We start from the raw sequence: 57,671 nt of genomic DNA, 5'->3' as shown, positions 1-57,671 counted from the left end.
GGATGCTCCTTCAACACAAGCAGTATCATTTATGACTCCATTAGGGAATAAAAAATTAGCAATAGGTATTTCTTATATCCATGATAAGGTATTTATAGAGAAACAATCTTTTGTTGCTATCGATTTCTCATATCAAGTAAAGCTTTCAGAGAAGTTAGATTTATATATGGGTATTAAAGCAGGAGGGAACAATTATGAAGTAAATACAGAGGGATTAGAAACTTATAATGTGATTGCAGACCCTAGTTTGGCATCAATTTCAAGATTTAATCCAAATGTAGGAGTAGGTTTTTACCTAAAACATAATAAATTTTATTTATCCTTATCAACTCCAAGAATGTTAAATACTGAGCGAGCAAAAAATGAAGATGGCTATGCTACAGTATCTACAGATAGGGTACATTATTATGTATCTGGAGGATATAATTTTATGTTGAGTTCAACGGTTGATTTAGTTCCATCATTTATGGTTCGTTATGTAAATGGAGCCCCATTTTCAACAGATTTCACAGCTACAACTATTTTCGATGAAGTATTTCATTTAGGAGCTACTTATCGTACAGATAAATCTTTGGCTGGAATGGCTCAAGTAAGAGTTAGTAAGAAAATGATGTTGGGTTATGCTTACGAGTATAGTCTAAGAAGTGAACTTTTAGGTAGAGCCAATGGTTCGAATGAATTTTTTATAAAGTTTAAATTTTAATGATTTAAACTCATAATACTGAAAACTGTTTAGTTGATTTATTTATTTAATTAACAGCTACCCTCAATTGATTTATTCAGTTGGGGGTAGTTTTTTTAATCTAATTAAAAAATAAAGAATTTTAGAACTCAGCTGCTTTTTGAATTGTGATTTCTTCTTTTGAAATAGGATGCATAAATGTTAAGTATTCAGCATGTAAGTGTAGTCGATTGGATTTGGTACCATATAAATCATCTCCGACAATTGGAGTATGCAAGCCTAATTCATGTGAAGCATGAACCCTAAGTTGATGTGTTCGCCCAGTAATAGGATAGAAGTGTACTCTGGTTTTATTATTTTCTATTGCTATAACTTCCCATCTTGTTTGTGCAAATTTGCCATGTTCATAACAAACTAATTGTCTAGGTCTGTCGTCTAAATCTACTCGAAGTGGTAATTCAATAACACCTTCATTTTTATTAATTATACCATCCAATAGAGCAACATAACGTTTTTTAATAGTTCGTTTGATAAATTGACTTTGCAATTGCTTATAAGCTTCTTCATTTTTTGCAATTAATAATAAGCCAGAAGTAGACATGTCTAAGCGATGTACAATTAAAGGACCTGTTGCATTTGGATAAAGTTTTTTAACTCTTTGATAAACGGAATCAGTAATAATTTTTCCGGGAACTGACAAAAATTCGGCAGGTTTATTAACCACGAGTAATATTTCATCTTCGTACACAATTTCAATTTCTTTTCCTTCTGCTGGATTTTCCTGAAACGGATTAGCATACATATCTAACCCTTTTAACATATGAGAAAGTAAAATGGGTTCACATTTACTTTTACAAGCTGGATAAAATTGCTTGTGCTTTCTAATTTCTGATTTTGGCGATTGTCCCCACCAAAACTCTGCCATAGCTATAGGTTTAAATTGATGGTTAAAAGCATAATGTAACAATTTTGGTGCGGCACATTCTCCAGCACCAGCTGGTGGATTGTTGTCAAATATTTCTCCAATACTTTTTCGTTCACCATATAGATTTAAAAATGAATACTCGGCAAATAGTTTTTGTTGTAATGTACCCGATTTCTGTCTGCGTTCTTCTTTAAGAGAATTGATTTTATCCAAAAATAAATCAACTTCTTTTTGAGCATTCATGATTTGGAAATTCCAATATTTAGTCATTTTCTTTAGTAAAATGCTTTCTCTTTTGCTCTCTTCCGAAAGTTCATGCTCTAAGGTTTGCTTTGCAAGTTCACGATTGCTCGTGCCATTTTCAGATAAAGATAAATTAGTGAATGAATTTCTTTTCTCGTCACGTTCAATTTTTAGTCTTTTGATTTTATTTTTTTGATTTTGAATATCTGTTGCAGCTTCAATTTTTGTAGCTTGTAATTGAATTTCTTTGGTTCGAAGTTCGTCTGAATTTTCTAAAAATTCAATTTGACGATTAATGGAATTTAAGATTTCTTCTTCTTTTCTAAAAAAACCATCCTCGTGCAACATATCAAAAATGGTAGGAACAAAATAGGGAAGGTGATTTACATTAGCAAGCTTTCCTGAAAAAGCCCACAAATATCCCAATTCTCCTTCTTTGTTTTGACAAACCAAAACACCAAACATTTTTCCAATAATTAAGCCTTTTTGATTTTCCTCTAAACCAAAATTATGTTCAAAGTCCGTTTGTGATTGTAAATAATTTTGTAATTCTTGAGCCGCAATTTTGCTCAATATGTGAGGTTCATAATAAAACGGAAAAGTAAATTTTTCAGGTAATTCTATACCAGAAATATCAGTTTTAAATCTTTGAAATAAATTAGTTACCATAGCGCAAAGGTAATACAAATAAAAAAGTTGGTTATGCAATACATAACCAACTTTTTTATAAACTAATAATTAGTTTTTTTATTTCAAATGCACATCAAAATAATCGGCAATTTTTGCATACATGTGAATTCTATCTTTACCACTTACATTATGTTCGTGATTAGGGTATAAGAAATAATCAACTTGTTTTCCCGCTTTGATACATGATTCTATAAAGTTCATACTGTGTTGTTGCACTACTACTGGATCTTGAGCGCCATGGATAACTAATAATCTTCCTTTTAAGTCTTTTGCTTTGTTCAATAAAGAAGTTTTTTCATATCCTTCTGGGTTTTCTTGCGGCATATCCATATAACGCTCTCCATACATAATTTCGTAATATTTCCAATCGATAACTGGTCCACCTGCAACACCAACTTTAAAAACATCAGCATGATTTGTCATTAATGAAGTTGTCATGAAACCACCAAAACTCCAACCAAAAACTCCAATTTTATCCGCATCAACAAAAGATTTTGATTTTAAGAATTCAATTCCTTTCATTTGGTCAGCCATTTCGTTTACACCTAAATTTCTATGGGTAACCTCACAGAATTTTTTTCCACGAGAATCACTTCCTCTATTGTCTAATGTAAATACAACATAGCCTTTTTGAGCCATGTAGATATCAAAATATCCAGCTCCGCCTAGCCAACGATTATTGACTAATTGTGCGTGAGAACCACCATATACATATACCATCACAGGATATTTTTTAGTAGCATCAAAGTTGGCTGGATAAATCAATCTTCCATTTAAAGGTGTTTTACCATCAGGAGAAGTTAAGGTTACGAATTCAATTTTAGGCAAATCAATTTTCCCAGTGAAAGGATTTTCAGCTTTTACTAAAGTAGTATTCGCCATTTTATTTTTGATATTTAAAATGGAAATTTCGTTTGGAGTTGTTAAGTTGCTGTATTGATCTAAAATCATAGTTCCATCAGAAGAAATTGAAGCCGCATGTGTTCCGGAAATTGTAGTTAACTGAATTGTTTTTCCTGATTTTAAATCTACTTGAAACAATTGACGGTCTAGTCCATTATTGGTAGTTCCAATGTAATTTATTTTTGTGTTTGAAGCATCGAAACCTAGTACTTCTTTTACAACAACATCTTTAAAACCTAAGTTTTTCAATAATTTACCTTCGGTATTATACAAATACATTTGGTTGAAACCAAAGAAATCGGTTTGATAAATAAACTGTGAAGGATTATTAGGAACAAAAGTTAAAGGATGTTGTGGCTCAACCCATGTTGATGCTTTTTCCTCAAATAATGTTTTTACAAAGGCACCTGTTGTAACATCATATTTGTTGAATTTCAAGTGGTTTTGTTCACGATTTAAAATACCAATAAAAATGTGTTTCCCAGTTGGTTCCCAAGAAACCATTGTTAAATATTGTTCTTTAGGTTCTCCTGTTTGAATAGTTATTTTTTTTCCTGAGCTTACATCATAGATAACCAAAGTTACATTTTCACTAGTCATTCCTGACATTGGATATTTTATGTCTTTATTAGTAGCTTCGCGTTCGTTCCAATTAGTAAGTGGGTAATTTGCCACCATGCTTTCATCTTTACGATAAAACGCTAATTGTGTTCCTTTTTCGTTCCACCACATACCTCTATCGATGCCAAATTCTTGACGGTGTACATAATCAGAACCATTTACAATTGCTTTATTTTCGTCATTTGTCACTTCAATAACTTGACCTGAAGGAGTTGTAATTCTAATGTTGTTATCTAATAACCAAGCAACGTTATTATTTGAGGCAAATTTTGCCTGAGCACCTTCATTAGAATAACTAACTACCGAAGTAATTTGTTTTGTAACTACATCATAAGTTACTTTATAATTGTTTTTTTTGCCAGAAACTTCAGTTTCAAAAGTGTTAGAAGTTTTCCATTCTATTGCAAATGGGAATGTTCTAAGCGTAAATTCGTCAGCAGTTAATTTTGATTTCAAAGCGGATTCAAACTCAGTTTTAGTAGCTAAATTTGTTGCATTCCATCCATTTGTAGCACTTTTTTCAACAAGAGTAGAAAAATCGGAACTTAAATAAGTGATTGACTTTGAGTCTTTTCGCCATTGTTGTGCGGTTTGAGTTGTTGGAGCATATTTTCTTGGCCCAAAAACAGTTTCTTCAATGGTTAAATTTTGCCCTACAGCAAAACTTCCGACCAATAGAAAACTTAGGATATATTTTTTCATTACTAATAAATTATTTTTGTATTAGTATTTAAAATCAAATAATTGTTACAAAAAAATCCGATTCATTGCTAAATCGGATTAAATTTTATTGTTTTATTATTTTTTCTATCTTTTTACCTTCATTAGTAACTATTTCAATGAAATAATATCCTGTTTTTAGTTTGGAAACATCGATGTGTTCAAAATTTGAAGTATTCGTATTAACAATTTGACCTAATGAGTTATAAATTGTTATTCTTTTAATATTTAAGTTTGTTTCTGTTGATAGTTTCAAATAATCATTAAATGGATTTGGGTATATTTTTATTTCATTATTTTGGAAATTTTCATTACTCAATGCACAATTTGAATTTGTATTAAAAGTTACAAGTTCTTGTGGAGAACTTGAATAAAACATTGATGAATCTAAATCTTGTTGATCTAAGCAAACATGAACTAATGAAGGACAATTTAAAAACATCGAACAAGTGTAATCAATTCCTTGCATTAATAAAATTATGCAAGAATTTGTTATTCCATTTTTTAATTGAACAGTTTGTAAGTTGATGTTATTAGAAAAATCTCCTTGTACAAAGCCTGTACTACTTAGGTCTATAGTTGTTATTAAGTTTCCACTACAATATAGGTTTGTTAAATTTGGTAAATTATTTAAAGTTAAAGTGGTAATTAAATTGTCATTACAAAACAAAGATTGTAGAGTAATATTATTAAAAAATTCAATTGAAGAAATGAAATTTTGCGAACAAGACAAATATTGTAAGTTTGAAAAATAAATAATTTCATCAATGTTTGATATATTTTGATTGTTAATTGAAAGGTTAGTTACTAATAGAGCTTCCGAAAATTCAATTTCACCGTCATTATTAACATCAGCATCAATATCAGCCCCAGGATTTGCATCATTATTAATACAAATCGTATTTACCAAAGCATTTTTAAAATTTGCATCAGTAAATGTTATATTTTGTGCATTAGATAAAAATGAAAATCCTAAAATAAATAAGAAATATTTACACATATACATGTTATTAAAACATAAAATTACAAAAAAATCCGATTCATTACTAAATCGGATTATTATTTTAAATCGGATTGAAATTATAAAACACCTAATTCAACCATACATTGTTTCATCATTTCATAAGTTCTTTCTATATCATTATCCAAACCAATTGAGAAACGAATTAAACCATCACTTAAACCCATTTCTTTTTGTTCTTCTAACGGAATTTCTGATGATGTGGAAGTTCCTGGGGCACTAAATAATGTTTTGTAAAAACCTAAACTTACTGCTAAATATCCTAAGTTTCTTTCTTGCATTAATTCCATTAGTGCATTGGCTTTATCTAAAGTTCCCACATCAATCGTCATCATACCTCCAAAACCATATTCTTCATTAATCATGGTCTTGTAGATTTCATGACTTGGATGACTAGCTAAACCTGGATAAACTGTTTTAATTCCGTCTGCTTCAAATTTGTTTGCCAAATACATTGCGTTGTGGCTATGTTGTTTCATTCTAATGTGTAATGTTCTTAAGTTTTTCATTACAGATGCCGAACGTAAACTATCCATTGTTGGTCCTAAAAGCATACTTGCTCCATCGTTTACATTTTTTAAACTGTTAATAAATTCTTGTGAAGCACAAACTACACCACCAACTGTATCACTACTTCCGTTAATGTATTTTGTTAGCGAATGTATAACAATATCAGCACCTAGTTTCGCTGGTGCAACTGATAAAGGAGAAAATGTATTGTCAATTACCAATTTTATATTGTGTTTTTTAGCAATTTTAGCTAATGAAGCAATATCCGCAACTTCTAATAACGGATTACTAACGGTTTCACAGTATAAAGCTTTCGTATTTGGAGTAATTGCAGCTTCAACAACATCCAATTTTGTAATGTCAACAAATGTTGCTTTGATCCCCATTCTTGGAACAAAGTTCTTTAAAAAAGCATACGTTCCGCCATAGATTGTTCGACTAGAAACAATATGATCACCGTTTCCACATAATTGCAAAAGAGTTGGAGTAATAGCACCCATACCTGAAGCAGCAACATTTGCCGATTCGGTTCCTTCCATTGCAGCTAGTGCTTTGTCTAAGTATAGATTACTTGGTGAAGAATGACGTGAGTATAAATAACATCCTTCAGCATTACCTTCAAAAGTATCGAACATAGTTTTTGCAGAAAGGAAAGTATAGGTAGAACTATCTGAAATAGATGGATTTACACCACCAAATTCACCAAAATATTGTAAATCTTGTATGCGGTCAGCTGGATTGAAATTTTTCATAAATTTGAAGTTTAGTTGTTTAATAGTTTTCAAACTTCCGAAATACTAATTTATTTTTCAATACTTTGGATTAAAATTAGTTTTTTATTCATTAAATAGCTATTTTTGTAGATAATAAAACTAAAAATATCCCTATAAGTAATTTAAAACAAAAACACTTATACTTTAATTAATGGATGCAATTGATAAAAAATTATTAGGATTACTTCAAGAAGATACTAAAAAAACAACCAAAGAACTATCCATGGTTTTAAATCTTTCGGTAACTGCTGTTTACGAACGTATTAAAAAGTTAGAACGTGAAGGCGTAATTAGCAAGTATGTTGCTATTTTAGATCGAAATAAAATTGAGAAAGCGTTTGTTGTATTTTGTCACATTAAGTTAATTCAGCATACCAAAGATTTGATTCATACATTTGAAAGCGAAGTTGTTAAACTTGATGAAGTGTTAGAATGTTTTCATGTGAGTGGTGATTATGACTATATTTTGAAAGTAAATGTGAAAGATATGGATGAATATCGTGAATTTATGGTGACTAAACTAACAGGATTGCAGCATATTGGTAGTACGCACAGTTCGTTTATGATAGGAGAAGTTAAAAATACAACCGCTTTTACTTTGTAGATTAGCTATAATAATTTACCAATTTATCTGTAAATAATTAATTCAAAAAGCGTTACTTTTGTATCCGAATTTAAGTCAAACAACAAACTTTATATAAAATCATGAGTCAATTTGATGTAACCATTATAGGTTCTGGACCTGGAGGATATGTTTCTGCTATCCGTTGTGCCCAATTAGGTTTTAAAACAGCTATTATTGAAAAATATTCAACTCTTGGAGGAACTTGTTTAAATGTAGGATGTATTCCATCGAAAGCATTATTAGCATCTTCTCATCATTACGAAGAGTTACAACACTTTGCTGACCACGGAATTGAAGTTTCGGGAGAAGTAAAAGTGAATTTAGAAAAAATGATTGCTCGTAAACAAGCAGTTGTGGATCAAACTTCGGGTGGTGTAAAATTCTTAATGGACAAAAACAACATCACAGTTTTCAATGGAGTAGGTTCGTTTGAAAGCGCTACTTCTGTAAAAGTGACTAAAGAAGATGGTTCTTCAGAAATTATCGAATCTAAAAATATTATTATTGCTACAGGTTCTAAACCATCAAGCTTACCATTTATCAAATTAGATAAAGATAGAATCATCACTTCTACAGAAGCTTTGAAACTAAAAGAAGTTCCTAAACACCTAGTAATTATTGGTGGTGGTGTTATCGGAATCGAATTAGGTCAAGTATATTTACGTTTAGGAGCACAAGTTTCTGTAGTAGAATTTATGGACAGAATTATTCCAGGAATGGATGCTGCTTTGTCAAAAGAATTGACTAAAGTGTTGAAAAAACAAGGTATGAAATTCTACACGTCTCACAAAGTTCAATCGGTAGAAAGAGCTGGAGATATTGTAACGGTTAAAGCAGAAAACGCTAAAGGAGAAATCATCACATTAGAAGGTGATTATTCATTAGTTTCTGTTGGTCGTCGTCCTTATACAGATGGTTTAAATGCTGAAAAAGCTGGTGTAAAAGTTACCGAAAGAGGTCAAATTGAAGTAAACGATCATTTACAAACCTCGGCTTCAAATATTTATGCAATTGGTGATGTGGTTCGTGGAGCCATGTTAGCACACAAAGCGGAAGAAGAGGGTGTTTTAGTTGCAGAAATTTTAGCAGGACAAAAACCACATCTTGATTATAATTTAATTCCAGGCGTAGTTTACACTTGGCCTGAAGTTGCCGCAGTTGGTAAAACAGAAGAGCAATTAAAAGCTGATGGAGTAGCTTACAAAGCAGGAAGTTTTCCATTCAAAGCATTAGGAAGAGCAAGAGCAGGAGGGGACACTGATGGATTTGTAAAAATCTTAGCCGATGCAAAAACCGATGAAGTATTAGGTGTTCACATGATTGGAGCAAGATGTGCTGATTTAATTGCAGAAGCAGTTACAGCTATGGAATTTAGAGCAAGTGCAGAAGATATTTCAAGAATGTCACACGCACACCCAACGTTTGCAGAAGCTATCAAAGAAGCAGCGTTAGCAGCAACTGAAAATAGAGCATTACACGTGTAATTAATTACTATTTATATTTTTTATGAAGAAAACATTTTTTATCTCTGCCTTCGCAATTTCATTATTATTACCAAGTTGTGCATCAATTATATCTGGTAGTCAACAAAAAATCGAATTTAATTCTACTCCAGCAGGTGCAATTGTATACGTAGATGGTGCTAATTTGGGAGTAACTCCAGTTACAACTAAATTAGAAAGAAGTAAAAAAGATCAAAAAGTTAGAATTGAGTTACAAGGTTACAAACCCTATGAGTTGACTTTAACTAGAAAAACAAATGGTTGGGTATGGGGTAACATCGCTTTTGGTGGAATTATAGGTTTAATTATAGATGCTAGTTCTGGTGCAATGTATAAATTAACCCCTAAACAAGTTAATGCGCAATTAGCAAATGGTGTTGTAATGAATAAGAAAAACGACACTTATATTGGAGTTGTTTTAGTTGCCGATGAAAATTGGGAAAAAATCGGTAATATAGAATTGAAATAGTTTATAAATTCAAATAAAAAAGCCCAAATTTCAAATGAAATTTGGGCTTTTTTATTTGAATTTATAAAATTAAGGTTTTACGATTACTTTGAAATCATTCCAATACGCATAAATTAAAAATACATTCGCTAGTAAAATTGCAGTAGACATCGGAATATCTGTTCCAGTGACAACCATGTGAATAAGAAAAATATTCACAGAAATCGGCATTAATAAAATAGTGCCTAATCTGCTAAATTTTCCACTTACCAACATTAATCCTGCTAATAATTCAATGGTTTTTGCTACAGGGAAAATATATTTTGATGCCATAAAACCAGTCATTAAAGTAGCCAAATCTCCAGTAGGAGCGGGTTGCTGTGGGCCAATTTTAAAAAAGTAAGAAATAGAAGCAAATAACATCATAGCTCCTAGAAGTACACGAACAATAATAGTTGCAATTTTCATAGTTTAAAAAATTTTGGTTAGTATCTCAAAGATATAAAAAATGTTTAATAAAAAAAGGTTGCCTAATTTGGCAACCTTAATTATTTCTTTTACAGTCTGTTATTTGTCGATAGAGCCCAATACACGCTTCATAAAATCATTTAAAGCAGTTTTTTTATCGGCACCGTTTTTTATCAATGGATGTACTTCAAGTGCTCCATACATATTTGATATTAGTTCTCCTATTACATCTAATTCCTCATCTTTTAAAGAGGAAACTTCACATAAATTTTCTAATACTTCAATAGTTTCAACTAAATAATCTTGATCGTTATCTTCAATAAATTGAGTTAACTGTTTTATAATGGGTAATTTCATATTTATTTTTGTTTCAAGTTTAAGGTTTCAGGTTGTTTTTAGTTGTATTCACAAACTTGAAACTTATAATTAAACTACTTCTGCAACTAATTCAGCTAAAACTTCAGCTTTGTTAGTTTGTGTTTGATTTACTAAAGCTCCATTTTTAAATGTTGCAAATGTTGGTAAATTATCCACTTTTGCTAATTTTCTAGATTCAGGAAATTTTTCAGCATCTACAATTAAAAAAGGTATATTCTCGTTTTGTGAAGCCATCATTTTAAATTTAGGCTTCATAATACGACAATTACCACACCAAGAGGCAGCATATTGTACTACAACTACTTCATTTGAAGCTATTATTTCCGCTAAATTATCTTGTTCTATTTCTGTAAACATTTTTTTTAAATTTCAATTGCAACGACAATATCAAAATTTAAGTATTGAATATTGTCATTGCTATTTGTTATTGAATTAGTGAGAAGCTAAATAAGCAGCAGTACTATTTCTGTCAGCATTCATTGCATCTTTCCCTTCTTCCCAGTTTGCTGGACAAACTTCACCTTTAGTTTGAACATGTGTATAAGCATCAATTAATCTTAAGTACTCATTTACATTTCTACCTAATGGCATATCGTTTACGCTCTCATGGAAAATTTTTCCATCTTCGTCAATTAAATAAGTTGCTCTAAAAGTTACGTTTGAACCTTCTAAGATTTCGTCATTTAAATCTTCGTTATAAACCCATTCTGAATCTAATATATCTAAAGCGGCAGATAAATTTCTTGTTGTATCTGCTAAAAGAGGGTATGTTACACCTTCGATTCCACCGTTGTCTTTTGCAGTATTTAACCAAGCAAAGTGTACTTCGTTTGTATCACATGAAGCACCAATCACCATTGTGTTTCTTTTTTCAAATTCTTGTAAAGCTGCTTGAAAAGCGTGTAATTCTGTAGGACATACAAAAGTAAAATCTTTTGGATACCAAAATAAAACTACTTTTTTCTTGTTGTTAACTGCTTCTTCTAAAACGTTAATTCTTAAGTTGTCTCCCATAAAAGAGATTGCGTCAACTGTAATGTTTGGGAATTTTTTTCCTACTAATGCCATGATTTTTTATTTAAAATTATTGTTGTTTTTCTGATTGCGAAATTACAAATAGAATGATTAATAAAACATGATATTTATTATATTTTTAAATATGTATATAGAAAAAATTTATGATAAAAAATCTTATGAAAATTTGTGTTAAGGATAAAATAATATTCTGATGAATTAGTATCAAAAAAAAAACTTATAAAAAAATAGTATCATCAAAAGTGATGATACTATTAGAAAAATAATAACTTACACTATTTTTACTTCAAATCAAATCGATCTAAATTCATTACTTTGGTCCAAACTTTTATAAAATCATGAACAAATTTTTCTTTGTTATCATCTTGAGCATATACCTCTGCATAGGCTCTTAAAACTGAATTAGAGCCAAAAATTAAATCAACTCTTGTAGCTGTCCATATAGTCGCACCTGATTTTTTATCAACAATATTGTATAAGTTCTCCCCAACTGGTTTCCAACTATAATTCATATCAGTAAGATTTACAAAAAAGTCATTGCTCAAAATACCTTCACTATTCGTGAAAACACCATGTTTTGTTCCACCAAAGTTTGTGCCAAGAACACGCATTCCTCCAATTAAAACAGTCATTTCAGTAGCGGTTAATCCTAGTAGTTGTGCTCTGTCTAGCATTAATTCTTCTGGTTTTACCACATAATTTGATTTCATAAAGTTTCTGAAAGCATCATTTGTTGGTTCTAAAACTTCGAAAGATTCTACATCAGTCATTTCTTGCAACGCATCACCTCGTCCAGCATGAAATGGAACTTTTATATTAAATCCGCCTTCTTGAGCAGCTTTTTCAACAGCTGCGCTTCCGCCTAAAACAATTAAATCAGCGATGCTAACTTTTTTACTTAAACCTGACTGAATTTCAACTAATTTATTTAAAACTTTTTGTAATCTTTCTGGTTCATTGGCTATCCAATTTTTTTGAGGCTCCAATCGAATTCTTGCTCCATTTGCACCTCCTCTAAAGTCAGAACCTCTATACGTTCTAGCACTATCCCATGCAGTGTTGATTAGTTCAGTTCTTGTTAATCCACTGTTTAATAATTTAATTTTTAATTCTTCAATTTCAGCATCAGATAAGGTATAGTCTACTGAAGGAATAGGATCTTGCCAGATTAAATCTTCTTTTGGAACATCAGTTCCTAAATAACGATCTTTTGGACCTAAATCTCTGTGTGTTAATTTAAACCACGCTCTTGAGAATACTTCAGAAAAATAAGTAGGATCTTTATAAAATCGCTCTGAAATTTCTCTGTAAGTTGGGTCCATTTTCATTGCCATATCGGCATCGGTCATGATTGGATTTCTTCTTACTGATGGATTGTGGGCATCAATAGGTTTGTCTTCTTCTTTGATATTGATAGGTTCCCATTGCCAAGCACCAGCTGGACTTTTCTTTAATTCCCAATCATAGCTTAATAGCAAATAAAAGTATTCATTATCCCAACGAGTAGGGTGGGTTGTCCAAGAACCTTCTAAACCACTTGTTACAGCATTAGCACCGCCACCGTTTGGGTTTAACCAACCAAAACCTTGGTTTTCAATAGCCCCAGCTTCTGGTTCAGGACCTAGTTTAGACGCGTCACCATTTCCATGGGCTTTTCCTACTGTGTGTCCACCAGCAGTTAGAGCAACTGTTTCTTCATCATTCATTGCCATTCGTTTGAATGTGATGCGAACGTCATGTGCTGTTTTTAATGGGTTTGGTTGACCGTCGACTCCTTCTGGATTTACATAGATTAATCCCATCATAACAGCAGCTAGAGGATTTTCTAAATCCCTTTCTCCTGAATATCTACTGCCTTCACTTCCTGTTTTTGCTAACCATTCTTTTTCGGCTCCCCAATACACGTCTTTTTCAGGATGCCAGATGTCTTCACGTCCACCTGCGAAACCAAAGGTTTTTAATCCCATAGATTCATAAGCCATATTTCCAGCTAAAATCATCAAATCAGCCCATGAAATTTTATTTCCATATTTCTTTTTGATAGGCCACAATAATCTTCTGGCTTTGTCTAAGTTTCCATTATCGGGCCAGCTATTTAAAGGTGCAAATCTGATGTTTCCAGTTCCTGCACCGCCACGACCATCAGAAATTCTATAGGTGCCTGCTGAATGCCAAGCCATGCGAATCATTAAGCCTCCATAATGACCCCAATCGGCTGGCCACCAATCTTGACTGTCAAGCATAAATGCTCTTAAGTCATTTTTTAAAGCTTCTAAATCTAATTTCTTGAATTCGGCAGCATAATTAAAATTTTCACCTAGCGGATTTGTTTTAGTATCGTGTTGATGAAGTATATCTAAGTTGAGCGATTTTGGCCACCAATCTTGATTGGAAGTTCCTTTTGATGCCAAATTTTGATGAAATGGGCATTTGCTAATGTCGTTTGAATTTTCCATGATTATTTATTGATTATTTAATTTTTATGTTATAAAATTGATTTATTTTTAATAAAAAAAATATTGATTTAACAAATTTACAAAACGTTTCTGATGAATCTATAGATAATCTATGCTTATTTCTTATTTTAAAATAGATTTTAGTTATATCTTCTAAAATTGTTTTTTTATTTGTTCTAAATAATAAAATCCTATATTTGTTTTTCGTAAAAATTTTATACTAACAACCTATTAAATATGAACTTTTCTAATTTATTCAGAAGAAAAACAGTTGATGATATTTTAAAGCAAGTAGCAAAAAATGAGGCAGACGGGCATCATTCATTAGGTAAGCATTTGACTGCTAGAGATTTAACAGCTTTTGGTATTGCAGCTATTATAGGTGCAGGAATCTTTAGTACAATTGGAAAAGCGAGTGCCGATGGTGGTCCAGCAGTAATTTTCTTATTTATTTTTACAGCCATTGCATGTAGTTTTGCAGCGTTTGCTTACGCAGAATTTGCCTCAATGGTTCCCGTTTCTGGTAGTGCATATACATATTCATATGTTGCGTTTGGAGAAATTATTGCTTGGATAATAGGTTGGGCATTAATAATGGAATATGCTATTGGTAACATTACAGTAGCTATATCTTGGAGTGATTATTTTACGGGCTTACTTGAAAGTGGAGGAATGCATTTACCGCAATGGATTCAAATGGATTATTTAACAGCCTCAAAAGGGTTTGATGAAGCAACTGCATTAATGAACGGCGGAAAATCTTTCGAGAATTTATCAGATGGGTTAAAATCTGCCTATACCGCTTGGACTACAGCTCCAACACTTGGTAGTTTTCATTTAGTTGCTGACTTACCAGCATTGTTGATTATTGTTGTTATTACTTGGTTGGTTTACAGAGGGATGAAGGAATCACGTAATGCAAGTAATTTAATGGTTGTAGTAAAACTTTGCATAATATTACTGGTAATCGCCGTTGGAATATTTTATGTTGATACAGCAAATTGGGACCCATTTGCTCCTAATGGAGTAGGTGGTATTTTAAAAGGAGTTTCTGCTGTATTTTTTGCTTACATTGGTTTTGACGCTATTTCAACTACAGCTGAAGAATGTAAAGACCCGCAACGTGATTTACCAAGAGGTATGATGTGGGCAATTATTATATGTACAATTTTATATGTAATAATCGCTTTAGTTTTAACAGGAATGGTAAATTATGCAGATTTAAATGTGGGCGATCCATTAGCATTTGTTTTTGATAAATTAGATTTAAAATGGATGTCTGGAATTATAGCTGTGAGTGCCGTTGTGGCAATGGCAAGTGTATTATTGGTTTTTCAAATGGGACAACCTCGAATATGGATGAGTATGAGTCGTGATGGGTTATTACCAAAACGTTTTTCTAAAGTGCATCCAAAATACAAAACACCTTCTTACGCTACTATTGTTACAGGATTTGTAGTGGCTGTTCCAGCGTTGTTTTTGAATTTGACTATGGTCACTGATTTATGTAGTATTGGAACATTGTTTGCTTTTGTATTGGTTTGTGCAGGGGTTTTGGTTTTGCAAAATAGAACCGATATTCCAAGAGGGAAATTTAAAACACCTTATGTGAATTCTAAATATGTATTTCCATTGTTAATTTTTGTAGGTATTTCTATTGCCTTTACAGTAAATAAGCAGGCTACAATGGGATTTATCATGAATGAAAAGCAAATTAATGACGCAGCAACAATTGTAACTTCTCTAGAAGAATCGCAAACTAAAGAGGTTTTGGCTTATTTACAAGAAAAATCTTTAGTAAAAGAAACTAATGCTGATTTGGAAGAAGTACTAAGTAAGTTTTCTGAGGATGAAGTAGTATATAAAAATATTGTTGATTCATTGCCAATTGATAATACTATAAAGTATGAAAGTGGTTTTGCGCTATTCAAACACAAAATTCCGATGTGGATATTTTTGATATCATTAGTAGCATTTGCAGTATGGTCATGGAGACAAAACCTTTCATTAATTCCATTACTTGGATTAGTAAGTTGTTTATATATGATGGCTGAATTGAGTGTATGGAATTGGATTTACTTCACTATTTGGTTACTAATAGGATTAATCATTTACTTTGGATTTAGTCACAAGAATAGTAAATTGAATTTAAAAAATAATTTAGATTAGTATATAAAAAATCCCGATTAAATCGGGATTTTTTTTAATGATATAATGATTACACCTGAATTACACCTAAATTAAAGGGTTTTTCAATAGGTGCGTGGTTTGCAGCTTCAATTCCCATCGAAATCCAATTTCTGGTTTCTAATGGATCAATAATTGCATCTGTCCATAATCGAGAAGCTGCATAATATGGAGAAACTTGTTCGTCGTATCGTGCTTTAATTTTATCAAATAATGCGGCCTCTTTTATTTCATCAATCACTTCTCCTTTTGCTTTTAACGAAGAAGCTTCAATTTGTGCTAATACTTTTGCAGCTTGTGTACCGCCCATAACTGCTAATTCTGCACTTGGCCATGCAAATATTAGCCTTGGGTCATAAGCTTTTCCACACATAGCATAATTTCCTGCACCATATGAATTACCGACAATTACTGTGAATTTAGGAACTACTGAATTTGCCATTGCGTTTACCATTTTAGCGCCGTCTTTAATAATTCCACCATGCTCAGATTTTGAACCAACCATAAATCCGGTAACATCTTGTATAAAAACTAAAGGAATTTTCTTTTGATTACAATTAGCAATAAAACGTGTTGCTTTATCAGCAGAATCAGAATAAATTGCACCGCCAAATTGCATTTCTCCTTTAGCATTTTTTACAATTTTTCGTTGGTTTGCTACAATTCCTACTGCCCAACCGTCTATTCGTGCATAGGCTGTAATTAGCGTTTTTCCATAATCACCTTTGTATTCATCAAATTCTGAATTATCAACCAAGCGTTTAATTATTTCATACATATCATATTGGTCGGCACGCGATTTTGGTATAATTCCATAAATATCTTTAGGTTCTAAGGCTGGTTTTTCAGCTTTCACTCGATTGTATCCAGCTTTGTCGAAATCTCCTATTTTACCTACAATATTTTTAATACGATCTAAAGCATCTTTGTCGTTTTTTGCTTTATAGTCAGTTACTCCAGATATTTCACAATGAGTTGTCGCTCCTCCTAGAGTTTCATTGTCTATTGTTTCTCCAATGGCAGCTTTGACTAAATAACTACCTGCTAAAAATATACTACCTGTTTTATCAACAATCATTGCTTCATCACTCATAATAGGTAAATAAGCACCGCCTGCTACACAACTTCCCATGACTGCAGCAATTTGGGTGATTCCCATGCTACTCATGTGTGCATTATTTCTAAAAATACGACCAAAATGTTCTTTATCTGGAAAAATTTCATCTTGCATAGGTAAGTATACCCCTGCAGAATCTACTAAGTAAATAATAGGTAATCTATTCTCCATTGCAATTTCTTGCGCACGAAGGTTCTTTTTTCCTGTTATTGGAAACCAAGCACCTGCTTTTACAGTTGCATCATTTGCAACAACAATACATTGTTTTCCAGAGATGAAACCAATCTTAACAACCACACCACCAGAAGGACATCCACCGTGTTCTTTATACATTCCGTCACCTACAAAAGCACCAATTTCTATGCTTTTTGATTTTTCATCTAATAGATAATCAATACGCTCACGAGCAGTCATTTTACCTTCTGCATGCAATTTTTCAATTCTTTTTTCTCCACCGCCTAATTTAACTTGAGCAAATTTTTTGTTTAAATCAGAAAGTAAAAGTTTGTTATAATCTTCGTTTTTATTAAAATTAATGTCCATTTGGGTTTTGTTGTTTTATTGGATGGTAAAAATAAGAAAACGTTATCGAAAAAATATAATATTTTTAAATCTTAAATTTAATAACTTCTTATTATTGTTAAGTTAATGATAATTTAACATTGGAAAATTACTTTTGCACTGAATTTAAATACAAATAAAATGTCATTAAACAATATTTTTCAGTTTTTTGTTCCGAAAGATAAAAAGTTCTTTCCACTTTTCGAACAAGCTTCGGCAAATTTAATTTTATTAGCAGAAACCTTACATGAAGCAGTGAATGCTCCTAAAGGTGAAAGAGAAAACTACTTTAAAAAAATTGACGAATTAGAAGCCAATATTGAAGAAATTACTCATAAAACAAATATTGAATTGAGTAAAAATTTTATTACTCCATTTGATAGAGAAGACATCCACGCGTTAATCAAATCAATGGACAATGTAGCAGATTTTATGCAAGGAGCTACAAGTAGAATGCGTTTGTATCAAGTAGAAAAAATTACAAAATCAATTAGAAAATTAACAGAGATTAATTTAGAAGCTTGTCAATTAATTGGTGTTGGTATCAAAGAATTAAAAGATATGAACCACAAAGCTATTAAAGAAGCTTGTAAAAGAATTAATAAATTAGAAAGTAAAGCTGATGTTGTTTTTGATAAAGCTGTAGCTGATATTTTTGAAAACGAAAGTGATGCTAAAAACATTATCAAGTATAAAGAAGTATTATCTGCTTTAGAATCTGCTTCAGACAAATGTAAAAGTGTTTCTAATGTAATGGAACAAATTTCTGTAAAACATTCATAATAGTTTAATTTTAAAAAACCCATTATGGATTTTACAATATTAATTATAATCATATTTTTAGCTTTAGTTTTTGATTACATCAATGGTTTTCATGATGCGGCAAATTCGATTGCTACAATTGTTGCTACAAAAGTATTAACGCCTTTTCAAGCGGTACTTTGGGCTGCATTCTTTAATTTCTTAGCTTATTGGGTATTTGGTTTTGGTGTTGCTGACACAGTTGCTAAAACTGCTCATACAAGCAGTATTGATTTGACAACAATTTTAGCAGGTGTTATTGCTGCTATTATTTGGAATATTATTACTTGGTTAAAAGGAATTCCATCATCATCTTCACACACACTTATTGGTGGTTTTGCTGGTGCTGCAATTGCTCACGGATTATCAAGTGTTACCGACCCAGAGCATGCTGGTTTTAAAATTGTAAATTGGTTCAAAGCTGCTAAAGAAGGGGAATTATTGCCTTCAGGTGTGGTAATTGTAATTTTATTTATTGTATTTGCGCCATTGCTAGGGATGCTAATTTCATATTGTATTTCTCTCTGGTTGATGTATTCTTCTAAGAAAAATATATTTCCAAAAATATTTACAGTTACTTTAATGTTATTGGTTGCTTGGTTTCTCTACTCAGTAATGATTCCATATGAAGAAATAAAAAAACCAAGATTTGAAAGTGAATTTTGGAGTGTTATTACAGAACCACATAACATTAAATGGTTTTTAGTAGCATTTATTTTCTATAGTTTAGCTATCTTTAATTTGTTTTTCAGTAGTTTATCTACAGCAAAAGCAGAGGCAGTTTTAAAGAAGATGCAATTATTATCTTCAGCAGCATTTAGTTTAGGACATGGAGGAAATGACTCACAAAAAGTTATGGGTATTATTGCAGCAGCTGTAGCGGTTTATATCAAATCTAATCCAAATATTGATTTATCAGCAGGTTGGTTAGACTTGAATGTAGTTTTACCTTCAGAAAAAGATGGTGTTAAAATTGATGGTGTGATGCCAGGCTGGATCCCATTAACTTGTTACACTGTAATTGCTTTAGGAACATTAAGCGGTGGATGGAAAATTGTTAAGACTATGGGGTCTAAAATTACAAAAGTAACTGCTTTTGAAGGAGTTGTAGCAGAATCTGCAGGAGCACTAACATTATTCACTACAGAACATTTCAAAATTCCAGTATCAACAACACATACAATTACAGGTTCAATTATTGGAGTAGGAGTTACTAAAAGAGTTTCGGCGGTTCGTTGGGGTGTAACGGTTAAGTTATTGTGGGCATGGGTTTTAACCATACCTGTTTCAGCGATTCTTGCGGCTCTAATTTATTTCCTATTGAAAATATTTATATAATTTTTTGAATGATAAGAAGTTGATTAAACTCTTCAACATTCACTAAATTCACAACTTTAAATTCACTGCTATTAAATTTTGATTTGAAAGCAGTGAATTTTTTTTCGTAATCATTTAATATCATGAAATTAAATAAAATATAGCTATTTATTTCAAGTGATTTTTTAATATTGTTGATAAATTTTTCTTCAAATAAAAAATCAGGCATATTGCTATCTTCAAATATATCAATGATAATTAAACTATACTTAGTATCATCTATTTCGACATATTTTTGGGCATCATCGATAATAATATTTACATTTTTATATTGATTTAGACCAAAATAAGTATTCGCAATTTTTATTACTTCTTCATCAATTTCTACACCAGTAATTAACCCTTTATAGTTGATGTCTTCAATTAACGTTTTAATCGCGCTTCCACCCGCCACACCTAGTAAAAGGATAGACTTCATTTCTAGAATAGTTGTATAACCAATTTGTTGAAATCCTCTTCTTAGTACTTTTTCTAAACTACCATATGAATAATTTGTGTGTTTTGAATCTAAGACAAGTTTACCATTATTCCAAGTAACTTCTAAGTTTGAACTAACTGTTGATTGTGTTTCGTAAATTTTTATAGGCAAAAAATAACTTAATAATTGCTTAATCATGGATGATTTTGTTTGTAATCGTAAATATAATTTTATTTTTGCCTTAAATTCATATCCAATGAAACAAATTATTTACAAATTTATTTTCTGTACACTATTAGGTTGGAAAGTTGTTGGAGCAATTCCATTTAAGCTTAAAAAATGTGTTTTAATAGCTGTTCCGCATACTAGTTGGTGGGATTTTTTTCTTGGAATTTTCTCTCGAGGAATATTAAATATGGAAATTAATTATGTTGCAAAAAAAGAATTATTTGTTTTTCCTTTTAATTATTTTTTTACATGGACAGGAGGAACACCTTTAAATCGTCAAAAAAACGAAAATAAAGTTGATACAATTGCTAAAATATTTCAAGAAAAAGAAGTTTTTAGATTAGCAATAGCTCCAGAAGGAACCAGGAAAAAAGTTAGCGAATGGAAAACAGGATTTTATTATATGGCATTAAAGGCAAATGTACCAATCATACCAGTTGCTTTTGATTATGGAAAAAAGCAAGTTGTTTATCATGAACCTTTTTATCCAACAGGAAATATCGATAAAGACATTAAAATACTGGAATCCTATTTTGTTGGTGTAGTAGGAAAAATACCTGAATTTAGTTATGTTTCTATGAATGATTAACATGTATAGTTATGTAATTTAAATAGTTATTAGGTATTTGTTTTAATTTATTATTTTTTAAAAACCATTTAATATAGTTTTTCGTAAATGAAAGAAATTTAAAACTTTCAACAATGAGAAAACTATTTTTACCCCTAGCATTTTTAGCAATTTCATTTGCTTCATGTAATGATGATGATTCAGTGGTTACAACTGATCCAGAACCAATTGATACTACTCCAACTCCTGCAGTAGAATTAAAATTATTCACATCAAGCAATACTTCTGGAAAGATATCTTTTACTGATTTATTATCACCAACACCAACTCCTAAAAGTTTTACAGTTTCCTCAACTGATTCAGATGGAGTTTTTTATGATCCTTTTAAAGATCAAGTTATTCAAGCTTCTAGAACAAACAATAGAGTTGAAGCATATTCGGGTTTTAGAAATTCAATCATTACATCGGCAACTTCATTAAATCTCACTTTTTCTTCTGCTTCAGATTTTACAAATGCAAGAGAAATTGCAGTTTCTGGAGATAAAGTAGTTGTTGCCCAAGACCAAAATGCAGGGAATTCAAACACAAGCAAATTTTATGTCTACCAAAGAAATAATGATGGTTTTTCGTTATTAAATATTTACACGGTTGATATTAAATTATGGGGAATTCATCTAGAAGGGAATACAATGTATGCCATTGCTGACAACACTAGTGATTTGGTAGTTTATAATAACTTTTTATCAAATACAACTGGGGCAATAGTAGCATCTAAAAGAGTTGCAATAGAAGGATTAGTCAGAACCCACGGAATAACTTATTCTACTCAAGATAATGTAATGATTTTATCGGATGTAGGTTTGGCTTCAAGTGCAACAGATGGTGGATTGATAGTTATTAATAATTTTTCTTCTGTTTTAAATGCTACTGCTAATATGGAAACAATTGCTATGAGTAACCAAATTAGAATTTATGGTCCAAATTCATTATTAGGAAATCCTGTTGACGTTGCATACGATCATGTTACAAATGATATTTATGTTGCCGAACGTTTAAATGGAGGAGGACAAGTATTAAAATTTTCTTTTCCTATGTCTAATGGAGATTTTGCACCTCAAACAGCCAGAACAGAAGCTGGTGTAACAGCAGTTTATTTATTAAGAAGATAAAGTGTTAGTAATTAATTTTAAAAAGCTCTATGAAACTAGAGCTTTTTTTTATGGAATATAGTTTTTAAAAGTACCATCATTATAAAAAATCACGATGCGCTCTATTTCTTTTGATGATGGAGGTGCCAATCGATAATCAGATTCTGTGTGCTGTATAATTTTTTCAAAATTTTTATTTGGTACAGCCGAAAATAGATCGGGTGCTTCTGAATCATTTTGAATAATTCGTTCTTCAACAGCTGAATCTTTTACAGTTTCAATATTTATAATTTTACCATCAGATTTTGGAAATGTTCCCTTTCCATTTAAAATCCAGTACAAATCAACTTCTGGAAAAACTTCAATTAATTTGATGATAAAATCTAGACTAGGCTTATTTCTTCCAGAGAGTAGGTGAGACAAACTAGAGCGTTGCACACTTATCTTATCTGCAAATGCTGAGGCGGATAAATTGTAATAATCGAGGATTATTTCCAAGCGTTTAATAAAGTCATCTATGTTTACCATTGTAAATAGGGTTAAAAAGAAATAGGTTACAAATGTAAACAAAAACAAATCAACACACAAGTTTACAAATGTAAAATGAGTGTTTTTATTTAACATTTATATTTAATTAATAGTATTTAAAATACTAATAAACAATTATTTATAAGTATTATTTAAATATTATTATTTTTGTAAACATGCTTTATATATATTTAGTTTCAGATTAAAATCAAGTGTTTACAAAAGTGATATTAGGATAGTTAATTAGTGTTTACAATTGTAAATATAAAGTTGTTTACATTTGTAACACAATAAATAAACATGAATAGTTTACAAATAGCAACACATCATTTAGAGTCAAGTTTGATTGGGAAATACATTCACTTAGAATCTATTTTACCTTTATTAAAGTCATTTGAAAGTGTATTTGAAATTTCTGAAATAGGGAAATCAGTTCAACAAAGAAGTATGTATCAAGTTAAAATTGGGACTGGTAAAACAAAAATTTTGGTTTGGTCTCAGATGCATGGCAATGAACCAACAACTACAAAAGGCTTGTTTGACTTTTTTAATTTTTTAGCAACAGATTCAAGAGAAGCTATTCAAATTAAGAGTCAATATACTTTATTATGTGTGCCAATGTTAAATCCAGATGGAGCTTTTGCTTATACTCGTGAAAATGCTAATGGTATAGATTTAAATAGGGATGCTTATTTAGCTACTCAGCCTGAAATGAAGCTACTGAAGGCTTTGTATGAAAATTTTAAACCTGATTATTGTTATAATTTGCATGATCAACGCACTATTTTTGGTACAGATGAGCTTAATTTACCGGCTACAATATCTTTTTTAGCACCTGCTTATAATGAAGAAAGAACATATAATGAAGTTCGCATAAAAGCCATAGAGGTAATTAATAAAATGAATAATGTTTTAATGCAATATATTCCTAATCAAATAGGTAGATTTGATGATAGTTATAATGTGAATTGCACGGGTGATTATTTTACAACTCAAAATACACCTACAATTTTATTTGAAGCAGGGCATTACCCAAATGATTACAATAGAGAGGAAAGTAGAAAATATGTTTTTATTGCGCTTTTGAGTTCGTTTTTTGATAATTACGAAAACGTTGTAGTTGATAATGAATTGCGAAAATATTTGAGAATTCCTCAAAATAATAAATGTTTTTTTGATTTTATTTACAAAAATGTCAAAATTATTGATAATAGTGTTGAAAAAATAATTAACTTTGCAGCACAATATCAAGAAATTTTAGTCAAAGATGAAATTCATTTTGAAGCTATTATTTCTAAAATATCTGATTTAGAGAATTATTCAGGACATGTTGAATATGATTGTGAATCTTTGCTTTTTTCTTCAGAAGGGAAAAATAATCCAGAAATAGGGGCAAAAGCAACATTTACATTAAATAATTTAACCAAATTTAACAACGGTGTAAAAATAATTTAATAAATTTGCATAGGTATTGATAAAAAATCAATAATTTAACATTTATTATAAGCACTTATGAGTAAGTTTCGTTTAGATGAAGTAGATCATCAAATTTTAGACATGTTAATTGATAACACAAGAGTTCCATTTACAGATATTGCTAAGAAGCTTTTAATTTCTGCAGGAACTGTTCATGTTAGAGTTAAAAAAATGGAAGATGCAGGAATCATTCAAGGTTCTTCATTGACATTAGATTATGAAAAATTAGGATATTCTTTTATTGCTTATGTTGGGGTGTTTTTACACAACACTTCTCAAACTAAATTTGTTTTAGAAAGAATTAATCAAATTCCTTTTGTAACAGTTGCTCATGTAACTACTGGAAAATTTAATATTTTCTGTAAAATAAGAGCTAAAGATACTAAACACGCTAAAGAAGTTATCTTTATGATTGATGACATTGAGGGTGTTTATAGAACAGAAACCATGATTTCTTTAGAAGAGAGCATCAACGATAAAAAAAGATTGATGCATACAATTTTTAAAGAACTTTAATAAAGTAAGCCTCTGAAAAGAGGCTTTTTTTATATCTTTATAACATGAAAAATTTACAATCAAATGAATTTGCACCTTACTATGCAAATTATATTAAATTAGTACCTGGTCAAGATATTGTTAAAGGGTTAAATGTTCAAAAAGAAGAATTGATTCATTTTTTTAAATCAATTCCTACTTTTAAGCAAGAATATAGTTATGCTGATGGTAAATGGACAATAAAAGATATATTATTGCATTTAATTGACGCAGAAAGAGTTTTTGCTTATAGAGCACTTCGTATTGCGAGAAATGATATGACTGCTTTGCCAGGCTTTGAAGAAGATGATTATGTAGTATTTGCAAATGCGAATCAACGTGAATTTGAAAGTCTTTTACAGGAGTATAAATTGGTAAGAGAAGCTTCGATTGCTTTATTTGAAAGTTTTGATAATGAATCGTTATTAAGAATAGGTACGGCTTCTGATAACAGTGTTTCTGTAAGGGCTATCGGTTATATTATACTTGGACATGAATTGCACCATAAAAATGTAATATTAGAACGATATTTGTAAAAGAAAAGGGAATTCATTTGAATTCCCTTTTTATTATTAATCTTCATCATCTAAATCTTCTGGATCATCAGAATCGTTTGACATTTCTTCGTCTTCCTCTTCTTCTTCATCCTCTTCGATGTCTAATTCTTTCAAACCAACAATTTTGTCAACTACAACTTCTTCTTCGATAATATCGTCTTCGTCATAATTTTCAATTCTGTCTGATAATTTTGTGCTCACTTTAACTAAAAAAATAGTGTCTGAAGTACGTACTTCTACAGCTTCAACTGTTTCATTTTTAGCATTTTTAAAGCGAATGATGTCTGAATCATCATAGCCGTCAGGAAATTTCTCAACTAGTAAGGTTAAGATTTCATTTGTTAATTTAGCGTAATCAACAATAACTCTTTTCATTGGGTAGTTTTTAATCTAGTAATTTCGTCAAATGTAATATCCTTAACTTATATTTTCAAGTAAATTGAAATATTTTTTTCAAAAAATTTACCAACCTAAAATGTAAGCAAACATTAATGGCGCAACTATCGTAGCATCAGACTCTACGATAAATTTAGGTGTATGAATATCTAGCTTACCCCATGTGATTTTCTCGTTTGGAACCGCTCCAGAATATGAACCATAGCTTGTTGTTGAATCAGAAATCTGACAAAAGTAGCTCCAAAACGGCACATCGTGCATTTCCATGTCTTGGTATAACATCGGAACAACACAAATAGGGAAGTCTCCAGCAATACCACCCCCAATTTGGAAGAAACCAATTCCTTTACCTGCACAATTTTTTGGATACCAATCTGCTAACCACATCATATATTCAATACCGCTTTTCATTGTGGTTGCTTTGAATTCTCCTTTGATACAATATGAAGAGAAAATATTACCCATTGTGCTATCTTCCCATCCAGGAACAACAATTGGTAAATTCTTTTCAGCTGCAGCCACCATCCATGAGTCTGCTGGGTCAATTTCATAGTATTGTTTTAAAACACCTGAATTAATCATTTGGTACATAAATTCATGTGGGAAATAACGTTCTCCTTTTGAATCGGCATTATTCCAAATGTCATATAAATGTGATTGTAATCTTCTAAAAGCTTCTTCTTCAGGAATACAAGTGTCCGTTACACGATTGTAATGGTTTTCTAATAAATCCCATTCTTCTTGAGGTGATAAATCTCTGTAATTTGGAACTCTTTTGTAAGAATTATGAGCTACCAAGTTCATGATATCTTCTTCTAGGTTAGCTCCAGTACAAGAAATAATATGTACTTTGTCTTGACGAATCATTTCGGCTAATGATTTTCCTAATTCAGCCGTACTCATAGCACCTGCTAAGGTAATCATCATTTTTCCGTTGTCTAATAAATGTTCTTCATAACCCTTTGCTGCGTCTACTAAAGCTGCAGAATTAAAATGAAGATAATGTTTTTCAATAAACTGACTAATTGGTCCTTTGCTCATTATTTCTTATTTTATTGTTCTTTCTTTTTATTATATCCTAAAATTTCTAATACTTCTTCGGCTCTTTGTTGCTCAGAAAATACTTCTGTAGCAATTATTCCGTTTTTGTCTTTATCTATTAAAATGTGTTTTGGTTGTGGTAATATACAGTGGTGTAATCCCCCAAAACCTCCAATGGTTTCTTGGTAGGCTCCTGTGTTAAAGAAGCCAATATATAAAGGTTTTTCCTTGTTGTATTTTGGTAAATAAACAGCATTCATGTGTTGCTCAGAATTGTAATAATCATCACCATCACAAGTTAATCCTCCTAAAAGTACTCTTTCGTAAGTATCATTCCAACGATTAACTGCCATCATAACAAAACGCTTGTTGATTGCCCATGTATCTGGTAGAGTGGTAATAAAAGAAGAATCAATCATGTTCCAATTTTCTCTATCATTCTGTTTCTTTTGGTATAAAACTTGGTATAAAGCACCACCAGATTCTCCTACAGTAAACGAACCAAACTCTGTAAAAATATGTGGAACTGCAACTTCTGCATCATCACAAGCTATTTTAATTTGGTTAAGGATTTCGTCAACCATATATTGATAATCATAATCAAAAGCCAATGAGTTTTTGATAGGGAAGCCACCTCCAATATTTAAACTATCTAAAGAAGGACATTCTTTTTTCAAAGCTATGTAAACTTTCATACATTTTAATAATTCGTTCCAGTAATACGCTGTGTCACGAATACCAGCATTGATGAAGAAGTGCAACATTTTTAATTCCACTTTCTTGTTTTCAGCAATTTGCTTTCTATAAAAAGGTAAAATGTCTTTATATCCAATACCTAAACGAGAAGTATAGAACTCAAATTTAGGTTCTTCTTCTGCAGCAATTCTGATTCCAATTTTAAATTTACCATCAATTTGTTCTTGTAACAAATCTAATTCTTCAAAATTATCAATGACTGGAATAGTATTTTTGTGCCCGTTATTGATTAAACGAGCAATATTAGTTACATATTGATCACGTTTAAATCCGTTACAAACAATAAAAGTGTTTTTGTTGATTTTGCCTTGCTCCATTAAATTTTCAACAATATCAATATCAAAAGCAGATGAAGTTTCAATATGAATGTTGTTTTTTAACGCTTCATTTAAAATGAATTCAAAATGCGAACTTTTAGTGCAATAGCAATAAAAATATTTAGCATCATAATCATGTTTTTCCATGGCATTTCTAAACCACATTTTTGCTTTGTTGATGTTTTGAGAAATCTTAGGCAAATAAGTAAATTTAAGTGGTGTACCATATTCTTCAACCAATTTCATCAAATCGATACCATGAAATTGAAGATTATCTTTGTTTAAGGTAAATTCTTCTTGAGGAAAATAAAAAGTTTGATTAATTAAGTCGTAATATTTAGTGTTCATTTTGAAATTTTGGATTTAAATAATTAAAAAGTGTGTTAATGATTATAAATCACAATTTTCAAACTCTAATATTAGCATATCGAATAGGGAGTTTTTCGCTAAACATCTTCGATAATTGGAACAAATCAATAATGTGGAATGAGAAAATAGAAAAAATAAATCGCTCAATAATAGAGATGTCGGCATTTCTATTATTCAATTTTCTGTTGCGATTTGTTTGGTTTTTATTTTCTTTCATTCGGGCAAAGTTAAAAAATAAAATAGCTAAAATTGAAAAGATGACCTAAAAAAATAACTAGCTGTTATAATCTTCAAAAGCTTTGTATATCAATGTATTATCTGTCTCTTGGTTAATTTTTATTTTGCCTATACCATCTAGTAGTGCAAATTGCACTTTTCCAAACTCATTTTTCTTGTCGTAAATCAATAAATCTATGATTTTTTCTATTTCAAATTTTGAAAAATCAATGCGTTCAAAAATATCGTTGATAATGTATTTAATTTCGTGATATTCTGCATTGGTTAACAATCCTTTTTCTTTAGAAATAAAGCTTTCTAATATCATTCCAACTGCTACAGCTTCTCCGTGAAGAAGGCTTCTTTTGTTTTCATTTTCTAGAAAATAACTTTCGATAGCATGTCCAAGAGTATGTCCAAAATTTAACGATTTTCGAATGCCATTTTCTGTTAAATCTTCGCAGACTATTGTATTTTTTATTTGAATAGATTGATGAATTAACTCTTTTAAATCCTCTGTATTTAAATCTTTTAGGTTTTTGAATCTATTCCAATATGTTTTATCAAAAATCAAACCATGCTTCAGCATTTCCGCTAAACCTGAGCGCATTTCGTTTTGAGGTAAAGTATTTAAAAATTGGGTGTCGATTAACACCGCTTTTGGTTCACGAATAATTCCAATTTGATTTTTTAAACTTCCTAAATCCACACCATTTTTTCCACCAATAGAAGCATCTACCATTGAAAGCAGAGTAGTAGGGATATTTATAAAATCAATACCTCGTTTGAAGGTACATGCTACAAACCCTCCTAAATCAGAGATTATGCCTCCACCAAGGTTTAGAATAATACTTTTTCTGTCGCCACCTAGTTCTGATAAAGCACTCCATACTTCAGTACAAGTAGCAATATTTTTATGAATTTCGCCAACTTCTAATTCGATGATTTCGATTTCAATTTCGGTTGCTAAATTATTAAGAAAGTGTGGTAAACAATATTGCGAAGTATTCTCATCTACTATAATAAATAGTTTAGAATAACGAGTTGGAATTAGCATTGAAGCTAAAGTTTCATATCCTGTTGAATCAAAATAAACACTATAATTGTTGGCAGTGATTGTTTGCATCTGAAAGCTTGAATTTTATTGCAAAATAAGGTAAATTTTATTTAAAATTCGTAAAAACTGATGTATATTTGTGTCGCTTTTTATCAAAAATATCATGAATAAAATATTTGACAATACACAAGTTGCTTTTTCTTTAAAAAGTGACACAGAGCTTGAAAGGGCTTATTTTCTTTTTAAATTAATTGCAAGTCAACCACTTGTAAAAATAGGAACAGCGGTAACAAATTTTGCCTTAAAAGCACATTTACCAGTTGAAGGATTGATTCGTTCAACTGTTTTTGACCATTTTTGTGGTGGAGTTAATGAAGTAGATTGTTTAAAAGTAGTAGATAAAATGTATACTAAAGGAGTGTCTTCTGTTTTGGATTATTCTGTTGAAGGAAAAGAGGAAGAAGCACAATTTGATTCAGCTCTAGAAATGACTCTGAAAACCATTGAGTTTGCTAGAGAACGTGAAGCAATACCTTTTGCTGTGTTTAAACCAACAGGTTTTGGGCGTTTAGATTTGTATGAAAAAGTAGGTGAGAAGGCTATTTTAACTGTTGCTGAGCAAGAAGAATGGAATAGAGTAATTGCTCGTTTTGACTTAGCTTGTAAAACAGCATATGAAAAAGATGTGTTATTACTAATTGACGCTGAAGAAAGTTGGATGCAAGATGCTGCAGATGCTATTGTGACAGATATGATGCGTAAATATAATCAACAAAAAGCTATTGTTTTCAATACATTACAAATGTATCGTTGGGATCGATTGGCTTATTTGAAACAGTTGCATGAACAAGCAGAAACAGAAGGTTTTTACATAGGAATGAAATTGGTTCGTGGCGCATATATGGAAAAAGAAAATGAAAGAGCTGCCGAAAGAGGTTTAAAATCACCAATTTGTATATCTAAAGAAGCTACAGATATTAACTATGATGCAGCAGTGTTGTATATGGTTGAAAATATTGATAAGATGGCCATTTTTGCAGGGACACACAATGAAGAAAGTTCGTACAAACTAATGCAATTACTAGAAGAAAAAGGTATAACTAAGGATGATAAACGTATCTTTTTTGGGCAATTATTAGGTATGAGTGATAATATTAGTTTTAATTTAGCTGAAAACAAGTATAATGTTGCAAAATATTTGCCTTTTGGTCCCGTAAGAGATGTGATGCCTTACTTAATAAGAAGAGCAGAAGAAAATACTTCTGTGGCTGGACAAACCAGTAGAGAGCTTACTCTTATTAAAAAAGAAAAAGAGCGTAGAAAGTTATAAAAAGAAAATCCCGCCATGGCGGGATTTTTTTATGTACTTAATTTAGTATCTTGATATCAAGAAGTGAGATAAACTCAATAAAGTTATTGCAAACATAACAAGAAAACTATTTAATGGTTAATATCTTGTGTGAAAAATTGGACGTTGCTGTTAGTAGCCGTTATTTTCTTTTCTCTATAGGTTTGAAATTAATAAATCTATCAAAAGCATCTGGAGAATCTTTAATATTTTCAATTTCTTTCCATTTTCCATTCACGTCAAGAACTTCCGCAATAATTTTACCCTCTCTTTGTTCCACAATAGCAAATTCTATTAGGCTATCATTCTTAATTTTTAAAAAGTTTGTTGTTTGTCCACCTGTTAGTACAAAAGCGTCAATACAATTTAGTTTTTCATTATACATTAAGTTTGGAAAATGTTCTGAATTTTTTATCCAATTTAATGATTTATTTTTAGGAGAATATAGAATTAGAGTTTGGATAACATTTCCACCTCTTGCTGCCATACCAGTTGTAAAGATTATATCTTTGAAGCCATCGTTGTTAAAATCTTTGATTTCAGTATCTAAATCATTAATTCTCTCAGCTTCTATAATTAAGCTATCTTTTAATTTCCAATGTAATTGTTTTTTTTCATAAAGATAAACTTTAGCAAAAGTGTTTTCTTGGTCGCCTATTTTATAAACTTCCACTTTATTATTGTGTATTTGACCAAAACTAATAGAATCAGAAAAAACCTCAATTGTGTCAACAACTATTAATTCTTCATTTTTGTTTTTGGTAACAGTTTTCGGTTCTCCTTTTTTAGAACAACTAATAATTGAAAATATAGTTATTATATAAATTATGTTTTTCATAAAAGTTACTAACTAATAAATACCCTCAAAAATATACAACATTTTAAATAAATCATTAAAGTATAAAAACAAAAAAAGCACTTCTTAAGAAGTGCTTTAATTTTTGTGGGCGATGAGGGGTTCGAACCCCCGACCCCCTCGGTGTAAACGAGGTGCTCTGAACCAGCTGAGCTAATCGCCCCAATAAGATGCTTTACTATTACCGTAATGCGAGTGCAAATATACAAGGATTATTTGTTTTTGCAAGCGTTTTGAGAAAAAAAATTACTTTTTTTCTATCTTTTCTAAGAGTACTTTGTTTGTGTAATTTACCATTGTAATGGTAATGTCTTCATTTTTAGAAGTTTTACCTTCAATCACATAAATCTTGCCTTTGCGATAGAGTTCGTTACTTTTGCCAAAATCTACATCGCCATAGGTTAGACTGTTCTTAATATCTTCCATGGTGACCCATTTTTCGCTTAACGATTGTTTCGCAAGTGAATCAATTTCTAATGATTTACTACGCAAGTCTTTTAAAACACGACAATTTGGTAAATAGCAAAATTCAACCCCACGATTGGTAGCTTTTGCTTTTAAAAACCACATTACAAAAACGCCTCCTAAAAGCAATCCAAATAAATAATAGGCTAAACGAAACTGAAACTTCATAAAATTTAAATTTGCGCAAATTTAGTATAAATTATACACATAAACACGAAGATTAGTTAGTGATTTGAAGTAATTTAAAAAACAATCAGATTAATATCTCTGTGTTCTAAATTGAACCAATCGGCGATAGCTTTATTAGTTAACAAACCATGATAACTATAGATGCCATTTTTTAAACCTCTATTGCAACGAATAGCACTTTCAATGCCTCCATCTTCTGCAATGTGTAGCAAGAAAGGTGAGATGATGTTACTAATCGACATAGAAGCCGTTTTCGAATATCGAGAAGGAATATTGGGTACACAATAATGAATTACACCATTTTTAATAAAAGTTGGCCTTTCATGTGTAGTGACTTCTGAAGTTTCAAAACAACCACCTGTATCGATACTTACATCTACAATAACAGCTCCTTTTTTCATATGCTCTACCATGGTTTCGGTAACAACAATTGGTGCGCGATTTTTTCCTTTCATTGCTCCAATGGCTACATCACAACGACGTAAAGCTTTTAAAAGCGATTTATCTTGTATGGTTGAAGTAAATATTCTTTGATTTAATGTGTTTTGTAATCGGCGTAATTTGGTAATCGAATTATCAAATACTTTAACGCTTGCGCCTAATCCTAGAGCGGTTCTGGCAGCATATTCAGCAACTGTTCCAGCACCAATAATAACCACTTTTGTAGGTGGAACACCTGTAATATTTCCAAATAATAATCCTTTACCAATGTTTTCACCAATCATTAATTCAGAAGCTATTAAAACGGAAGCTGTTCCGGCTATTTCTGATAGTGATTTTACAGCTGGATAAGAACCATCTTCGTCTTTTATGAACTCAAAAGCTAAAGCGGTAATCCTTTTGGTAGCTAAAGCTTCAAAATATTCTTTTTTCTGTGTTTTTAATTGAATTGCTGAAATAACGATAGTTTGTGGATTCATCATTTCGATTTCTGCTAGAGTAGGTGGTTCTACTTTTAAAATCATTGGGCAACCCAGCACTTTCTTTGTATCTTGTGTTATTTCAGCACCAGCATCGCTATATTCTTTATCGGAATAACTTGAACTTTCACCTGAGCCTGCTTCAATCATTACACGATGTCCATGAGAGACTAATGAAGAAACGGCATCCGGTGTTAAACAAATACGCCGTTCTTGGTAAGAGGTTTCTTTTGGAATTCCAATAAATAATTCGCTTTTATGTCGAGCAACTTCTAGCTTTTCTTCTTGTGGTAGTAATTGCGATTTTGAGAAAGGACTATAAATAGACATAGCGATTTGTTTTTTGTTGCGCCAATTTAGCAATAATTTTTAAATTAGAAAACAGACATGAGACAAAAGAGGGAATAATACCCTAATTTTTCAATATCAATTCTCTTTTTCCATCTGCCATCACTTTTATTGAAATACTTGCGTGGTCTATTGGAATTAAGTTGGGCGTTTTTTCTGGCCATTCAATAAAGCACCAATTGTCAGAATAAAAATATTCGTCTAATCCCATATCATAACCTTCTTCTTCTGAATTTAAGCGGTATAAATCAAAATGATATACAATCTCACCATCAAAAGTACGATATTCGTTAACTAATGAAAAAGTAGGACTACTCGAATTATCTTGAACACCTAATTCCTTAACTAGTTCTTTAATTAATGTTGTTTTTCCAGCGCCCATTTGTGCGTGAAATGTAATTACTTTTTTTAAAGTTGGTGTTGATAGAATTTGTTTGGCAACTTTATTTATTTCGTCTAAACTAAAAATAATAGTCATAATTAAATTAAATTAACGGAACACTGAAAATTTTATCTTGGTTCTAATATTAAAAACGGAATAATCATTTCTTCTAATGAAATTCCTCCATGTTGATACGTATTTCTGTAATAACTTACATAATGATTGAAGTTGTTAACATAAGCTAAAAATAAATCATTTTTAGCAAAAATAAACGAACTACTCATGTTTAATGCTGGTAATCCAATTTTTTTAGGATCTTTCACGGCGAAAACATCTTTGTCTTCATAGGTTAAACTTCTTCCAGTTTTATAGCGAAGGTTTAAGCTTGTATTTTTATCACCTATTACTTTTGATGGATTTTTGCAATTTATGGTTCCGTGGTCTGTGGTTAAAATCAATCTAAAACCTTGTTGTTGAGCTTGTTGAATCATGTCTAGCAAAGGCGAATTCTTAAACCAGCTAACGGTTAATGAACGATATGCCTTGTCATTTGAGGCTAGTTCTTTTACTACATCCATTTCGGTTTTTGCATGAGAAAGCATATCTACAAAGTTGTAAACTATTGTGGTTAAATCGTTATTTTTTAATGCTTTAAAATTATCTGCTAATTTTTTACCTGATGCAAAATTGGTTACTTTATAATATTCTTGCTTAATGTTTAATCCCAAACGTTTTAATTGTTCGGTTAAAAATTCAGCCTCATATAAATTTTTTCCACCATCATCCACATCATTTTTCCAGTATTGTGGAAATTTCTTTTCCATATCCAATGGTGTCAATCCAGAGAAAATGGCATTTCTGGCATATTGTGTTGCGGTTGGTAGAATAGAGAAGTAGCTTACCTCTTTTTCTAACTTGTAGTGATTGTTGACAATATTTTCAAACGCTTTCCATTGGTCATAGCGTAAGTTGTCAATGACAACAAATAAAATAGGTTTGTCTTTTTTACGGATTTCGGGAGCAACTAATTCTCCAAAAATTTCATGCGAAAGTACCGGCTTATCCGCTTTTGGTGTATACCAATCTTCATAATTTCGTTCGATAAATTTTCCAAATTGCATATTAGCTTCGGCTTTTTGACTTTCCAAAATTTCGACCATACTTTGGTCTTCAATATTTTCGAGTTTAAGTTCCCAAAATAATAGTTTTTTATACAATTCCACCCAATCTTCATAAGTACGAACCATTGCCATATCCATTGCAATTTTTCGGAATTCTTTTTGGTAATCTAAAGTTGTTTTTTCAGAAACTAAGCGCGAATGGTCTAAATTTTTCTTTAAACTCAATAAAATCTGATTTGGATTCACGGGTTTTATTAAATAATCAGCAATTTTAGAACCAATGGCTTCTTCCATGATATATTCTTCTTCACTTTTAGTAATCATTATTACAGGAACAGAAGATTTTTTTTCTTTGATTTCTGCTAAGGTTTCTAAACCACTTAAACCAGGCATATTTTCATCTAAAAAAACAATATCAAAGTTCTCGGTATCAAATAAATCAATAGCGTCTTGACCGTTATTACAAGTTGTAACATGGTAATTTTTCTTTTCTAAAAAAAGTATATGTGGTTTTAATAAATCAATTTCATCATCCACCCAGAGTATTTTTATTTGGCTCATTTTTCCTTAATTTGTGTGCAATTTACTATTTATTAAACGACGATTGTATTAAAATTAGTATAAATTTTTGGAATAGTTTTAAACAATTAGGTTTGGAAAAAATACTTACATTTGTTATTCAAAAAATCAATCTTGTGAGCCAGACTAACAAACTCAAAATATTTAATGATCCGATTTATGGATTTATTACCATTCCCAATACTCTAATTTACGATTTAATCCAACATCCCTATTTTCAGCGTTTACGAAGAATTTCCCAAATGGGAATGTCATATTTGGTTTATCCTGGAGCACATCATACTCGTTTTCATCATGCATTAGGTTGTATGCATATTATGCAAAAAGCCGTGCAAACCCTTAAATTTAAAGGAGTTCCCATATCTTCAGAGGAAGAGAATGCTTTATATATTGCTATTTTATTACATGATATCGGGCATGGTCCGTTTAGTCACGCCATGGAACATAGTATTGTGGAAGAAGTGCATCATGAAGAATTGTCGTTACTTTTTATGGAGCAATTAAACAAAGAATTTGATGGGAAATTAGCTTTGGCAATTCAAGTTTTTAAAGGAGAATATCAGCGTAAATTCATGTTGCAGTTGATTTCTAGTCAGTTAGATATGGATAGGATGGATTATTTAAAACGCGATAGTTTTTACAGTGGAGTTGCAGAAGGAAATATCAATAGTGATCGATTGATTCAAATGATGAATGTACAAGATGATGTTTTGGTAATTGAAGAAAAAGGAATTTATTCGGTAGAAAAATTTTTGGTTGCAAGAAGATTGATGTATTGGCAAGCTTATTTACATAAAACTAGCGTTGTAGCTGAATTAATTTTGACAAAAATTTTAAAAAGAGCTAAAGAATTGACTCAAAAAGGATTAGTATTGCCCTGTAGTGAATCGTTACAGTTTTTTATGCAACATAAAATTTCGTTAACAGATTTTGATAAAAATGTCTTGGATAAGTTTTCATATTTGGATGATTATGATGTAATGGGAGCTATCAAATCATGGCAATTTAACGAGGACTATGTCTTACAGAATTTATGTCGAATGATTTTAAATCGTGATTTATTAAAAATTCAAATAACTGAAGATAAACCAAACAAAGAGAGGTTGTTAGATTTGAAGAATAAATTCATAAGCAAAGTGTTTATTTCAGACAAAGAAGCGGATTATTTTGTATTTAAAGGTAAACTAAAAAATCAGGCATATAGTAAATCTAGTGAGCCAATTTATGTTTTAAAAAAAGACAAAACAATTGAAGATGTAGTAGAAGCTTCAGATCAAATGTACTTAAAAGCATTGTCAAAAGAAGTAACTAAATATTACATTTGTTTTCCAAAAGTCGTATTAGAATCTTAACATTTTAATTTAATTTTATATTTTTGCCCATATAAAACACTCAAATTTGTATATTTGATAGTTTTGAGTCGTTTTATATTTACCATTTCGTTTTTATTACGGAATAAACATTATTATTTAAATGAAATTTACAGCAGCGCAAATAGCAGGTATTTTAGAAGGTGAAGTAGTAGGTAATCCTAATGCAGAAGTTTATAAATTATCTAAAATAGAAGAAGGTACCGAAGGTTCTTTAACGTTTTTAGCCAATCCAAAATATATTAATTTCATTTACTCTACACAGGCTACTGTAACAATAGTGAGTAACACTTTTGAGCCTGAGCAAGAAATTACAACTACACTCATAAAGGTTGAAGATGCTTATAAATCATTTTCAAAATTATTAGAATATTACAATCAAGTAAAGTTGATGAAATCAGGAATTGAGCAACCATCAGTTATTTCTGAAGGAGTTACTTATGGAACTGATTTATATTTAGGTAGTTTTTGTTATGTAGGAAAAAATGTAACCATTGGAAATAATGTAAAAATTTATCCAAATAGTTTTATTGGAGACAATGTTACAATTGGAGACAATTGTATTTTCTTTGCAGGAGTTAGAATTTATTCTGAAACTGAAATTGGAGCTAATTGTACGATTCATTCTGGAACTATTGTTGGTTCTGATGGATTTGGATTTGCGCCACAAGAAGATGGAACTTATAAAAAAGTGCCACAAATTGGAAATGTAATTATTGAAGATGATGTTGAAATTGGCTCTTGTTCAACTATAGATAGAGCTACCTTAGGTTCAACAATCATTAAAAAAGGAGTAAAACTAGACAATCATATACAAGTTGCACACAATGTAGAGATTGGAGAAAACACTGTGATTGCAGCGCAAACAGGCATTGCAGGTTCAACTAAGATCGGTAAAAACTGTATGATTGGAGGGCAAGTTGGAATTGTTGGGCATATAACTATAGGTAATGGGGTAAAAATTCAAGCGCAATCGGGTATTGGAAAAAGTTTATCGGACGGAGAAGTAGTGCAAGGAAGTCCTGCATTCAACTATGGTGATTTTGCAAAATCATTTGTACATTTTAGAAATTTACCTAAAATTGTTTCAGAATTAGAAGAAATTAAAAAACAACAACAATAAATATAAATAGAATAAATCATGGTTAAACAAACAACCATTGCCAGTGAAATATCATTAACTGGAGTAGGATTACACACGGGGCAAGAAGTTACAATGACTTTCAAACCTGCGCCTATCAACAACGGTTTTACATTTGTTAGAGTCGATTTAGAAGGGCAACCAATTATTGAAGCAGATGCAAATTATGTAGTTAATACACAAAGAGGAACTAATCTAGAGAAATTAGGTGTTATGATTCAAACACCTGAACATGTTTTAGCAGCATTGGTTGGGTGTGATTTAGATAATGTTATCATTGAATTAAATGCATCTGAACTACCAATTATGGATGGTTCTTCAAAATATTTTGTTGAAGCTATTGAGAAAGCAGGCGTTATTGAGCAAGAAGCAGAACGAAAAGTATATGTAGTTAAAGAAGTAATTACATATACAGATGAAGCAACGGGAAGTGAAATAACTGTTATTCCTAGTGATCATTATTGTGTGACTGCAATGGTAGATTTTGGTACTAAAGTATTAGGTACACAAAATGCAACTATGAAAAATATTACAGAGTTTAAAAACGAAATTGCAGATTGTAGAACATTTAGTTTTTTACATGAATTAGAAAGTTTATTAAACAATGGATTAATAAAAGGAGGTGATTTAAATAACGCAATTGTGTATGTGGATAAAGAAATTTCTACAGAAACAATGGAAAATCTAAAGAAAGCCTTTAATAAAGAACGTATTTCAGTAAAAGAAAATGGAATTTTAGATAACCTTACGTTGCATTATCCAAATGAGGCTGCTCGTCATAAGTTATTGGATATTATTGGTGATTTATCATTGATTGGAACAAAAATTCAAGGAAAAATTATTGCTAATAAACCAGGTCATTTTGTAAATACGCAATTTGCAAAAAAACTTTCTAAATTAATCAAAATAGAAGAACGTAATAATGTACCTTCTTATGATATAAATAAAGAGCCTGTTTTAGACATTCATGGTATAATGAATTTATTGCCACATCGACCACCATTCTTATTAGTTGATAAAATTTTAGAGCTTTCAGATACTCATGTAGTTGGTTTGAAAAATGTGACAATGAATGAAGATTTTTTTGTTGGGCATTTTCCAGGTGCGCCAGTAATGCCAGGGGTTTTACAAGTTGAAGCAATGGCTCAAACAGGCGGAATCTTAATTTTAAGTACTGTTCCTGATCCTGAAAATTACTTAACTTATTTTATGAAAATAGATAATGTTAAGTTTAAAAATAAAGTCTTACCAGGCGATACATTATTCTTTAAATGTGATTTAATTTCTCCAATTAGAAGAGGGATTTGTCACATGCAAGCATATGCGTATGCAAATGGAAAATTAGTTTCAGAAGCCGAATTAATGGCACAAATTGTTAAAGTTAAATAAAGACATATGAATCAACCATTAGCTTATGTGCATCCAGGTGCCAAAATAGCAAGAAACGTTGTAATTGATCCATTTACAACCATTCATAATAATGTTGAAATTGGTGAAGGAACTTGGATTGGTTCTAATGTTACCATTATGGAAGGTGCACGCATTGGAAAAAATTGTAATATTTTCCCTGGTGCTGTAATTTCTGCTGTTCCTCAAGATTTAAAATTTGGAGGAGAAGAATCATTAGCAGTTATTGGAGATAATACTACAATTAGAGAATGTGTGACCATTAACAGAGGAACAATAGCTTCTGGACAAACCAAAATTGGTAAAAACTGTCTAATTATGGCTACAGCTCACATAGCACACGATTGTCACATTGGAGATAATGCAATTATTGTTAACGGTGTTGCTTTAGCTGGGCACGTTACTGTTGGTGATTATGCAATTATTGGAGGTTTAGCAGCTGTACATCAATTTATTTCAATTGGTGATCATGCAATGATTTCTGGCGGGTCATTGGTAAGAAAAGATGTTCCTCCATTCACTAAAGCTGCAAAAGAACCTCTTTCGTATGTAGGAATCAACTCTGTGGGATTAAGAAGAAGAGGATTTACAACTGAAAAAATTAGAGAGATTCAAGATATTTATAGAATCTTATATCAAAAAAATTACAATACCACTCAAGCATTAAGTATCATTGAAGCAGAAATGGAAGCAACTCCTGAACGAGATGATATTATTCAATTTATCAGAAATTCTTCTCGCGGAATCATGAAGGGATATACAGGAAGTTCAATTTAATAAATAATTAATTACACAATAAAAATAAAATAAAATGGCAAGTACATCAGATATTAGAAACGGATTATGTATCAAATACAACAACGATATTTATAAAATTATTGAGTTTCTTCATGTAAAACCGGGTAAAGGACCAGCTTTCGTAAGAACAAAATTAAAATCGTTAACAAACGGAAAAGTATTAGATAACACATTTTCTGCAGGGCACAAAATTGACGAAGTACGTGTTGAAACACATACTTTCCAATATTTGTATGCAGAAGGAGATCAATTTCACTTCATGAATAATGAGTCATTTGAACAAATTACTTTAGATAAAAAAGTATTGGATGCTCCAGATTTATTAAAAGAAGGAACTAACGTAATGATTCAAATTAATGCAGAAACAGAAGCACCATTATCAGTTGATATGCCAGCTTCAATTGTTTTAGAAGTTACTTATGCAGAGCCAGGAGTAAAAGGAAATACGGCTACAAATGCTACAAAACCAGCAACTGTAGAAACAGGAGCAACAGTAAACGTTCCATTGTTTATCAATGAAGGTGATAAAATCAAAATTGATACAGCTACAGGAAACTATATGGAAAGAGTTAAAGAATAATTTTTTAAGTGTTCAGATAAAATATAATTTTCTGAACACTTTTTTTATTAATTTTCTTTCTAAACGAATACCAAACAAATGAAATTTCCAAAAACGTATCTACTTAAAGAAATAGCACAAATTATCAATTGTAATTTTGTGGGTGATGAAAATTTTCCAGTACAAGGCATGAACGAAATTCATGTGGTTGAGCCCGGAGATATTGTTTTTGTTGACCATCCAAAATATTATGATAAAGCATTACAATCAGCTGCAACTATTGTTTTAATTAACAAAGAAGTTCAATGTCCAGAAGGTAAAGCGCTGTTAATTTCTGATGATCCGTTCAGAGATTTTAATAAATTGACAAAGCATTTTAGACCTTTTCTAGCATCGAATATTGCAATTTCTGATACGGCTAGGATAGGAGAAGGAACTGTAATTCAGCCAAACTGTTTCATTGGTCATAATGTACAAATCGGTACAAATTGCTTGATTCATGCAAACGTAACAATTTATGACAATACTATCATAGGTGATAACGTAATGATTCATGCAGGAACAATTTTAGGTGCTGATGCTTTTTATTACAAAAAACGTCCTGAAGGTTTCGACCAATTAATTTCTGGTGGGCGAGTAGTTATCGAAGATAATGTTGGAATTGGTGCTTTATGTACTATTGACAAAGGTGTTACAGGAGATACAACTATTGGTGCAGGAACAAAAATAGACAATCAAGTTCATGTGGGACACGATACGGTTATCGGAAAAAAATGCTTAATCGCTTCACAAACCGGAATTGCGGGTTGTGTTGTAATTGAAGATGAAGTAACACTTTGGGGACAAGTTGGAACCACAAGTGGTATTACTATTGGCTCAAAAGCAGTAGTAATGGGACAGACGGGTGTAACTAAATCTATTGAAGGAGGAAAAACGTATTTTGGAACTCCAATTGAAGAATCTCGTGAGAAATTAAAACAATTGGCCAATGTGAAACGCATTCCAGAAATTATTGAAAAATTAAAGCAAAATGACAAATAGAGAAAAAATTGAATTTTTGTATAAAGAAGATGGAATTAGAGACAAAAAGTTTTTAGATACTTTAATCCATGATGATTTTAAATTAGAATGGGATAGCTCATCAGGAAATTCTGTTTTGGATAAAAATTTTATTTTAAATCTAAGTGAGGTTATTAATGATAATTATGAAATTTCCTATTTTGAAATCTCACATCTTATAGAAGAGGGTAATCAAATTGTAGTAAAATATAACCACAAAGTTGCTACGATTGAAAATCCAAAAGAAATTATGTTAATTGCAAAAGTAGTTGCAATTTGGTCTTTTCTCGATGGCAAAATTAGCGATGGATATCTAATTAGCAAACCTAACTAAAAAAACACACTAAAAAATGCAACAGTATTTAGTAAAAAACTTATTTTTGCATCACAATTTTTAAACACAATTTAATTCATATATCATGAGCGTTTTAGTTAATAAAGATTCAAAAATAATTGTACAAGGTTTTACAGGTAGCGAAGGTACTTTCCACGCTTCTCAAATGATTGAGTACGGAACTAATGTAGTTGGTGGAGTGACTCCAGGAAAAGGAGGAACAACACATTTAGACAGACCAGTTTTTAATACAGTAAAAGATGCTGTTGAGCAAGCAGGAGCTGATACATCAATTATTTTTGTACCACCAGCATTTGCAGCAGATGCCATTATGGAAGCAGCGGATGCAGGTATTAAAGTTATTATTGCTATTACAGAAGGAATCCCAGTTGCAGATATGATTAAAGCTAATGATTATATCAAAGGCAAAAATTGTAGATTAGTTGGTCCAAACTGTCCAGGTGTAATTACGCCAGGTGAAGCTAAAGTAGGTATTATGCCAGGTTTTGTTTTCAAAAAAGGAACAGTTGGAATTGTGTCTAAATCAGGTACATTAACTTATGAAGCTGCTGATCAAGTTGTAAAACAAGGATTAGGTGTTACTACAGCTATCGGAATTGGTGGAGATCCAATTATCGGAACTACAACTAAACAAGCAGTTGAATTATTAATGAACGATCCAGAAACTGAAATCATTATTATGATTGGTGAAATTGGTGGTCAATTAGAAGCGGATGCTGCTCGTTGGGTAAAAGCTGACGGTAATCGTAAACCAGTTGTTGGTTTTATTGCAGGTGAAACTGCTCCAAAAGGAAGAACAATGGGACACGCTGGTGCAATTGTTGGAGGAGCTGATGATACTGCAGAAGCCAAAAAACGCATCATGAGAGAAAACGGAATTCACGTTGTAGATTCTCCAGCAGAAATTGGTAAAAAAGTAAAAGAAGTTTTAGGGTAACCCTTAAATATATTTATATAAAAAATCCCGCATTTTGCGGGATTTTATCTTTTGTATATCTTTTATTAATTAAAAGGATTTGACCACTTAGGATTAGTATACACATCACTTCCTGAAAGCGTTCTTAAAAAAGCAATCACTGCATTAACTTCTGTAGCTGTAAGATTGAGTTGTTGTCCAACACCTCCTGGTGTCAATCTTGGATCAAGATTCGTGTTGCCTGGAGCTAAATTTATAGTTCCATAATGACCTATAGCAGTTTGCAATGATGTTATTACTCCTGTATGCATCATTGGACCATTTGGTGTTCCATCTAATTTAACTAAATCACGTAGCGAAGGAGCACGAGTATTGGTTATATCTATTCCTGTTCCTGAAATTTTTCCAATAATTCCATTGTTTAATGTATTTGGATCGATATCAAATTCTGGTGCTCTATGGCAACCCGCACAACCTAATCCACCTGAAGTCCTAATTCCATTTGCATCAAATATAGGTGGCGATAAAAATAAATTTTTTCCTTGATTCTCTTGAGCAGTAAAATTAGCAAAAGGTTGGCCATCATTTGCTGCCAAAGCTCTACCAGCATCATATTTTGAATCAAAGGACTGGATACTTCTTATAAATTGTGCTAATGCATTTTGAATTTTCGTTTCGGTAATCTCATCGGTTCCATAAACAAATTTGAAAAGTTCTTTGTAGTAACCGATAGAACTCAATTTGGTTATTAAATCACTGAACGCTAAATCACCATTTTCACCACTAAATCCCATTTCTCCGTGGTCTTTAATAGGCATCGTAGTCTGGGTTTCTAAATTTAAAGCTCGTTCATCCCAAAAAAATCTTGTTTCAGTGGCAAAACGAGTGTTTATTAAGCGCATTGAATGTCTTCCTGTAGTTCCGTTAACTCCAGTACTTGCAATGCTTGTATCGCTAAAAGCATTTGCTTGTATATGGCAACTTGAACAAGATATTGTATTATTAGAAGATAAATTTTTATCATAAAATAAAACACGACCAAGAGTAGCTCCTTTGTCTGTAATACTATTTCCTAATGAGTTATCTTTGATAATATAAGGAGGTATGGTTTGATTGGCATAATTTGCTAAATTGTCCAAATCTATTGAAGAGCCAAATTCGGCTTCAATAAAAGGATAATCAGAAATGTCTTCATAATTTTCGTCTGAGTTGTTGCTACATGAAGTTAATATAGAAATAGCCAAACATAAAGTTACAAGTTGGTTTTTCATATGGTTAGTTTTTAAGTTAGTTTTTGTAAGACATCAATTATTAAAAAAGGTTTAATTAAAAACATCTTATTTTTTATACTTTAAATTATTCCTATATTTGAACTTTATTTGAAAAACAAACTAACAAGTATATTTAATATGAAATTATTAGAAGGAAAAGTAGCTATTATTACTGGTGCTAGTCGCGGAATTGGTAGTGGAATTGCAAAAGTTTTTGCACAACAAGGAGCAAGTGTTGCATTTACATATAGTTCATCTGCAGAATCAGCAATGGCTTTAGAAAATGAATTAAATGCTTTAGGTATTAAAGCAAAAGGATATCAATCAAATGCTGCTGATTTTAATGATGCTCAAAAATTAGTTGATGATGTAATTGCTGAATTTGGTACAGTAGATATATTAATCAACAATGCAGGAATTACAAAAGACAATTTGTTAATGCGTATGTCTGAAGAAGATTTTGATAAAGTTATTGAAATTAACTTGAAATCAGTTTTTAATATGACAAAAGCTGTACAAAAAATTATGTTAAAAAACCGCAAAGGTTCTATCGTTAACATGAGTAGTGTAGTAGGAGTTAAAGGAAATGCTGGACAAGCAAATTATGCGGCTTCTAAAGCTGGTATGATTGGATTTACTAAATCGATAGCATTGGAATTAGGTTCAAGAAATATTCGTTGTAATGCCATTGCTCCAGGTTTTATTGAAACAGAAATGACTGCCAAATTAAACGAAGATGTTGTAAAAGGATGGAGAGATGCAATTCCTTTAAAAAGAGGTGGTTCTCCAGAGGATGTAGCAAATGTTTGTGTGTTTCTAGGTTCTGAAATGAGTGCTTATGTAACTGGACAAGTTATTAATGTTGATGGTGGAATGTTAACTTAAGAGTAATTAGTGATTAGTGAATAGTACTTAGATAGCTATTCACTAATTACTATTCACTAATCAATTATAAAAATGACAACAAGTACAATCTTACTTCTTATCTTATCAGTAATTATTGCTGCAGGATTGTCATTTTATCAATATTTATATAAAGTCAAAAATCAATCAAAATTGTATTGGTTTTTGGCTATTTTACGTTTTATAAGCTTATTTTCTATCTTTTTATTGTTAATTAATCCTGTTATCAGTAGAAAAATTAACGAAATAAAAAAGACACCATTGCCGATTATTATTGATAATTCTAAATCAATTTCTGAATTAAAAGCAACTAAGGAAGCAAGCGAATTGTATCAGAAAATAATTGATAATAAAGAAATTAATGAAAAATATGATGTGCAATTGTTTTCTTTTGACAGCGATTTTAAACCATTAGAAAAATTAGATTTTAAAGGAAATCAATCTCATATTGATGGAGTTGCAAAAAATTTAAAACAGTTATATAGAAATGCAAATTATCCACTTGTTTTATTTACGGATGGAAATCAAACTATGGGAAATGATTATGTATTTAGTTTTCAAGAGAATACAAATGTTTTTCCAATTGTTTTAGGTGATACAACTACTGTTTTTGACTTGAAAATCAACCAAATAAACGTAAATAAATACGCATTCCTGAAGAATAAATTTCCTGTAGAAGTATTTTTACAATACAATGGGAATCAATCAATTTCAACAACTTTTGCTATCCAAAAAGGAAATCAAACCATTCACAAACAAACGGTTACATTTTCAAAAGATAGGAAAGCACAATCTATTTCTGTTTTATTAAATGCTGATAAGGTTGGAATCGCAAAATATAAAGCTGTAATTTCTTCTAATGTAAAAGAAAAAAATCTGTTTAATAATAGTAAAAATTTTGCAGTAGAAGTCATCGATCAGCGTAGTGAAATTGCTTTAATTTCTGAAGTTAATCACCCGGATTTAAGTGCTTTAAAACGAAGTATAGAAGTTAATCAACAGCGTAAAGTAACTATTTTTAAACCTAAAGAAATCAAATCATTACAAAATTATAATATTTTAATTTTGTATCAACCAACTACTTCTTTTAAAACTATTTTTGAACAAAATAAAACAGCACAAATAAACACTTTTATTATTACTGGTCTTTCTACTGATTTTAATTTTTTAAATCAAGTTCAAAATGATTTATTATTCAAAATGTCAGCACAGAAAGAAGATTATTTAGCAACATTTGAATCAACTTTTAATCTATTTGCACAATCTAATATTGGTTTTGAAAACTTTCCACCACTAGAACATAAATTTGGGACTGTCTATGCAAAAAGTAATCAAAATAGTATGCTTACTGCGCGAATTAGAAATGTACAATTACAAAATCCATTGTTAACTTTTGGAGAAAACGGAAGTAAAAGAAACGCTTATTTATTAGGAGAAAATGTTTGGAAATGGAGATTGGAAAACAATTTGAATAAAAAATCTTTTGATGATTTTGATTTATTCACTGATAAAATCATACAGTTTTTGATAACCAATGCCTCAAAAAAAAATTTAACCGCAACGTATGAAAGTTTTTATAATGTGGGCGAAAATATTGAAATAACAGCGGAATATTTTAATAAAAATTATGAGTTTGACGACAAAGCTCAATTGACGATTCAAGTTGTAAATTTAAAAACTAAAGCTGCAAAAAAATATGACTTATTGAAATCAGACACTAGTTTTAAAGTGAATTTAGATGGATTAGAGTCTGGAAATTATTCGTTTAAAATCACAGAAAAACGTTCTAATACAAGTTTCTCAGGTGTATTTGAAGTGTTAAATTTTGATATTGAAAAACAGTTTGTTAATCCCGATAAATCAAGATTGGAACAGTTAGCTACAAACACTAATGGTATGATGTATTATACAAATCAAGTGGAGGCCTTAGTTAAATCGTTAATTGAAAACGAGAATTATATTCCAATACAAAAAGAAACCATTAAAAAGACCCCACTTATTGAATGGACATGGTTATTAGTGTTTTTGATTTTATCACTAGGAGTAGAGTGGTTTGTACGTAAATACAATGGTTTACTGTAACTTAAGCAAATCTTAAGAAGCTATTAAGTTATCCTTAAGCATAATTTTTGACCGAAAAATGAAATTTGTTCAAAAATTTCATTTTATGCAAATTAATTCTCTTTTTTCAAAAAGATATGCTTTATTATTAGGCTTTTCAGTTTGGTTTTTGTTATTTTCATTATTACTTAGAATTGTATTTCTATTGTGGCAATTGAATGATTTAGATTTATCAGCCTTTAGTTTATTAAAAATTTTAGGTACGGGATTGCTTTTTGATGTTGGTGTTTTATCTTTTTTGTTTGTAATTGCATGCTTATATATATTAGTAATTCCGCAAAAATGGGTTGGGAGTACATTAGATAAAATCGTCATATATTTTGGCTTTTCAATAACCTTATTCATTTTTGTGTTTACTTTTTTTGCTGAGATTACTTTTTGGGAAGAGTTCAAATGTAGATTTAATTTTGTAGCGGTTGATTACCTGATTTACACATTTGAAGTAGTTCAAAACATTCATGAATCTTATCCATTGTATATATTGATTCCTTCAATGCTTATAATTACAGGGTTTATTTTTTATTATTTTTGGAAAAAACACTTTTTTAGTCAAACATTTGGCACTAAAACTTCATTTAAAAATAGATTTATTACACTTCTTATCACAATTGGAGTGATGTTTTTTTATATTGCTTTTGTAACTAATTCAAATGCAGAATGGTCAAAAAACAGATATAACAATGAAATTTCAAAAGCAGGAATTTATTCTTTCTTTGCGGAATTGAGAAATAATAAATTAGATTTTAAAACATTTTATTCTTCAATTTCTGATGAAGAGGCTTTTCAGATAGTAAGAGATAATTTGCAAGAAGAAAATGCAAAATTTCTAACAAGTGATTTTTCAATTAAACGAAAAATAAAAGATAGTTTAGCATCTGAAAATAAACCAAATGTGGTTTTTATCTTAATTGAAAGCATGAGTGCAAGCTTTATGTCAGAGTTTGGAAATGAAGAAAAAATCACTCCTTTCTTAGATAGTATTTCAAATCAGAGTTTATGCTTTAAAAACTTATATGCTACAGGAAACAGAACAGTAAGAGGAATGGAAGCGGTGACGTTGTCAATTCCGCCAACACCAGGTCAAAGCATTGTAAAAAGACCCAATAATGCTAATTTATATACAATTTCAAATGTCTTTAAAAGCAAAAATTACCAATGCAATTTTTTTTATGGTGGAGATGGCTATTTTGACAATATGAATGCTTTTTATGGAGGCAATGGTTTTGATATTTATGATAGAGGTAGAGGTAGTATTCTAAGTGATGCTATTAAAACAACTCGTCACAATATTGATGATAAAGAAGTTACATTTGAAAATGCATGGGGTATTTGTGATGAAGATATTTATAATAAAATGATTAAAGTTGCAGATGAATATCATCAAAAAAAGAAACCATTTTTAAACTTTATCATGACAACCTCAAATCATAGGCCATATACTTATCCAGGTAATAAAATTGACATTCCATCAGGAACAGGAAGAAATGGTGCAGTAAAATACTCTGATTATGCTTTACAACAAATGTTTGCTAAGGCAAAAAATAAACCTTGGTTTAAAAATACGATTTTTGTTTTTGTTGCAGATCATTGTGCTAGTAGTGCTGGTAAAGATGAAATTGATGTGAAAAATTATCAAATACCTGCAATTATTTACGGACAAAATCTAATTCAACCACAAAAAGTTACAAAGCTATGTAGTCAAATAGATGTTTTTCCAACATTATTTGGGCAATTGCATTGGAGTTATACATCAAACTTTTTTGGAACAAATGTTTTGTCTAATAGCTATAAAGAGAGAGCTTTAATGGGAACTTACTTGAAATTGGCTTGCAAAACTAATAATAATGTAATGATATTATCCAACCAAAAAAATAATTCAAATTATGCATGGAATTCGGTTTCAAATCATTTAAAAGTTGTTCCTATGAATAAACCAAAATTAAATGAAACCATTGCATGGTATCAAGCAGCAGATTATTTATATTTGAATGCTAAATTGAAATAAACTTAAAATTTGCTTAATCTCTCATGAAGAGTACAATTTATTGCAATAAAAATAGTTTTTTTGTTAGTGATTAAAATAAAATACTTTGGTAGGGTTTTTAGTTACTAAACGGTTATAAATATTATAGTAACTTTATTAAATAAAAAAATAAAAAATGAAAAAGATATTATTCGGACTTTTAGTATTGGTTTCAAATTTTGGTTTAGCTCAAGATTGGCAAACTGATTTTGAAGCAGCAAAAAAAATAGCCACAGAACAAGATAAAAATATAATCATAGTTTTTTCTGGATCAGATTGGTGTGCTCCATGCATTAAATTAGACAAAAATATCTGGCAATCAGACGCATTTAAAAAAGAAGCTGCTGAAGAATGGGTTTTGGTTAAGGCTAATTTTCCTAGAAAAAAAGCGAATGAATTGTCTAAAGAACAAACAGAGCACAACAGAAAATTAGCAGAAAAATATAATATTGAAGGAAGTTTTCCTTTAGTTGTTATTTTAGATAAAAACGGAAAAGTTTTAGGAAAAATGGGCTTTAAAAACGTTTCTCCTGAAGAGTATATCAAAATGATTCACGCCTTAGAGAAAAAATGAGAAAAATAATAATTCTTTTATTTTTACTAACTAATAGTATTTCATTTAGTCAGCAAGTTTTTAAAAAGAAAAAAAGCTTGTTGGGAAGCCCATTTGAAATAACAGTGGTTGCTACAGATTCTATTCAAGCTAATTTATATACAGATTTAGCAGTATCGGAAGTAAAAAGAATTGAAAATTTAATCTCAGATTGGATTCCTACTACACAAATTTCAAGAGTAAATCAAAATGCTGGGATTGCTCCTGTAAAAGTAGATTTAGAAGTATATGAATTAGTAGAAAGATCAACAAAGATTTCTAAATTGACATCTGGAGCATTTGACATAAGTTATGCTTCAATGGATAAAATTTGGAAATTTGACGGTAGTATGAAAGAAATGCCAACTCCTGAAGCAATTAAAAAATCAGTTGAAAAAGTTGGTTATCAAAATATTATATTAAACCCAAAAGACACTACTATTTTTTTGAAAAATCAAGGAATGAAACTTGGATTGGGAGGAATAGGTCAAGGTTATATAGCAGATAAAATAAAAATGTTATTACAAGCAAATGGTTGTAATTCTGGGTTAGTAAATGTTTCTGGAGATATCAATACTTGGGGAACACAACCAAATGGAGAAGCATGGACTGTGGGTATTGTTAATCCGATGAATAAAAATAAAATTTTTGCAACGTTCCCATTAAATGATAGCGCTGTAGAAACTTCTGGAAGTTATGAAAAATATGTAACCTTTAATGGAAAGCGCTATACTCACATAATTGACCCAAGAACAGGTTATCCCGCTAGTGGAATTGTTAGTGTCTCGGTTTTTGCAAAGCAAACTGAATTAGCTGATGCTCTAGCCACAGGGATTTTTGTATTAGGGGTAGAAGTAGGTTTAGATTTGGTTAATCAATTAAAAGGAATTGGATGTATAATTGTAGATGACAAAGGAGCCATTCATGTTTCAAAAAATATAGACATCAAAAAATATCAATAGTTATGAGAAAGATAATTTTAGCTTTAATAGTTGTATTTTCAGCTATTTCTTGCAATTCAGTTAAAGAGTATGACAAACAATATATTAATGATCCCGACATGAAATTATCGGCTAGAAGCTCTGAACGCTATGAAACTACTTTTCAAGTATATAGAGAAGCTGCTTCTGGTGCAAACGGAGGAAAAACAGGCGGTGGTTGTGGATGTAATTAAGAAGTAAATATGAAAAATAAATTATTAATAGCCTTTGGACTAATTAGCAGCCTCGCTTTTTCACAAGAAAAAGATTCGACAGATGTAGTATATAAAAAACGTGTTTTAGAAGGAATAGAAGTAGATTTCTTAGCTAGTTATTATAAACAAGATGGTGTTCATTCATCGGTTTCTGGTGGTATGGGTTCTGAAAAATTAACCGATTTAGCTTCAAATATTACAGTTGCAATCCCATTAAATGATGATGATGTGTTAACTGTTGATGCTGGTCTTTCGGCATATACTTCAGCTTCTTCAAGTAATATCAATCCATTTAATGCTACTGGAGCTTCTGGTGGTGGTGATGACGATGATGGAGACAAAGCTCCAATAACTGGGCCCTATGGAACTCCTTGGCAAGCTTCTTCGGGTGCTTCAGCACAAGATGCTTTAGGATCAGTAATGGTAAATTATAGTCATAGTAGTGATAATCGTAATTTTATTTGGAATGCAGATGTTGCTTTTTCAAACGAATATGATTATACTTCAATTGGTTTTGGTGGTGGTATGACCAAATTATTTAATGATAAAAATTCTGAAGTTTCTTTAAAAGTCAATGTTTATTTAGATCAATGGAGACCGATTTACTCAACAGAGTTACATGAATATGCAAAATATGGATCAAGTTTTCAATCAAGTGGATTTTTTAGTGGAGTTACTATTTTAGATCAAAATGGAAATGCTACAACAAGTTACTTGCCATCAGACTTTACAATGTGGAAATCTACTAATAGAAATTCATATTCTGCTTCATTTGGTTTTTCACAGGTAGCAACTAAAAAGATGCAATTCTCATTATTCTTTGATATTTTACAACAAGAAGGAATGTTGTCAACCCCTTATCACCGAATTTACTTTGCAGACAAGGCAAATTATTATATAGGACAAGCACAATATATTCCAGATTATGAATCTACACAAAACAAAGGTGTATATCAGTTAGCTGATGATATTGAGCGTTTACCAAATACTCGTTTCAAAATCCCTGTTGGAGCTCGTTTAAATTATTATTTGAATGAAAGATTGGCTGTAAGAACATACTATAGATATTATTGGGATGATTGGGGAATTACATCACATACTGCTAGTATTGAATTACCAATAAAATTATCAGATAAGTTTACTGTTTTTCCAACGTATAGATATTACACTCAAGGAAATTCTAAATATTTTGCACCCTATGAGACACATTTGTCTACTGAAAAATATTATACATCTGATTACGATTTATCAACTTTTAATGCCAATCAATATGGATTTGGTTTAAATTATACAGATATTTTTACCAATGCCAAGATTTGGAAATTTGGACTTAAAAATATAGATTTTAGATTCAATCATTACGACAGAAATGATGGTTTAAATGCTAATATTGTTACTGTGGGAATAAAATTTGTTGAACAATAACAAATGAATTATGCATATTCTAATTGTTGAAGATGAGAAAGGAATTGTAGATTTTCTAAAACAAGGTTTGGAAGAAGAAGGTTTTACAATTTCAACAGCTGCTGATGGTAAAGATGGACTTGAAAAAGCCTTATCTTTACCTGTAGATTTAATACTTCTTGATTGGATGATGCCTAAAATGAATGGTTTGGAAGTTTGTAAAGCTGTTAGAATACAAAAATCAATTCCAATAATATTTTTAACCGCTAAAGATACTGTGCAAGAAACTATTGAAGGTTTAAAAGCAGGTGCTAATGATTATATTAAAAAACCATTTTCTTTCGAAGAATTATTAGAGCGTATAAAAATTCATTTTAGAACAAAGGACGAAGCAAAAATTTTATCTTTAGGAAATATTACCTTAGACAAAAATAAGTTCCAAGTTTTTGTAGATAATGTAGAAGTTCCTTTAACCCAACGCGAATTTGAATTACTAGCATATTTAATTAAAAATAAAGGAAACGTTTGTACGAGAAATAAAATAATTGAAGATGTTTGGGATATTCATTTTGAGTATGATACAGGCGTCATCGATGTTTTTATGAATGCCATTCGTAAAAAACTAAATTTAACTAAAGATCAAGAATTAATTAAAACTATTCGAGGAGTAGGATATATTGCAAATGACTAATTTTTTTTCATTTTCATTTAGAAATAGAATTGCTTTTAATTACATTGTAAGTGGTTCAATTCTTATTGCCATAGTATTTTTATTTATTTATAACATAGTTAAATATAGTGTAAACCAGCATGTAAATGAAGAAATTCAGGAAGAATTATACAAGCATTTAGATGATGTAACTACAGACTCAAATGATACTTATTTAATTCAAGTAGATCAGTGGAGAGCTCGTGAGCATAACTCTATTAGTGTAAACCCTGTCTTTGTGGAATTTTATGATAATAATAAGCAGCTTATTGATAAATCGCCTAATCTAAATAGTTCTAATTTAAAACTTTTGGATGATTTCCATAATAATTTATTTATCAACTCAACATTAAATGGAATTCCTGTTCGACAAATTCAAACGGCAATTATAAATAAAAACAAAGTAGTTGGTTATCTTGTAATTGCAATGTCATTAGAAGATTTTGAAATTGTTCAAATATTAAAAAATATCCTTTTAATTTCCTTTCCTTTAATTTTAATTATTCTTTATCTAATTGCTCGTTTTTTTGCAGGTAAAAGTATAAAACCTGTGAGTACAATTATAGAGACATCTAGTCAAATTACAAAAGACAACCTCCAAACTCGTATTCCTTTACCTATTAATAAAGATGAATTATATGTTTTATCACAAAACATTAATAATCTTTTAGATCGAGTTGAAAATGCAATAGAACGTGAAAAACAATTCACTTCAGACGCCTCTCACGAATTAAGAACACCATTGGCAGTTATAAAAGGTACAATGGAAGTATTGATTAGAAAACCTCGAAATCAACATGAATATGAAGAAAAAATCAACTTCTGTATTACCGAAGTAGATCGTTTGAATCATATGGTGGATCAATTATTGCTTTTGGCTCGCTTTGAAAATCAAAAACAAAATATCAAAAATGAATCTATTTATTTGAATGCATTAGTATTGGATAATTTAGCTCGTTTTTCAGAAAAAATAGAAGCAAAAAAACTAAAGATTAAAACTAATTTCACAGCAGATTATCATTTGCAATCTGATAATTATTTAATCTCAATCATTGTAAGTAATTTAATTTCAAATGCAATAAAATATACAGAAGATAACGGAGAAATAACCATTGGATTATTTCAAAATGCAAATGCTATATTATTTTCTGTTGCCGATAATGGTATTGGTATTTCAAAAACTGATTTAGACAAAATATTCAACTCTTTTTATCGTTCAGATAGTACGAATCAAGCTAAAATTAAAGGTACAGGATTAGGACTTTCTATTGTAAAAAGGCTTTGTGATTTACTTAAAATTGAAGTTTCGGTTTCAAGTGAATTGAATGCAGGAACAGTATTTAATTTAAGTTTTCCTTTAGTTAAACTTAAGTAGTTCTTAAGCTATTTCTTTATTCTATTTTTTATTTTTGTATTGTAATTCTTTTTAAAGAAGTTTATTCTTTTTACAATGAAAAAAATAATTGTCATTTTCTTAATATCTGTATTCATGTGTGCAAACACAGCGATAGGACAATTATTGAAAGTTCCAAACTTAATAGAGCATTACAATGCACATAATAATGAATTGTCATCGGATTCAATTTCATTCATTGATTATATAATTTCGCATTACTCAACAAGTGCAGAAAACAATCACGATCATCAAGATTTGCCTTTTAAAACAATAGATAATTCAACAAATTTATTATTTGCATTTTCTATTATTACAACATATCAAGTTCAAGTACAAAAGCCTTTAATCTCTAATAAGAAGAAATTTTTTTATAATAAATCTTTTAAATCCAAATTGATTACTTCAATTTGGCTACCGCCTAAATTATTCTAATTTTTTTTAAATAAATGGATTCATTTTATATGGATTCAATAGGTTTATCTTAAAACGATAAACGTTGTTTTATATATTAAAATTTACAAAAAATGTTAGAAAAAATCATTGCTTTTAGTTTAAAAAATAAACTTATTGTTTTATTATTCACTATAGGTGTTTTAGGATTTGGTTTGTTTTCTGTTTTCCAAATCTCAATTGGAGCGGTTCCAGATATTACCAATAATCAGGTGCAAGTTATTACTACTTCTCGTAATCTTTCAACCCAAGATATTGAACAATTTATAACTTATCCTGTAGAAATTGAAATGGCAAATTTACCTAGTGTAAAAGAAATTCGTTCAATTTCAAAGTTTGGATTATCGGTTGTAACTATTGTCTTTGAAGATGAAATAGGAACCTATTTACCACGACAATTAATTGCTGAAAAAATTAAAGCTGCCTCTGAAAAAATCCCTGAAGGATTTGGAACACCAGAAATGGGGCCAATTACCACAGGTTTAGGCGAAATTTACCAATATACTTTAGAGGTTAAACCTGAATACAAAAACCAATATTCGGTTACTGATTTACGTACGATTCAAGACTGGGTAGTGAAAAGACAACTTTCAGGAATTAAAGGCGTAGTAGAAATCAATACTTGGGGTGGTTTTTTGAAACAATATGAAATCGCCATCAATTCAGCTAGCTTAAAAGCAATGAACATTACCACAACAGATGTTTTTACAGCATTAGAAAAAAATAATAGTATAGCAGGTGGTGCTTATATCGAAAAGGTAAATCAAAGTTATTTTATACGTGGTGAAGGAAAAGTAAGTTCTATTCAAGATATTGAAAATATTGTAGTTAAAAATGAATCAGGTTTGCCTGTTTATGTAAAAAACGTAGCAGAGGTTCGCTTTGGTCATGCAAATCGTTTTGGTGCAATTACTGGAAATGGAGAAGGAGAGAAGGTATTAGGACAGGTGATGATGCTTAAAGGCGGTAACTCAAAACAAGTTATTGATGATGTAAAACATAGAGTGGCAGAAATTCAAAAAACACTACCAAAAGGGGTGTATATTAATGGGTTTTTGGAGCGAAGTGAATTAGTTGGTAAAACTACATTTACTGTTGCCGAGAACTTAATTTTAGGATGCTTAATTGTAATTTTTGTAGTGGTCTTATTACTTGGTAATTGGCGATCTGGTTTAGTTGTAGCTTCAGTAATTCCGCTTTGTTTATTGTTTGCTATTTCCTTTATGAATATTTTTGATATTGATGCAAACTTAATGAGTTTAGGAGCCATTGACTTTGGGATCATAATTGATGGAGCCGTAATTATTGTGGAGTTTATAGCTTTTCAAATTGCGCACAAATCAAGGCATCTTGTTGGTTTATCAAAAGAACAACAGCAAATTGAAATTGATCAAATAACATATAAAAGTGCTTCTAAAATGATGAATTCGGCCATCTTTGGTCAATTGATAATTTTAATTGTATTTATCCCTATTTTGTCATTATCGGGGGTAGAGGGAAAAATGTTTAAACCGATGGCAATGACATTTAGTTTTGCGCTTTTGGGTGCCATGTTATTCTGTTTTACTTATGTTCCGGTAGTTTCTTCTATGTTTTTAAAACCAAAGGCAGAAAATCCTAATTCATTATCTAATCGATTGATTAATAAATTAAATGCTTTGTATTTACCTGTAATTCAATGGGCTTTAAATAATACAAAGAAAGTGCTTTATGGAGCCTTAGGTTTATTAGTGATTGCGGTGACAATTTTTTCAACTATGGGTGGCGAATTTATCCCAACACTAGATGAAGGAGATTTTGTTATTCAACCAGTATTAAAAACAGGAACTTCATTAAGTAAAACCATTGAAACGACTACAAAAATTGAAAAAATTATTTTAGATAATTTTCCAGAAGTATCGCAAGTAGTCAGTAGAATTGGTGCAGCAGAAGTACCTACCGACCCAATGAGTATGGAAGAAAGCGATATCATTGTGAAATTAAAACCCAAATCGGAGTGGGTGTCAGCAGCAAGCAAAGATGAATTAGCTGATAAAATTAAAACGGCTATCGAGCAAAAAATTCCAAATATGGAAATTGAATTTACACAACCTATAGAAATGCGATTCAATGAATTAATTTCAGGTTCTCGTTCTGATGTAG

54 protein-coding genes and 1 tRNA gene (2 of these 55 cut by a window edge) are annotated in these 57,671 nt (G+C 30.7%); 32 read left to right on the top strand and 23 right to left on the bottom strand.

What is annotated here, in order from left to right; genetic code table 11:
• Positions 1–703, top strand: partial view of a type IX secretion system membrane protein PorP/SprF gene (locus tag VK164_RS05825; protein ID WP_324208460.1) — the 3' portion only. Its footprint begins 182 nt before the window's first position; only the last 703 of its 885 coding nucleotides appear in the window; its start codon lies off the left edge, out of view; the stop codon is at positions 701–703.
• Positions 704–824: 121 nt separating this feature from the next.
• Here the strand turns inward: VK164_RS05825 and VK164_RS05820 are convergent, their stop codons facing one another.
• The 4 genes from VK164_RS05820 to VK164_RS05805 form a co-directional block, all read right to left on the bottom strand.
• Positions 825–2,519, bottom strand: coding sequence for an RluA family pseudouridine synthase (locus VK164_RS05820; RefSeq protein WP_324208459.1), 1,695 nt, complete (start codon positions 2,517–2,519; stop codon positions 825–827).
• Positions 2,520–2,597: 78 nt separating this feature from the next.
• Positions 2,598–4,766 carry a S9 family peptidase gene (locus VK164_RS05815; RefSeq protein WP_324208458.1) on the bottom strand — a complete coding sequence of 723 codons (2,169 nt, stop codon included), beginning with the start codon at positions 4,764–4,766 and terminating at the stop codon, positions 2,598–2,600.
• An 85-nt stretch (positions 4,767–4,851) separates the two neighbouring features.
• Positions 4,852–5,784: a T9SS type A sorting domain-containing protein gene (locus VK164_RS05810; RefSeq protein ID WP_324208457.1), complete on the bottom strand. Its 933-nt coding sequence runs from the start codon at positions 5,782–5,784 to the stop codon at positions 4,852–4,854.
• An 80-nt stretch (positions 5,785–5,864) separates the two neighbouring features.
• Positions 5,865–7,067, bottom strand: coding sequence for an aminotransferase class I/II-fold pyridoxal phosphate-dependent enzyme (locus tag VK164_RS05805; RefSeq protein ID WP_324208456.1), 1,203 nt, complete (start codon positions 7,065–7,067; stop codon positions 5,865–5,867).
• A gap of 172 nt (positions 7,068–7,239) precedes the next feature.
• Here VK164_RS05805 and VK164_RS05800 point away from each other — a divergent pair, with 172 nt between their 5' ends.
• The 3 genes from VK164_RS05800 (at position 7,240) to VK164_RS05790 (ending at position 9,684) form a co-directional block, all read left to right on the top strand.
• The gene (locus VK164_RS05800; RefSeq protein ID WP_324208455.1) at positions 7,240–7,692 is read left to right on the top strand and encodes an Lrp/AsnC family transcriptional regulator; all 453 of its coding nucleotides are present in this window, start codon (positions 7,240–7,242) and stop codon (positions 7,690–7,692) included.
• A 101-nt stretch (positions 7,693–7,793) separates the two neighbouring features.
• Entirely contained in the window at positions 7,794–9,197 is a 1,404-nt protein-coding gene (gene lpdA / locus VK164_RS05795) for a dihydrolipoyl dehydrogenase (protein ID WP_324208454.1), read from the top strand.
• Positions 9,198–9,219: 22 nt separating this feature from the next.
• Positions 9,220–9,684 (top strand): PEGA domain-containing protein, encoded by a 465-nt coding sequence (locus tag VK164_RS05790; RefSeq protein ID WP_324208453.1) that lies wholly within the window; start codon positions 9,220–9,222, stop codon positions 9,682–9,684.
• A gap of 69 nt (positions 9,685–9,753) precedes the next feature.
• Here the strand turns inward: VK164_RS05790 and VK164_RS05785 are convergent, their stop codons facing one another.
• From VK164_RS05785 to katG, 5 genes are all read right to left on the bottom strand, one after another.
• Positions 9,754–10,131 (bottom strand): DoxX family membrane protein, encoded by a 378-nt coding sequence (locus tag VK164_RS05785; protein ID WP_324208452.1) that lies wholly within the window; start codon positions 10,129–10,131, stop codon positions 9,754–9,756.
• Between the two features lie 99 nt (positions 10,132–10,230).
• Positions 10,231–10,488 carry a DUF6952 family protein gene (locus VK164_RS05780; RefSeq protein ID WP_324208451.1) on the bottom strand — a complete coding sequence of 86 codons (258 nt, stop codon included), beginning with the start codon at positions 10,486–10,488 and terminating at the stop codon, positions 10,231–10,233.
• A gap of 69 nt (positions 10,489–10,557) precedes the next feature.
• Positions 10,558–10,866 carry a thioredoxin family protein gene (locus tag VK164_RS05775; RefSeq protein ID WP_324208450.1) on the bottom strand — a complete coding sequence of 103 codons (309 nt, stop codon included), beginning with the start codon at positions 10,864–10,866 and terminating at the stop codon, positions 10,558–10,560.
• A gap of 75 nt (positions 10,867–10,941) precedes the next feature.
• Positions 10,942–11,577, bottom strand: a complete 636-nt coding sequence (locus VK164_RS05770; RefSeq protein ID WP_324208449.1) for a peroxiredoxin — start codon at positions 11,575–11,577, stop codon at positions 10,942–10,944.
• Positions 11,578–11,825: 248 nt separating this feature from the next.
• Complete coding sequence (gene katG, locus VK164_RS05765; RefSeq protein ID WP_324208448.1) at positions 11,826–14,000, bottom strand: catalase/peroxidase HPI; 2,175 nt, start codon at positions 13,998–14,000, stop codon at positions 11,826–11,828.
• 237 nt (positions 14,001–14,237) lie between these two features.
• On the opposite strand from katG, the gene VK164_RS05760 reads away from it, so the two are divergent.
• Positions 14,238–16,169 (top strand): amino acid permease, encoded by a 1,932-nt coding sequence (locus VK164_RS05760; RefSeq protein ID WP_324208447.1) that lies wholly within the window; start codon positions 14,238–14,240, stop codon positions 16,167–16,169.
• Positions 16,170–16,218: 49 nt separating this feature from the next.
• Here VK164_RS05760 and VK164_RS05755 read toward each other — a convergent pair whose 3' ends face one another.
• On the bottom strand, positions 16,219–17,847 hold the full coding sequence (locus tag VK164_RS05755; RefSeq protein ID WP_324208446.1) for an acyl-CoA carboxylase subunit beta: 1,629 nt from the start codon (positions 17,845–17,847) through the stop codon (positions 16,219–16,221).
• Positions 17,848–18,006: 159 nt separating this feature from the next.
• Between VK164_RS05755 and VK164_RS05750 the strand changes: the two genes are divergently transcribed.
• Both VK164_RS05750 and VK164_RS05745 read left to right on the top strand, forming a co-directional pair.
• Positions 18,007–18,648: a DUF47 domain-containing protein gene (locus VK164_RS05750; RefSeq protein WP_324208445.1), complete on the top strand. Its 642-nt coding sequence runs from the start codon at positions 18,007–18,009 to the stop codon at positions 18,646–18,648.
• A gap of 24 nt (positions 18,649–18,672) precedes the next feature.
• On the top strand, positions 18,673–20,004 hold the full coding sequence (locus VK164_RS05745; protein ID WP_324208444.1) for an inorganic phosphate transporter: 1,332 nt from the start codon (positions 18,673–18,675) through the stop codon (positions 20,002–20,004).
• On the opposite strand, the gene VK164_RS05740 is transcribed toward VK164_RS05745, so the two are convergent.
• Positions 19,997–20,659, bottom strand: a complete 663-nt coding sequence (locus VK164_RS05740; protein ID WP_324208443.1) for a spermidine synthase — start codon at positions 20,657–20,659, stop codon at positions 19,997–19,999. The two genes, VK164_RS05745 and VK164_RS05740, sit on opposite strands and share 8 nt — an antisense overlap.
• A 58-nt stretch (positions 20,660–20,717) precedes the next feature.
• Here VK164_RS05740 and VK164_RS05735 point away from each other — a divergent pair, with 58 nt between their 5' ends.
• Together VK164_RS05735 and VK164_RS05730 are read left to right on the top strand one after the other, a co-directional pair.
• On the top strand, positions 20,718–21,278 hold the full coding sequence (locus VK164_RS05735; RefSeq protein WP_324208442.1) for a 1-acyl-sn-glycerol-3-phosphate acyltransferase: 561 nt from the start codon (positions 20,718–20,720) through the stop codon (positions 21,276–21,278).
• Between the two features lie 113 nt (positions 21,279–21,391).
• A complete protein-coding gene (locus VK164_RS05730; RefSeq protein ID WP_324208441.1) occupies positions 21,392–22,426 on the top strand; it encodes a hypothetical protein in 1,035 nt (344 codons plus the stop codon).
• Positions 22,427–22,474: 48 nt separating this feature from the next.
• On the opposite strand, the gene VK164_RS05725 is transcribed toward VK164_RS05730, so the two are convergent.
• The gene (locus VK164_RS05725; protein ID WP_324208440.1) at positions 22,475–22,933 is read right to left on the bottom strand and encodes a helix-turn-helix transcriptional regulator; all 459 of its coding nucleotides are present in this window, start codon (positions 22,931–22,933) and stop codon (positions 22,475–22,477) included.
• Between the two features lie 300 nt (positions 22,934–23,233).
• On the opposite strand from VK164_RS05725, the gene VK164_RS05720 reads away from it, so the two are divergent.
• Genes VK164_RS05720 through VK164_RS05710 form a run of 3 tightly spaced genes read left to right on the top strand, consistent with a single transcriptional unit; the run spans position 23,234 to position 25,479 of the window.
• Positions 23,234–24,388, top strand: coding sequence for a M14 metallopeptidase family protein (locus VK164_RS05720; protein ID WP_324208439.1), 1,155 nt, complete (start codon positions 23,234–23,236; stop codon positions 24,386–24,388).
• 57 nt (positions 24,389–24,445) lie between these two features.
• Positions 24,446–24,925, top strand: coding sequence for an Lrp/AsnC family transcriptional regulator (locus VK164_RS05715; RefSeq protein WP_026726210.1), 480 nt, complete (start codon positions 24,446–24,448; stop codon positions 24,923–24,925).
• Positions 24,926–24,969: 44 nt separating this feature from the next.
• Positions 24,970–25,479, top strand: coding sequence for a DinB family protein (locus tag VK164_RS05710; protein WP_324208438.1), 510 nt, complete (start codon positions 24,970–24,972; stop codon positions 25,477–25,479).
• Between the two features lie 36 nt (positions 25,480–25,515).
• On the opposite strand, the gene VK164_RS05705 is transcribed toward VK164_RS05710, so the two are convergent.
• The 4 genes from VK164_RS05705 to aroB form a co-directional block, all read right to left on the bottom strand.
• The gene (locus VK164_RS05705) at positions 25,516–25,875 is read right to left on the bottom strand and encodes a DNA primase (RefSeq protein WP_324208437.1); all 360 of its coding nucleotides are present in this window, start codon (positions 25,873–25,875) and stop codon (positions 25,516–25,518) included.
• Positions 25,876–25,962: 87 nt separating this feature from the next.
• Positions 25,963–26,937, bottom strand: coding sequence for a deoxyhypusine synthase family protein (locus VK164_RS05700; RefSeq protein ID WP_166237194.1), 975 nt, complete (start codon positions 26,935–26,937; stop codon positions 25,963–25,965).
• 11 nt (positions 26,938–26,948) lie between these two features.
• Positions 26,949–28,358: an arginine decarboxylase gene (locus VK164_RS05695; RefSeq protein WP_324208436.1), complete on the bottom strand. Its 1,410-nt coding sequence runs from the start codon at positions 28,356–28,358 to the stop codon at positions 26,949–26,951.
• Positions 28,359–28,653: 295 nt separating this feature from the next.
• Positions 28,654–29,721, bottom strand: coding sequence for a 3-dehydroquinate synthase (gene aroB, locus VK164_RS05690; protein WP_324208435.1), 1,068 nt, complete (start codon positions 29,719–29,721; stop codon positions 28,654–28,656).
• Positions 29,722–29,815: 94 nt separating this feature from the next.
• On the opposite strand from aroB, the gene VK164_RS05685 reads away from it, so the two are divergent.
• Positions 29,816–30,982, top strand: coding sequence for a proline dehydrogenase family protein (locus VK164_RS05685; RefSeq protein ID WP_324208434.1), 1,167 nt, complete (start codon positions 29,816–29,818; stop codon positions 30,980–30,982).
• A 160-nt stretch (positions 30,983–31,142) separates the two neighbouring features.
• Here the strand turns inward: VK164_RS05685 and VK164_RS05680 are convergent, their stop codons facing one another.
• The 6 genes from VK164_RS05680 to VK164_RS05655 all read right to left on the bottom strand — a co-directional run bounded on the left by VK164_RS05680 (position 31,143) and on the right by VK164_RS05655 (position 35,842).
• Positions 31,143–31,838 (bottom strand): hypothetical protein, encoded by a 696-nt coding sequence (locus tag VK164_RS05680; protein WP_324208433.1) that lies wholly within the window; start codon positions 31,836–31,838, stop codon positions 31,143–31,145.
• Positions 31,839–31,944: 106 nt separating this feature from the next.
• Positions 31,945–32,019, bottom strand: a tRNA-Val gene (locus VK164_RS05675).
• An 83-nt stretch (positions 32,020–32,102) separates the two neighbouring features.
• On the bottom strand, positions 32,103–32,489 hold the full coding sequence (locus tag VK164_RS05670; protein ID WP_324208432.1) for a DUF4258 domain-containing protein: 387 nt from the start codon (positions 32,487–32,489) through the stop codon (positions 32,103–32,105).
• A 74-nt stretch (positions 32,490–32,563) separates the two neighbouring features.
• Entirely contained in the window at positions 32,564–33,760 is a 1,197-nt protein-coding gene (locus VK164_RS05665) for an alanine dehydrogenase (protein WP_324208431.1), read from the bottom strand.
• An 82-nt stretch (positions 33,761–33,842) separates the two neighbouring features.
• Positions 33,843–34,256 (bottom strand): tRNA (adenosine(37)-N6)-threonylcarbamoyltransferase complex ATPase subunit type 1 TsaE, encoded by a 414-nt coding sequence (gene tsaE, locus VK164_RS05660; protein WP_324208430.1) that lies wholly within the window; start codon positions 34,254–34,256, stop codon positions 33,843–33,845.
• A gap of 32 nt (positions 34,257–34,288) precedes the next feature.
• Positions 34,289–35,842, bottom strand: a complete 1,554-nt coding sequence (locus tag VK164_RS05655; protein ID WP_324208429.1) for a PglZ domain-containing protein — start codon at positions 35,840–35,842, stop codon at positions 34,289–34,291.
• A 134-nt stretch (positions 35,843–35,976) separates the two neighbouring features.
• On the opposite strand from VK164_RS05655, the gene VK164_RS05650 reads away from it, so the two are divergent.
• The 8 genes from VK164_RS05650 to sucD all read left to right on the top strand — a co-directional run bounded on the left by VK164_RS05650 (position 35,977) and on the right by sucD (position 43,486).
• Positions 35,977–37,212, top strand: a complete 1,236-nt coding sequence (locus VK164_RS05650) for an HD domain-containing protein (protein ID WP_324208464.1) — start codon at positions 35,977–35,979, stop codon at positions 37,210–37,212.
• 121 nt (positions 37,213–37,333) lie between these two features.
• Positions 37,334–38,353 (top strand): UDP-3-O-(3-hydroxymyristoyl)glucosamine N-acyltransferase, encoded by a 1,020-nt coding sequence (lpxD, locus tag VK164_RS05645; RefSeq protein ID WP_324208428.1) that lies wholly within the window; start codon positions 37,334–37,336, stop codon positions 38,351–38,353.
• 18 nt (positions 38,354–38,371) lie between these two features.
• Positions 38,372–39,760 carry a bifunctional UDP-3-O-[3-hydroxymyristoyl] N-acetylglucosamine deacetylase/3-hydroxyacyl-ACP dehydratase gene (locus tag VK164_RS05640; protein ID WP_324208427.1) on the top strand — a complete coding sequence of 463 codons (1,389 nt, stop codon included), beginning with the start codon at positions 38,372–38,374 and terminating at the stop codon, positions 39,758–39,760.
• Between the two features lie 6 nt (positions 39,761–39,766).
• Entirely contained in the window at positions 39,767–40,555 is a 789-nt protein-coding gene (gene lpxA, locus VK164_RS05635; protein WP_324208426.1) for an acyl-ACP--UDP-N-acetylglucosamine O-acyltransferase, read from the top strand.
• A gap of 34 nt (positions 40,556–40,589) precedes the next feature.
• Positions 40,590–41,156, top strand: a complete 567-nt coding sequence (gene efp, locus VK164_RS05630) for an elongation factor P (RefSeq protein WP_026725820.1) — start codon at positions 40,590–40,592, stop codon at positions 41,154–41,156.
• 78 nt (positions 41,157–41,234) lie between these two features.
• Complete coding sequence (locus VK164_RS05625; RefSeq protein ID WP_324208425.1) at positions 41,235–42,176, top strand: UDP-3-O-(3-hydroxymyristoyl)glucosamine N-acyltransferase; 942 nt, start codon at positions 41,235–41,237, stop codon at positions 42,174–42,176.
• Complete coding sequence (locus tag VK164_RS05620; RefSeq protein WP_324208424.1) at positions 42,166–42,528, top strand: nuclear transport factor 2 family protein; 363 nt, start codon at positions 42,166–42,168, stop codon at positions 42,526–42,528. The genes VK164_RS05625 and VK164_RS05620 overlap by 11 nt, the downstream gene beginning before the upstream one ends.
• 85 nt (positions 42,529–42,613) lie before the next feature.
• Complete coding sequence (sucD, locus tag VK164_RS05615; protein WP_324208423.1) at positions 42,614–43,486, top strand: succinate--CoA ligase subunit alpha; 873 nt, start codon at positions 42,614–42,616, stop codon at positions 43,484–43,486.
• Positions 43,487–43,551: 65 nt separating this feature from the next.
• Here sucD and VK164_RS05610 read toward each other — a convergent pair whose 3' ends face one another.
• Positions 43,552–44,736, bottom strand: a complete 1,185-nt coding sequence (locus tag VK164_RS05610) for a cytochrome-c peroxidase (protein ID WP_324208422.1) — start codon at positions 44,734–44,736, stop codon at positions 43,552–43,554.
• 138 nt (positions 44,737–44,874) lie between these two features.
• Between VK164_RS05610 and fabG the strand changes: the two genes are divergently transcribed.
• The 11 genes from fabG to VK164_RS05555 form a co-directional block, all read left to right on the top strand.
• Entirely contained in the window at positions 44,875–45,621 is a 747-nt protein-coding gene (gene fabG, locus VK164_RS05605; protein ID WP_324208421.1) for a 3-oxoacyl-[acyl-carrier-protein] reductase, read from the top strand.
• Positions 45,622–45,693: 72 nt separating this feature from the next.
• Positions 45,694–47,721 carry a hypothetical protein gene (locus VK164_RS05600; RefSeq protein WP_324208420.1) on the top strand — a complete coding sequence of 676 codons (2,028 nt, stop codon included), beginning with the start codon at positions 45,694–45,696 and terminating at the stop codon, positions 47,719–47,721.
• 85 nt (positions 47,722–47,806) lie between these two features.
• The gene (locus VK164_RS05595; protein WP_324208419.1) at positions 47,807–49,765 is read left to right on the top strand and encodes an LTA synthase family protein; all 1,959 of its coding nucleotides are present in this window, start codon (positions 47,807–47,809) and stop codon (positions 49,763–49,765) included.
• Positions 49,766–49,919: 154 nt separating this feature from the next.
• Entirely contained in the window at positions 49,920–50,357 is a 438-nt protein-coding gene (locus VK164_RS05590; protein ID WP_324208418.1) for a thioredoxin family protein, read from the top strand.
• Positions 50,354–51,337 (top strand): FAD:protein FMN transferase, encoded by a 984-nt coding sequence (locus VK164_RS05585; protein WP_324208417.1) that lies wholly within the window; start codon positions 50,354–50,356, stop codon positions 51,335–51,337. The genes VK164_RS05590 and VK164_RS05585 overlap by 4 nt, the downstream gene beginning before the upstream one ends.
• 2 nt (positions 51,338–51,339) lie before the next feature.
• Positions 51,340–51,549 carry a DUF4266 domain-containing protein gene (locus VK164_RS05580; protein WP_324208416.1) on the top strand — a complete coding sequence of 70 codons (210 nt, stop codon included), beginning with the start codon at positions 51,340–51,342 and terminating at the stop codon, positions 51,547–51,549.
• A gap of 9 nt (positions 51,550–51,558) precedes the next feature.
• On the top strand, positions 51,559–52,995 hold the full coding sequence (locus tag VK164_RS05575) for a DUF3570 domain-containing protein (RefSeq protein WP_324208415.1): 1,437 nt from the start codon (positions 51,559–51,561) through the stop codon (positions 52,993–52,995).
• A gap of 10 nt (positions 52,996–53,005) precedes the next feature.
• The gene (locus tag VK164_RS05570) at positions 53,006–53,665 is read left to right on the top strand and encodes a response regulator transcription factor (protein ID WP_324208414.1); all 660 of its coding nucleotides are present in this window, start codon (positions 53,006–53,008) and stop codon (positions 53,663–53,665) included.
• Positions 53,658–55,058, top strand: coding sequence for a HAMP domain-containing sensor histidine kinase (locus VK164_RS05565; protein ID WP_324208413.1), 1,401 nt, complete (start codon positions 53,658–53,660; stop codon positions 55,056–55,058). Before VK164_RS05570 ends, VK164_RS05565 begins: the two co-directional genes overlap by 8 nt.
• A 75-nt stretch (positions 55,059–55,133) precedes the next feature.
• Positions 55,134–55,511 carry a hypothetical protein gene (locus VK164_RS05560; protein ID WP_324208412.1) on the top strand — a complete coding sequence of 126 codons (378 nt, stop codon included), beginning with the start codon at positions 55,134–55,136 and terminating at the stop codon, positions 55,509–55,511.
• A gap of 92 nt (positions 55,512–55,603) precedes the next feature.
• Positions 55,604–57,671 carry the beginning of a CusA/CzcA family heavy metal efflux RND transporter gene (locus VK164_RS05555; RefSeq protein WP_324208411.1) on the top strand. 2,267 nt of this gene lie beyond the right edge of the window, so 2,068 of the gene's 4,335 nt are visible here — the first part of the coding sequence; its start codon is at positions 55,604–55,606; its stop codon lies off the right edge, out of view.

It is taken from the genome of Flavobacterium sp. (assembly GCF_035299005.1).
Taxonomy (GTDB): domain Bacteria; phylum Bacteroidota; class Bacteroidia; order Flavobacteriales; family Flavobacteriaceae; genus Flavobacterium.
This window is presented reverse-complemented; position numbering and strand designations above follow the sequence as displayed.

What these genes read in the sequence shown, in the direction of transcription:
- VK164_RS05595 (WP_324208419.1), top strand. Translation starts at nt 47,807, where the DNA reads ATGCAAATTAATTCTCTTTTTTCAAAAAGATATGCTTTATTATTAGGC.
- VK164_RS05685 (WP_324208434.1), top strand. Translation starts at nt 29,816, where the DNA reads ATGAATAAAATATTTGACAATACACAAGTTGCTTTTTCTTTAAAAAGT.
- VK164_RS05760 (WP_324208447.1), top strand. Translation starts at nt 14,238, where the DNA reads ATGAACTTTTCTAATTTATTCAGAAGAAAAACAGTTGATGATATTTTA.
- VK164_RS05810 (WP_324208457.1), bottom strand. Translation starts at nt 5,784, where the DNA reads ATGTGTAAATATTTCTTATTTATTTTAGGATTTTCATTTTTATCTAAT.
- VK164_RS05590 (WP_324208418.1), top strand. Translation starts at nt 49,920, where the DNA reads ATGAAAAAGATATTATTCGGACTTTTAGTATTGGTTTCAAATTTTGGT.
- VK164_RS05740 (WP_324208443.1), bottom strand. Translation starts at nt 20,659, where the DNA reads ATGATTAAGCAATTATTAAGTTATTTTTTGCCTATAAAAATTTACGAA.
- VK164_RS05710 (WP_324208438.1), top strand. Translation starts at nt 24,970, where the DNA reads ATGAAAAATTTACAATCAAATGAATTTGCACCTTACTATGCAAATTAT.
- VK164_RS05695 (WP_324208436.1), bottom strand. Translation starts at nt 28,358, where the DNA reads ATGAACACTAAATATTACGACTTAATTAATCAAACTTTTTATTTTCCT.
- VK164_RS05680 (WP_324208433.1), bottom strand. Translation starts at nt 31,838, where the DNA reads ATGAAAAACATAATTTATATAATAACTATATTTTCAATTATTAGTTGT.
- VK164_RS05585 (WP_324208417.1), top strand. Translation starts at nt 50,354, where the DNA reads ATGAGAAAAATAATAATTCTTTTATTTTTACTAACTAATAGTATTTCA.
- VK164_RS05775 (WP_324208450.1), bottom strand. Translation starts at nt 10,866, where the DNA reads ATGTTTACAGAAATAGAACAAGATAATTTAGCGGAAATAATAGCTTCA.
- VK164_RS05735 (WP_324208442.1), top strand. Translation starts at nt 20,718, where the DNA reads ATGAAACAAATTATTTACAAATTTATTTTCTGTACACTATTAGGTTGG.
- VK164_RS05715 (WP_026726210.1), top strand. Translation starts at nt 24,446, where the DNA reads ATGAGTAAGTTTCGTTTAGATGAAGTAGATCATCAAATTTTAGACATG.
- VK164_RS05625 (WP_324208425.1), top strand. Translation starts at nt 41,235, where the DNA reads ATGAAATTTCCAAAAACGTATCTACTTAAAGAAATAGCACAAATTATC.
- VK164_RS05655 (WP_324208429.1), bottom strand. Translation starts at nt 35,842, where the DNA reads ATGAGCCAAATAAAAATACTCTGGGTGGATGATGAAATTGATTTATTA.
- tsaE (WP_324208430.1), bottom strand. Translation starts at nt 34,256, where the DNA reads ATGACTATTATTTTTAGTTTAGACGAAATAAATAAAGTTGCCAAACAA.
- lpxD (WP_324208428.1), top strand. Translation starts at nt 37,334, where the DNA reads ATGAAATTTACAGCAGCGCAAATAGCAGGTATTTTAGAAGGTGAAGTA.
- VK164_RS05785 (WP_324208452.1), bottom strand. Translation starts at nt 10,131, where the DNA reads ATGAAAATTGCAACTATTATTGTTCGTGTACTTCTAGGAGCTATGATG.
- lpdA (WP_324208454.1), top strand. Translation starts at nt 7,794, where the DNA reads ATGAGTCAATTTGATGTAACCATTATAGGTTCTGGACCTGGAGGATAT.
- VK164_RS05820 (WP_324208459.1), bottom strand. Translation starts at nt 2,519, where the DNA reads ATGGTAACTAATTTATTTCAAAGATTTAAAACTGATATTTCTGGTATA.
- VK164_RS05800 (WP_324208455.1), top strand. Translation starts at nt 7,240, where the DNA reads ATGGATGCAATTGATAAAAAATTATTAGGATTACTTCAAGAAGATACT.
- VK164_RS05780 (WP_324208451.1), bottom strand. Translation starts at nt 10,488, where the DNA reads ATGAAATTACCCATTATAAAACAGTTAACTCAATTTATTGAAGATAAC.
- VK164_RS05790 (WP_324208453.1), top strand. Translation starts at nt 9,220, where the DNA reads ATGAAGAAAACATTTTTTATCTCTGCCTTCGCAATTTCATTATTATTA.
- VK164_RS05815 (WP_324208458.1), bottom strand. Translation starts at nt 4,766, where the DNA reads ATGAAAAAATATATCCTAAGTTTTCTATTGGTCGGAAGTTTTGCTGTA.
- VK164_RS05720 (WP_324208439.1), top strand. Translation starts at nt 23,234, where the DNA reads ATGAATAGTTTACAAATAGCAACACATCATTTAGAGTCAAGTTTGATT.
- VK164_RS05770 (WP_324208449.1), bottom strand. Translation starts at nt 11,577, where the DNA reads ATGGCATTAGTAGGAAAAAAATTCCCAAACATTACAGTTGACGCAATC.
- VK164_RS05600 (WP_324208420.1), top strand. Translation starts at nt 45,694, where the DNA reads ATGACAACAAGTACAATCTTACTTCTTATCTTATCAGTAATTATTGCT.
- aroB (WP_324208435.1), bottom strand. Translation starts at nt 29,721, where the DNA reads ATGCAAACAATCACTGCCAACAATTATAGTGTTTATTTTGATTCAACA.
- fabG (WP_324208421.1), top strand. Translation starts at nt 44,875, where the DNA reads ATGAAATTATTAGAAGGAAAAGTAGCTATTATTACTGGTGCTAGTCGC.
- VK164_RS05755 (WP_324208446.1), bottom strand. Translation starts at nt 17,847, where the DNA reads ATGGACATTAATTTTAATAAAAACGAAGATTATAACAAACTTTTACTT.
- VK164_RS05580 (WP_324208416.1), top strand. Translation starts at nt 51,340, where the DNA reads ATGAGAAAGATAATTTTAGCTTTAATAGTTGTATTTTCAGCTATTTCT.
- VK164_RS05730 (WP_324208441.1), top strand. Translation starts at nt 21,392, where the DNA reads ATGAGAAAACTATTTTTACCCCTAGCATTTTTAGCAATTTCATTTGCT.
- VK164_RS05705 (WP_324208437.1), bottom strand. Translation starts at nt 25,875, where the DNA reads ATGAAAAGAGTTATTGTTGATTACGCTAAATTAACAAATGAAATCTTA.
- VK164_RS05700 (WP_166237194.1), bottom strand. Translation starts at nt 26,937, where the DNA reads ATGAGCAAAGGACCAATTAGTCAGTTTATTGAAAAACATTATCTTCAT.
- VK164_RS05575 (WP_324208415.1), top strand. Translation starts at nt 51,559, where the DNA reads ATGAAAAATAAATTATTAATAGCCTTTGGACTAATTAGCAGCCTCGCT.
- VK164_RS05745 (WP_324208444.1), top strand. Translation starts at nt 18,673, where the DNA reads ATGGATTTTACAATATTAATTATAATCATATTTTTAGCTTTAGTTTTT.
- VK164_RS05565 (WP_324208413.1), top strand. Translation starts at nt 53,658, where the DNA reads ATGACTAATTTTTTTTCATTTTCATTTAGAAATAGAATTGCTTTTAAT.
- VK164_RS05560 (WP_324208412.1), top strand. Translation starts at nt 55,134, where the DNA reads ATGAAAAAAATAATTGTCATTTTCTTAATATCTGTATTCATGTGTGCA.
- VK164_RS05610 (WP_324208422.1), bottom strand. Translation starts at nt 44,736, where the DNA reads ATGAAAAACCAACTTGTAACTTTATGTTTGGCTATTTCTATATTAACT.
- lpxA (WP_324208426.1), top strand. Translation starts at nt 39,767, where the DNA reads ATGAATCAACCATTAGCTTATGTGCATCCAGGTGCCAAAATAGCAAGA.
- efp (WP_026725820.1), top strand. Translation starts at nt 40,590, where the DNA reads ATGGCAAGTACATCAGATATTAGAAACGGATTATGTATCAAATACAAC.
- VK164_RS05665 (WP_324208431.1), bottom strand. Translation starts at nt 33,760, where the DNA reads ATGTCTATTTATAGTCCTTTCTCAAAATCGCAATTACTACCACAAGAA.
- VK164_RS05805 (WP_324208456.1), bottom strand. Translation starts at nt 7,067, where the DNA reads ATGAAAAATTTCAATCCAGCTGACCGCATACAAGATTTACAATATTTT.
- sucD (WP_324208423.1), top strand. Translation starts at nt 42,614, where the DNA reads ATGAGCGTTTTAGTTAATAAAGATTCAAAAATAATTGTACAAGGTTTT.
- VK164_RS05570 (WP_324208414.1), top strand. Translation starts at nt 53,006, where the DNA reads ATGCATATTCTAATTGTTGAAGATGAGAAAGGAATTGTAGATTTTCTA.
- VK164_RS05620 (WP_324208424.1), top strand. Translation starts at nt 42,166, where the DNA reads ATGACAAATAGAGAAAAAATTGAATTTTTGTATAAAGAAGATGGAATT.
- VK164_RS05640 (WP_324208427.1), top strand. Translation starts at nt 38,372, where the DNA reads ATGGTTAAACAAACAACCATTGCCAGTGAAATATCATTAACTGGAGTA.
- VK164_RS05750 (WP_324208445.1), top strand. Translation starts at nt 18,007, where the DNA reads ATGTCATTAAACAATATTTTTCAGTTTTTTGTTCCGAAAGATAAAAAG.
- katG (WP_324208448.1), bottom strand. Translation starts at nt 14,000, where the DNA reads ATGGAAAATTCAAACGACATTAGCAAATGCCCATTTCATCAAAATTTG.
- VK164_RS05670 (WP_324208432.1), bottom strand. Translation starts at nt 32,489, where the DNA reads ATGAAGTTTCAGTTTCGTTTAGCCTATTATTTATTTGGATTGCTTTTA.
- VK164_RS05725 (WP_324208440.1), bottom strand. Translation starts at nt 22,933, where the DNA reads ATGGTAAACATAGATGACTTTATTAAACGCTTGGAAATAATCCTCGAT.